The sequence below is a fragment of the Budvicia aquatica DSM 5075 = ATCC 35567 genome (assembly GCF_000427805.1).
GTDB classification, from domain to species: Bacteria; Pseudomonadota; Gammaproteobacteria; order Enterobacterales; family Enterobacteriaceae; genus Budvicia; species Budvicia aquatica.
This window is the reverse complement of the sequence record NZ_ATYS01000032.1, coordinates 1-57428: the sequence shown is the minus strand read 5'-3', so window position 1 is coordinate 57428 and position 57428 is coordinate 1. Positions and strand designations below refer to the sequence as shown.

58 protein-coding genes, 1 pseudogene and 1 other annotated feature (1 of these 60 running past the window's edge) are annotated in these 57428 nt (G+C 46.4%); of the genes and pseudogenes, 43 read left to right on the top strand and 16 right to left on the bottom strand.

Annotated features, from left to right (window positions below; all coding sequences use genetic code 11):
* Positions 1-1097: the 3' portion of an amidohydrolase gene (locus YWE_RS0113685; protein ID WP_029095055.1), read on the top strand. 175 nt of this gene lie to the left of the window's left edge; only the last 1097 of its 1272 coding nucleotides appear in the window; its start codon lies off the left edge, out of view; the stop codon is at positions 1095-1097.
* Between the two features lie 70 nt (positions 1098-1167).
* Here the strand turns inward: YWE_RS0113685 and YWE_RS0113680 are convergent, their stop codons facing one another.
* Positions 1168-1926, bottom strand: a complete 759-nt coding sequence (locus tag YWE_RS0113680; RefSeq protein WP_029095054.1) for a YciK family oxidoreductase — start codon at positions 1924-1926, stop codon at positions 1168-1170.
* Positions 1927-2092: 166 nt separating this feature from the next.
* Between YWE_RS0113680 and sohB the strand changes: the two genes are divergently transcribed.
* The gene (gene sohB / locus YWE_RS0113675; RefSeq protein WP_029095053.1) at positions 2093-3139 is read left to right on the top strand and encodes a protease SohB; all 1047 of its coding nucleotides are present in this window, start codon (positions 2093-2095) and stop codon (positions 3137-3139) included.
* An 83-nt stretch (positions 3140-3222) separates the two neighbouring features.
* Here sohB and YWE_RS0113670 read toward each other — a convergent pair whose 3' ends face one another.
* Positions 3223-3471, bottom strand: a complete 249-nt coding sequence (locus tag YWE_RS0113670; protein WP_029095052.1) for a YciN family protein — start codon at positions 3469-3471, stop codon at positions 3223-3225.
* 404 nt (positions 3472-3875) lie between these two features.
* Between YWE_RS0113670 and topA the strand changes: the two genes are divergently transcribed.
* Together topA and cysB are read left to right on the top strand one after the other, a co-directional pair.
* Positions 3876-6479 carry a type I DNA topoisomerase gene (gene topA / locus YWE_RS0113665; protein WP_029095051.1) on the top strand — a complete coding sequence of 868 codons (2604 nt, stop codon included), beginning with the start codon at positions 3876-3878 and terminating at the stop codon, positions 6477-6479.
* Between the two features lie 379 nt (positions 6480-6858).
* The gene (gene cysB / locus YWE_RS0113660) at positions 6859-7833 is read left to right on the top strand and encodes an HTH-type transcriptional regulator CysB (protein WP_029095050.1); all 975 of its coding nucleotides are present in this window, start codon (positions 6859-6861) and stop codon (positions 7831-7833) included.
* Between the two features lie 56 nt (positions 7834-7889).
* On the opposite strand, the gene ribA is transcribed toward cysB, so the two are convergent.
* Positions 7890-8480: a GTP cyclohydrolase II gene (gene ribA, locus YWE_RS0113655; RefSeq protein ID WP_029095049.1), complete on the bottom strand. Its 591-nt coding sequence runs from the start codon at positions 8478-8480 to the stop codon at positions 7890-7892.
* A gap of 260 nt (positions 8481-8740) precedes the next feature.
* Between ribA and pgpB the strand changes: the two genes are divergently transcribed.
* From pgpB to htpX, 9 genes are all read left to right on the top strand, one after another.
* Positions 8741-9499 carry a phosphatidylglycerophosphatase B gene (gene pgpB, locus YWE_RS27315; RefSeq protein ID WP_051323341.1) on the top strand — a complete coding sequence of 253 codons (759 nt, stop codon included), beginning with the start codon at positions 8741-8743 and terminating at the stop codon, positions 9497-9499.
* A 176-nt stretch (positions 9500-9675) separates the two neighbouring features.
* Complete coding sequence (locus YWE_RS0113645) at positions 9676-9990, top strand: LapA family protein (RefSeq protein WP_029095048.1); 315 nt, start codon at positions 9676-9678, stop codon at positions 9988-9990.
* Between the two features lie 6 nt (positions 9991-9996).
* On the top strand, positions 9997-11166 hold the full coding sequence (lapB, locus tag YWE_RS0113640) for a lipopolysaccharide assembly protein LapB (RefSeq protein ID WP_029095047.1): 1170 nt from the start codon (positions 9997-9999) through the stop codon (positions 11164-11166).
* A 60-nt stretch (positions 11167-11226) separates the two neighbouring features.
* Complete coding sequence (gene pyrF, locus YWE_RS0113635) at positions 11227-11928, top strand: orotidine-5'-phosphate decarboxylase (RefSeq protein WP_029095046.1); 702 nt, start codon at positions 11227-11229, stop codon at positions 11926-11928.
* Positions 11929-11934: 6 nt separating this feature from the next.
* Positions 11935-12261, top strand: coding sequence for a stress response translation initiation inhibitor YciH (gene yciH / locus YWE_RS0113630; protein ID WP_029095045.1), 327 nt, complete (start codon positions 11935-11937; stop codon positions 12259-12261).
* A 105-nt stretch (positions 12262-12366) separates the two neighbouring features.
* Positions 12367-12831, top strand: coding sequence for a GAF domain-containing protein (locus YWE_RS0113625; RefSeq protein WP_029095044.1), 465 nt, complete (start codon positions 12367-12369; stop codon positions 12829-12831).
* A 128-nt stretch (positions 12832-12959) separates the two neighbouring features.
* Positions 12960-13661 carry an RNA chaperone ProQ gene (gene proQ / locus YWE_RS0113620; RefSeq protein WP_029095043.1) on the top strand — a complete coding sequence of 234 codons (702 nt, stop codon included), beginning with the start codon at positions 12960-12962 and terminating at the stop codon, positions 13659-13661.
* A gap of 19 nt (positions 13662-13680) precedes the next feature.
* The gene (gene prc / locus YWE_RS0113615) at positions 13681-15717 is read left to right on the top strand and encodes a carboxy terminal-processing peptidase (RefSeq protein ID WP_029095042.1); all 2037 of its coding nucleotides are present in this window, start codon (positions 13681-13683) and stop codon (positions 15715-15717) included.
* A gap of 270 nt (positions 15718-15987) precedes the next feature.
* On the top strand, positions 15988-16863 hold the full coding sequence (htpX, locus tag YWE_RS0113610; protein ID WP_029095041.1) for a protease HtpX: 876 nt from the start codon (positions 15988-15990) through the stop codon (positions 16861-16863).
* 105 nt (positions 16864-16968) lie between these two features.
* Here the strand turns inward: htpX and purR are convergent, their stop codons facing one another.
* Positions 16969-17985, bottom strand: a complete 1017-nt coding sequence (purR, locus tag YWE_RS0113605) for an HTH-type transcriptional repressor PurR (RefSeq protein ID WP_029095040.1) — start codon at positions 17983-17985, stop codon at positions 16969-16971.
* 298 nt (positions 17986-18283) lie between these two features.
* Here purR and cydH point away from each other — a divergent pair, with 298 nt between their 5' ends.
* The 15 genes from cydH (at position 18284) to YWE_RS27310 (ending at position 31689) form a co-directional block, all read left to right on the top strand.
* The gene (gene cydH / locus YWE_RS31935) at positions 18284-18373 is read left to right on the top strand and encodes a cytochrome bd-I oxidase subunit CydH (RefSeq protein WP_099044206.1); all 90 of its coding nucleotides are present in this window, start codon (positions 18284-18286) and stop codon (positions 18371-18373) included.
* A 195-nt stretch (positions 18374-18568) separates the two neighbouring features.
* Complete coding sequence (locus tag YWE_RS0113595) at positions 18569-19114, top strand: YniB family protein (RefSeq protein WP_029095039.1); 546 nt, start codon at positions 18569-18571, stop codon at positions 19112-19114.
* Between the two features lie 219 nt (positions 19115-19333).
* Positions 19334-20206, top strand: coding sequence for a fructosamine kinase family protein (locus YWE_RS0113590; protein WP_029095038.1), 873 nt, complete (start codon positions 19334-19336; stop codon positions 20204-20206).
* Positions 20207-20275: 69 nt separating this feature from the next.
* Positions 20276-21064, top strand: a complete 789-nt coding sequence (locus tag YWE_RS0113585; protein WP_029095037.1) for a YqjF family protein — start codon at positions 20276-20278, stop codon at positions 21062-21064.
* A 236-nt stretch (positions 21065-21300) separates the two neighbouring features.
* Entirely contained in the window at positions 21301-23229 is a 1929-nt protein-coding gene (thrS, locus tag YWE_RS0113580) for a threonine--tRNA ligase (RefSeq protein ID WP_029095036.1), read from the top strand.
* A 3-nt stretch (positions 23230-23232) separates the two neighbouring features.
* Positions 23233-23775, top strand: a complete 543-nt coding sequence (gene infC, locus YWE_RS29630; RefSeq protein WP_071605873.1) for a translation initiation factor IF-3 — start codon at positions 23233-23235, stop codon at positions 23773-23775.
* A 99-nt stretch (positions 23776-23874) separates the two neighbouring features.
* A complete protein-coding gene (gene rpmI, locus YWE_RS0113570) occupies positions 23875-24072 on the top strand; it encodes a 50S ribosomal protein L35 (RefSeq protein WP_029095034.1) in 198 nt (65 codons plus the stop codon).
* Between the two features lie 34 nt (positions 24073-24106).
* Positions 24107-24463: a 50S ribosomal protein L20 gene (rplT, locus tag YWE_RS0113565; RefSeq protein WP_029095033.1), complete on the top strand. Its 357-nt coding sequence runs from the start codon at positions 24107-24109 to the stop codon at positions 24461-24463.
* Positions 24464-24615: 152 nt separating this feature from the next.
* Positions 24616-24740: a sequence feature (Phe leader region), on the top strand.
* The gene (gene pheM / locus YWE_RS30445) at positions 24621-24665 is read left to right on the top strand and encodes a pheST operon leader peptide PheM (RefSeq protein ID WP_153071450.1); all 45 of its coding nucleotides are present in this window, start codon (positions 24621-24623) and stop codon (positions 24663-24665) included. (Overlaps the previous feature by 45 nt.)
* A gap of 98 nt (positions 24741-24838) precedes the next feature.
* A complete protein-coding gene (pheS, locus tag YWE_RS0113560; RefSeq protein WP_029095032.1) occupies positions 24839-25822 on the top strand; it encodes a phenylalanine--tRNA ligase subunit alpha in 984 nt (327 codons plus the stop codon).
* Between the two features lie 16 nt (positions 25823-25838).
* The gene (gene pheT, locus YWE_RS0113555) at positions 25839-28226 is read left to right on the top strand and encodes a phenylalanine--tRNA ligase subunit beta (RefSeq protein WP_029095031.1); all 2388 of its coding nucleotides are present in this window, start codon (positions 25839-25841) and stop codon (positions 28224-28226) included.
* A 4-nt stretch (positions 28227-28230) separates the two neighbouring features.
* Complete coding sequence (gene ihfA, locus YWE_RS0113550) at positions 28231-28527, top strand: integration host factor subunit alpha (protein ID WP_029095030.1); 297 nt, start codon at positions 28231-28233, stop codon at positions 28525-28527.
* Positions 28528-28626: 99 nt separating this feature from the next.
* The gene (gene btuC, locus YWE_RS0113545) at positions 28627-29628 is read left to right on the top strand and encodes a vitamin B12 ABC transporter permease BtuC (protein WP_029095029.1); all 1002 of its coding nucleotides are present in this window, start codon (positions 28627-28629) and stop codon (positions 29626-29628) included.
* Complete coding sequence (btuD, locus tag YWE_RS0113540; protein WP_029095028.1) at positions 29612-30391, top strand: vitamin B12 ABC transporter ATP-binding protein BtuD; 780 nt, start codon at positions 29612-29614, stop codon at positions 30389-30391. Before btuC ends, btuD begins: the two co-directional genes overlap by 17 nt.
* A gap of 185 nt (positions 30392-30576) precedes the next feature.
* Positions 30577-31689, top strand: coding sequence for a hypothetical protein (locus YWE_RS27310; protein WP_051323340.1), 1113 nt, complete (start codon positions 30577-30579; stop codon positions 31687-31689).
* A gap of 61 nt (positions 31690-31750) precedes the next feature.
* On the opposite strand, the gene ltaE is transcribed toward YWE_RS27310, so the two are convergent.
* Entirely contained in the window at positions 31751-32806 is a 1056-nt protein-coding gene (gene ltaE, locus YWE_RS0113530; protein WP_029095027.1) for a low-specificity L-threonine aldolase, read from the bottom strand.
* Between the two features lie 233 nt (positions 32807-33039).
* Between ltaE and YWE_RS0113525 the strand changes: the two genes are divergently transcribed.
* The 8 genes from YWE_RS0113525 (at position 33040) to YWE_RS0113485 (ending at position 38934) form a co-directional block, all read left to right on the top strand.
* Positions 33040-33585: an SMI1/KNR4 family protein gene (locus YWE_RS0113525; protein ID WP_029095026.1), complete on the top strand. Its 546-nt coding sequence runs from the start codon at positions 33040-33042 to the stop codon at positions 33583-33585.
* A gap of 216 nt (positions 33586-33801) precedes the next feature.
* On the top strand, positions 33802-34266 hold the full coding sequence (locus YWE_RS0113520; protein ID WP_029095025.1) for an NlpC/P60 family protein: 465 nt from the start codon (positions 33802-33804) through the stop codon (positions 34264-34266).
* 44 nt (positions 34267-34310) lie between these two features.
* A complete protein-coding gene (locus YWE_RS0113515; RefSeq protein ID WP_029095024.1) occupies positions 34311-35000 on the top strand; it encodes a helix-turn-helix transcriptional regulator in 690 nt (229 codons plus the stop codon).
* A 92-nt stretch (positions 35001-35092) separates the two neighbouring features.
* Positions 35093-35458 carry a VOC family protein gene (locus YWE_RS0113510; protein WP_029095023.1) on the top strand — a complete coding sequence of 122 codons (366 nt, stop codon included), beginning with the start codon at positions 35093-35095 and terminating at the stop codon, positions 35456-35458.
* Positions 35459-35914 (top strand): EVE domain-containing protein, encoded by a 456-nt coding sequence (locus YWE_RS0113505; protein WP_029095022.1) that lies wholly within the window; start codon positions 35459-35461, stop codon positions 35912-35914.
* 89 nt (positions 35915-36003) lie between these two features.
* Positions 36004-37020, top strand: coding sequence for a lipoate--protein ligase (gene lplA, locus YWE_RS0113500; RefSeq protein ID WP_029095021.1), 1017 nt, complete (start codon positions 36004-36006; stop codon positions 37018-37020).
* A 7-nt stretch (positions 37021-37027) separates the two neighbouring features.
* Positions 37028-37549, top strand: coding sequence for a GNAT family N-acetyltransferase (locus YWE_RS27305; RefSeq protein ID WP_227659955.1), 522 nt, complete (start codon positions 37028-37030; stop codon positions 37547-37549).
* A gap of 851 nt (positions 37550-38400) precedes the next feature.
* Positions 38401-38934, top strand: a complete 534-nt coding sequence (locus YWE_RS0113485) for a lipoprotein (RefSeq protein WP_029095020.1) — start codon at positions 38401-38403, stop codon at positions 38932-38934.
* A gap of 284 nt (positions 38935-39218) precedes the next feature.
* On the opposite strand, the gene YWE_RS0113480 is transcribed toward YWE_RS0113485, so the two are convergent.
* Positions 39219-40265, bottom strand: a complete 1047-nt coding sequence (locus YWE_RS0113480) for a 3-deoxy-7-phosphoheptulonate synthase (RefSeq protein ID WP_029095019.1) — start codon at positions 40263-40265, stop codon at positions 39219-39221.
* A 204-nt stretch (positions 40266-40469) separates the two neighbouring features.
* Positions 40470-41291: a posphoenolpyruvate synthetase regulatory kinase/phosphorylase PpsR gene (gene ppsR / locus YWE_RS0113475; protein WP_029095018.1), complete on the bottom strand. Its 822-nt coding sequence runs from the start codon at positions 41289-41291 to the stop codon at positions 40470-40472.
* Positions 41292-41762: 471 nt separating this feature from the next.
* On the opposite strand from ppsR, the gene ppsA reads away from it, so the two are divergent.
* Positions 41763-44144 carry a phosphoenolpyruvate synthase gene (gene ppsA / locus YWE_RS0113470; RefSeq protein WP_036016050.1) on the top strand — a complete coding sequence of 794 codons (2382 nt, stop codon included), beginning with the start codon at positions 41763-41765 and terminating at the stop codon, positions 44142-44144.
* 335 nt (positions 44145-44479) lie between these two features.
* Here the strand turns inward: ppsA and YWE_RS31425 are convergent.
* Positions 44480-44625: pseudogene (locus tag YWE_RS31425) on the bottom strand (helix-turn-helix domain-containing protein); the annotation flags it as partial.
* Positions 44626-44708: 83 nt separating this feature from the next.
* Here YWE_RS31425 and YWE_RS0113465 point away from each other — a divergent pair.
* Both YWE_RS0113465 and YWE_RS29025 read left to right on the top strand, forming a co-directional pair.
* Complete coding sequence (locus YWE_RS0113465) at positions 44709-45431, top strand: hypothetical protein (protein ID WP_029095016.1); 723 nt, start codon at positions 44709-44711, stop codon at positions 45429-45431.
* 73 nt (positions 45432-45504) lie between these two features.
* Positions 45505-45969, top strand: a complete 465-nt coding sequence (locus YWE_RS29025) for a hypothetical protein (RefSeq protein ID WP_051323339.1) — start codon at positions 45505-45507, stop codon at positions 45967-45969.
* A 61-nt stretch (positions 45970-46030) separates the two neighbouring features.
* Here YWE_RS29025 and YWE_RS0113455 read toward each other — a convergent pair whose 3' ends face one another.
* From YWE_RS0113455 to murQ, 4 genes are all read right to left on the bottom strand, one after another.
* Positions 46031-46825 (bottom strand): sulfite exporter TauE/SafE family protein, encoded by a 795-nt coding sequence (locus YWE_RS0113455; protein WP_029095015.1) that lies wholly within the window; start codon positions 46823-46825, stop codon positions 46031-46033.
* Positions 46826-46830: 5 nt separating this feature from the next.
* Complete coding sequence (locus YWE_RS0113450) at positions 46831-47673, bottom strand: MurR/RpiR family transcriptional regulator (protein WP_029095014.1); 843 nt, start codon at positions 47671-47673, stop codon at positions 46831-46833.
* Positions 47674-47691: 18 nt separating this feature from the next.
* Positions 47692-49047 (bottom strand): PTS transporter subunit EIIC, encoded by a 1356-nt coding sequence (locus YWE_RS0113445; RefSeq protein ID WP_029095013.1) that lies wholly within the window; start codon positions 49045-49047, stop codon positions 47692-47694.
* Between the two features lie 105 nt (positions 49048-49152).
* Entirely contained in the window at positions 49153-50067 is a 915-nt protein-coding gene (murQ, locus tag YWE_RS0113440) for an N-acetylmuramic acid 6-phosphate etherase (RefSeq protein WP_029095012.1), read from the bottom strand.
* 734 nt (positions 50068-50801) lie between these two features.
* Between murQ and YWE_RS0113430 the strand changes: the two genes are divergently transcribed.
* From YWE_RS0113430 to YWE_RS0113420, 3 genes are all read left to right on the top strand, one after another.
* Positions 50802-51125 (top strand): hypothetical protein, encoded by a 324-nt coding sequence (locus tag YWE_RS0113430; protein ID WP_029095010.1) that lies wholly within the window; start codon positions 50802-50804, stop codon positions 51123-51125.
* 51 nt (positions 51126-51176) lie between these two features.
* Complete coding sequence (locus tag YWE_RS0113425; RefSeq protein ID WP_029095009.1) at positions 51177-52175, top strand: 5'-nucleotidase; 999 nt, start codon at positions 51177-51179, stop codon at positions 52173-52175.
* Between the two features lie 65 nt (positions 52176-52240).
* Positions 52241-52723 carry a GNAT family N-acetyltransferase gene (locus YWE_RS0113420; RefSeq protein ID WP_029095008.1) on the top strand — a complete coding sequence of 161 codons (483 nt, stop codon included), beginning with the start codon at positions 52241-52243 and terminating at the stop codon, positions 52721-52723.
* A gap of 305 nt (positions 52724-53028) precedes the next feature.
* Here the strand turns inward: YWE_RS0113420 and YWE_RS0113415 are convergent, their stop codons facing one another.
* Both YWE_RS0113415 and YWE_RS0113405 read right to left on the bottom strand, forming a co-directional pair.
* Positions 53029-54681 (bottom strand): putative transporter, encoded by a 1653-nt coding sequence (locus tag YWE_RS0113415; RefSeq protein ID WP_029095007.1) that lies wholly within the window; start codon positions 54679-54681, stop codon positions 53029-53031.
* A gap of 343 nt (positions 54682-55024) precedes the next feature.
* Entirely contained in the window at positions 55025-55351 is a 327-nt protein-coding gene (locus YWE_RS0113405) for a YggL family protein (protein ID WP_029095006.1), read from the bottom strand.
* A gap of 170 nt (positions 55352-55521) precedes the next feature.
* On the opposite strand from YWE_RS0113405, the gene YWE_RS0113400 reads away from it, so the two are divergent.
* Complete coding sequence (locus YWE_RS0113400; RefSeq protein ID WP_127526473.1) at positions 55522-55941, top strand: hypothetical protein; 420 nt, start codon at positions 55522-55524, stop codon at positions 55939-55941.
* A gap of 49 nt (positions 55942-55990) precedes the next feature.
* Here the strand turns inward: YWE_RS0113400 and YWE_RS0113395 are convergent, their stop codons facing one another.
* Positions 55991-56284 carry a hypothetical protein gene (locus tag YWE_RS0113395; protein WP_029095004.1) on the bottom strand — a complete coding sequence of 98 codons (294 nt, stop codon included), beginning with the start codon at positions 56282-56284 and terminating at the stop codon, positions 55991-55993.
* 177 nt (positions 56285-56461) lie between these two features.
* Positions 56462-56770 (bottom strand): hypothetical protein, encoded by a 309-nt coding sequence (locus YWE_RS0113390; protein ID WP_029095003.1) that lies wholly within the window; start codon positions 56768-56770, stop codon positions 56462-56464.
* Positions 56771-57428: the final 658 nt, after the last annotated feature.

Here is a 57428-nt window from a genome sequence, read left to right as displayed (position 1 = left end):
GTAAAGCGGACGTCGTTGAACGTGGTTTAGCGCTGGCCAGAGAACGTGGCGCTGATGAAGCTCTGTTGGCTGAAATGGACGGATTGACGGGCTGTATGGCCGTATTTGACAGCGGCAAGCCGGGCCCAACCGTTGCTCTTCGTTTTGATATTGACTGTGTTGCCGTGCAGGAATGTGCTGCCGGCGATCATATTCCTAACAGCGGTGATTTCGCATCTAAAAGCGCGGGTCTGATGCATGCCTGTGGCCATGACGGACATATGTCTATCGGTCTGGGTATTGCAAAATGGTTAGTCGAGAATGGCAGTTCACTGAGCGGTAAAGTGAAGTTACTTTTCCAACCGGCTGAAGAAGGCGTTCGTGGTGCAAGACCTATGGCTGAAAGCGGTATCGTTGACGATGCTGATTACTTCTTAGGTATGCACATCGGTTTTATCGCTAAAACCGGCGAGATCGTGATTAACCCGAATAACTTCCTGTGTACGACTAAATATGATTTCCGCTTCTACGGAGCTCCGGCTCACGCAGGCGCTGAACCTCATCTTGGCCGTAATGCACTGGCGGGTGCTTGCCATGCAGCGACTCAAATGTTGGGTATTTCCCGTCATGGTAAAGGCATGTCACGTATTAACGTGGGCGTTATCCGTGCCGGTGAAGGCCGTAACGTTGTGCCTTCTTACGGTGAACTGCAGGTTGAAGTTCGCGGTGAAGATGAGTCCATCAATAGCTTTATGGCAGAACAGGTTGAGCGCATGGCTAAAGGCGCCGCTCAGAGCTTTGATCTGCGCTTAGAAAGCGAAGTGATGGGTGAAGCGGTCGATCTGCAAAACGACCAAGAGCTGATTGATGTATTAACCAGCGTTGTGGGTCAATATCCTGAACTGACTGCGGTTGCTGAGCGTTCGTTCGGTGGTAGTGAAGATGCGACCGTTCTGGCTAAGCGTGTTCAGCGCCACGGTGGTAAATCAATTTACTTTATCGTAGGTGCAGACCTTAAAGCGGGTCACCATCAGGCAGAGTTTGACTTTGATGAAAAACAATTGAAAACCAGCGTTGAGCTGTTTGTCGGTTGCTTACAGAAGTTAATGACTAAATAATTTAGTCATTAGTATGAAAAAGGCCATCCGTGAGGGTGGCCTTTTTGTTGGTCATCCGCTTAATTAGCTATCACGCCGGACCGGGCTTGCGGCCTGGTTGAGCATCAAAGCTTATGCCAGATTCATTTTGGCTATCGTCACCCATCACATATAAGTAGGTCGGCATAATATCCGCCGGGGTTTTTAAATTATTCGGGTTTTCTTCAGGAAACGCAGAGGCTCTCATTGAGGTACGGGTGCCGCCGGGATTAATACAGTTAACCCGCAGGTTAGAGTCCTGATATTCATCGGCTAAGACCTGCATCAGGCCTTCAGTTGCGAATTTAGATACCGAATAGGCACCCCATCCGCGGCGGCCTTTACGGCCCACGCCTGAACTGGTGAAAATTAGACTGGCTTTTGGCGCCTGTAGCAGTAGGGGAATCATTACCTGAGTCAGCATAAATCCGGCATTGAGATTGACATGCATAACCTGATTCCACTGCTCAGGATCTTGTTCTGCCAGTGGGGTAATTTCTCCCAGCAGCCCGGCACTATGCAATAATCCGTCCAGATGACCGTACTCTTTAGCGATTTTTTCAGCCAGCGTTTTGTAATCCGCAGGCTTGGCGTTTAATAAATCAAAAGCATAAACCGTGGCGGGCAGACTTCCCTGTTGGGCAATTGCCTGCTGTACTTGCAGTAGTTTTGATTCGGTACGGCCTAGCAGGATTAACCGCGCACCGTGGCGGGCGTATGTCAGAGCGGCTTCTTTTCCAATACCGTCACTGGCGCCAGTGACCATAATAATTTTTTGGTTAAGTAAATCGCTCGGTGCCTGGTAGTGCATAATCTCTCCTTACTGTATATTTATACCCTTTGTACTCGTTGAAATGCCAAGTACCTGAGTATTGCAGATAAACCAACAACGCAATTAAACTAGCAGGAAATGACACTGTCTGCTTGAATTGTGTTGGCTTATCACCAGTTTTGTTTAATTTTATAGGAAGATATCTGTGGAGTGGATTTATCAGTATGGTCTGTTTTTAGCTAAAATCGCAACTTTTGCTATCGCAATCGCCGCCGTTGCATTACTGATTATTAGTGCTAATCAGCGCAAATCAGGGCGTCGTGGTGAACTAAGCCTGACGGATTTAGGTGAAGAATACCGCGAAATGCAGCAAAGAATGAAGTTCGCCCGCATGGGGGATGCTGAACAGAAAGTATGGAATAAAGCACAGAAGAAAAAAGACAAAGCCGAAGCGAAGCAGGCTAAATTGGCAGCCAAAGCTGGCGATCGGAAAGCCCCCAAGTCATGCGTCTATGTTTTGGAATTTAAAGGCAGCATTGATGCACATGAGGTTGAGGCTCTGCGTGAAGAGATCTCGGCGATTTTAGCTATTGCTAAACCGGGAGATGAAGTGCTGCTTAAGCTGGAAAGCCCGGGCGGAATGGTGCATGGCTATGGTTTGGCCGCTTCTCAATTGGATCGCCTGCGTAAAGCCGGAATTCGCTTAACGGCCGTTGTTGATAAAGTAGCCGCCAGCGGTGGTTATATGATGGCCTGCGTGGCCGACCACATTGTTGCCGCCCCTTTTGCCGTGATTGGTTCTATCGGCGTTGTGGCTCAAATACCGAATTTTCATCGCTTACTGAAAAAGAATGATATTGACGTTGAGCTGCACACCGCAGGTGAATTTAAACGTACTCTGACGCTGTTTGGTGAAAATACCGATCAGGGCAGAGAGAAATTCCGTGAAGAGCTGAATGAAACTCATCAACTGTTTAAACAGTTTGTTCATCAGCAACGCCCATCGCTGGATATTGACAGCGTAGCAACCGGAGAACACTGGTTTGGTTCTCAGGCGATGGAAAAAGGGCTGGTTGATGAAATCGGTACCAGCGATGATTTAGTGATTGCCCAAATGAAAGACCATGATGTGATTAGTGTGCGATATGCGCAGCGTAAACGCTTGGTAGACCGTTTAAGCGGAAGTATGGCTGAAGGTGCTGACCGGTTGTTATTGCGCTGGTGGCAGCGTGGTCAGAAGCCATTAGTGTGATGATTGCGTGGTTTGGGTAAAACAAAAAGGGCCGATAGGCCCTTTCTGTTATCTGCCTGTTATCTGCAGCGACGTTATAGCTATCACTCTAAATGATACTTCGCTGACAAAACGTGAGCCAAGTGTTTAAACATATTAAATACCGCCGTTGTTTTTCGCGTCGGTAATCCATCTTCATCGAGAAAGAACTCACCGCGAAAAACTAAAACATCACCTTTTTGCTCAACGTCAGTGGCTTCAATACCATGAATGAAGTCCTCATGATTTTTAATCAGCAGGTTTGCTTCTTCCAGTAATGCCTGACGGGAAATAGGGGCTGTATCGTTCCGCATAAAATAGCTCCGGTTAGTCAATTGGGTAAGCTATTTTAGCTTTCTGAGTAAGCCAGATCAATGCGTTAAGCGGTAAGTTATCTGGATTTTAGGGGGGATTGATAGCATCAAAATTTGTCGTTAAAAAGAAATTCACTAAGCTAATTTTGTTGCGTAGCGCTTTTTATCAGGTAGAGTTATGTGCTTTCGGGTGCCGATCCAGCATTTTTGTTTGCAACTATTCGATGGTTGTTAGCGATCTCCGCAGCATGTTTAGCGTAGTGATTCATCGAATAGCCGTTGATATCCTATATTTTCGCTACAATATAGTAGACATATAAACAGGCATGCTTCTTCATTAACCCGCGTAAATTTTTGAAATGCCATAATTCAGTAATTGAAGGCTAATTTAGGTAAACAATATTATGGGTAAAGCGCTCGTCATTGTGGAGTCCCCGGCAAAGGCCAAAACGATTAATAAATACTTAGGAAATGACTACGTGGTTAAGTCCAGCGTTGGTCATATCCGGGATTTGCCTACCAGTGGGTCAGCAACTACTAAAAGCAGCGCCCCAGCGAAAGATAAAGACGGCAAAGCCAAGAAAGTGAAAAAGGATGCGAAACAGGCGTTAGTTAATCGCATGGGAATCGATCCTTATCATGACTGGGCTGCTCGTTATGAAATTCTGCCTGGTAAAGAAAAAGTTGTCGCTGAACTTAAAGCACTGGCTGAAAAAGCTGACACCATCTATCTCGCAACCGACCTTGACCGCGAAGGGGAAGCCATCGCATGGCACCTGCGGGAAGTTATCGGTGGTGATGATAGCCGCTACCGTCGGGTGGTGTTTAACGAAATTACTAAAAATGCCATTCAACAGGCATTTGAACAACCTAGTGAACTGAATATTGACCGGGTTAATGCCCAACAGGCCCGCCGCTTTATGGATCGGGTTGTGGGGTATATGGTTTCGCCATTATTGTGGAAGAAAATCGCCCGCGGGTTATCTGCCGGCCGCGTTCAGTCGGTTGCGGTACGGTTAGTGGTTGAGCGTGAGCGTGAGATTAAAGCGTTTGTTCCTGAAGAATATTGGGAATTACATGCTGACCTCAATAATGGTAGCGATGTTGCGCTGCAAATGCAGGTTACACATCGTAATGATAAAGCCTTTAAACCGGTTACCCGTGACGAAACTCATGCTGCGGTTGCGCTGCTAGAGAAAGCCCGTTACGAAGTGCTAGAGCGTGAAGATAAACCGACCAGCAGCAAGCCGTCGGCACCCTTTATTACCTCTACGCTACAACAGGCTGCCAGTACCCGTTTAGGCTTTGGCGTCAAGAAAACCATGATGATGGCCCAGCGTCTGTATGAAGCAGGTCATATTACCTATATGCGTACCGACTCAACCAACCTGAGCCAGGATGCGTTAACCATGGTGCGTGGTTATATCGGCGACAACTTTGGCGATAAATACTTGCCGGCTCAGCCGAACCAATACAGCAGCAAAGAGAACTCTCAAGAGGCCCATGAAGCCATTCGTCCTTCCGACGTTAACGTGGTTTCAGAACAGCTAAAAGATATGGAGTCTGATGCTCAGCGTCTTTATCAGCTAATCTGGCGCCAGTTTGTTTCATGCCAGATGACGCCGGCCAAATATGACTCAACCACGCTGACGGTTAAAGCGGGAGAGTTCTTACTTAAAGCTAAAGGTCGTACTTTACGCTTTGACGGTTGGACTCGCGTATTACCTGCGTTGCGTAAAAATGATGAAGATAAGACGCTGCCGGTTGTTGCCGTAGGCAGCCAGCTTAATCTTGACCAGCTATTACCGACTCAGCACTTTACCAAACCACCGGCGCGCTTTAGTGAAGCCTCCTTGGTGAAAGAGCTGGAAAAACGCGGTATTGGTCGTCCGTCTACCTATGCGTCTATTATTTCGACTATTCAGGATCGCGGCTACGTTCATACAGAAAACCGTCGTTTCTACGCTGAAAAAATGGGTGAGATTGTCACCGACCGTCTGGAAGAAAATTTCCGCGAACTGATGAATTATGATTTCACCGCGCGTATGGAAAGCGATCTGGATAACGTTGCGACCAATAAAGCATCGTGGAAAGGCGTACTGAATGATTTCTTTGCTGACTTTAGCAATCAGCTAGAAATCGCTGAAAAAGATCCTGAAGAGGGCGGAATGCGTCCTAATCAGGTGGTGCTGACCTCGCTGGATTGTCCGACCTGTAGTCGTAAAATGGGGATCCGGACTGCCAGTACCGGCGTGTTCCTTGGCTGTTCAGGCTATGCCTTAGCCCCCAAAGAGCGCTGTAAGCAAACCATTAACCTTATTCCTGAGTCGGAAGTACTCAACGTGCTGGAAGGGGATGACGCAGAAACCAATGCGTTGCGTGCCCGCCATCGTTGCCATAAATGTGGTACGGCCATGGACAGCTACCTGATCGACAATAAGCATAAGCTTCACGTTTGCGGTAATAATCCGGAATGTGATGGTTATGAGATCGAAGAGGGTGAGTTCCGCATCAAAGGGTATGACGGTCCGGTTATTGAGTGCGAAAAATGTGGTAACGAGATGCACCTGAAAGTCGGGCGTTTCGGTAAATACATGGGTTGTACTAATACTGAATGTAAGAATACCCGCAAGATTTTACGTAATGGTGACATTGCTCCGCCAAAAGAAGATCCGGTTCCGTTGCCAGAGCTTGCTTGCGAAAAGTCTGATGCTTACTTCGTTTTACGTGACGGTGCAGCAGGCGTTTTCTTAGCGGCGAATACGTTCCCTAAATCTCGTGAAACTCGGGCGCCTACGGTGGAAGAATTGCGTCGCTTTAAAGACCGTTTACCTGAGAAATTAAGCTACCTGGCTGATGCTCCGGTGACCGATCCTGACGGAAATAAGACCATTGTTCGCTTTAGCCGTAAGACTAAACAACAGTATGTCTCTTCAGAGAAAGACGGAAAAGCCACCGGCTGGTCAGTGTTTTATGTTGACGGTAAGTGGATTGAAGCTAAAAAGTAATGAAACTCAAAGCATAAGTTGAATATTGCTTGATATATAACGCCCTGCATGTAATTTAACTGCGGGGCGTTTTTTATTTCATCAGTCTTGCGTACGATAAGTTGATATTTAGTCTATACCCTTCATACTTCAAGCTACATCTTTGTTGGCTGCGCTCGCTCACCCGAATTACTTACCTGAGTAAGCTCATCGGGACTAGCTCCTTTGCAGCCTTGATGCAACTCGAATTATTTTGGGTCTATTCTTATTCGTCCGGTGATAGTACTTCTGATAACGATTTGGTGGGGTGACTGTTTTAACCTTTCACTCACCGATCAAACTTGAAGAATAACGCATATTTTATCGTCTTTTGGATACTCGTTAAGTGGTGGTGTAAAGAATGAAATTACAGCAACTTCGCTATATTGTAGAAGTGGTCAATCATAATCTGAATGTCTCTTCTACCGCCGAGCGGCTCTACACTTCACAACCCGGCATCAGCAAGCAAGTCAGAATGCTGGAGGATGAGTTAGGTATTCAAATATTTACCCGTAGCGGTAAACACTTAACCGAAGTGACGCCTGCGGGACAAGAAGTGATACGCATCGCCAGAGAAGTTCTGTCGAAGATTGATGCCATTAAGGCGGTAGCCGGCGAGCATACTTATCCGGACCAAGGCTCGCTGTATGTGGCTACCACGCATACTCAGGCCCGCTATGCATTACCTAAGTCGATTAAAGCGTTTATAGAGCGTTATCCGCGGGTTTCTTTGCATATGCATCAGGGGTCGCCAACTCAAATAGCAGAAGCGGTGTCTAAAGGCAGCGCAGACTTTGCCATTGCGACAGAGGCGCTCCACCTGTATGAAGATTTAGTGATGCTGCCTTGCTACCATTGGAACCGCGCAGTGGTTGTGAAGTCCGATCATCCGTTAGCGGCTAAAAAGAGTATTACTATCGAAGAGCTGGCTGAATACCAGTTGGTGACCTACACCTTTGGCTTTACTGGCCGCTCTGAACTGGATGTGGCTTTCGGCCGAGCAGGGCTAACGCCTAAGATAGTATTTACCGCCACCGATGCCGATGTCATCAAAACCTATGTTCGCTTAGGGTTAGGCGTCGGGGTGTTGGCAAATATGGCCGTAGACCCGATAGAGGACCCTGATTTGGTGGTGCTGGATGCCAGTCATATCTTCCCGCACAGTACCACTAAGATAGGTTTCCGTCGTACGACGTTCCTGCGTAGCTATATGTACAGCTTTATTGAAGGTTTTGCCCCGCACTTAACGCGCGATATTGTCGATAAAGCGGTGGCATTAAGATCGGTTGAAGAGATGGAAGCGCTGTTTAAGAATATCGAACTGCCGATACGATAGTATCAGTATCAGTATCAGTATCAGTACCAGCCCGCTGAACGCGGGCTGGTGATAATTTACTTAACCAGTAAGTGGCCCATCTTAGCCGCTTTGGTATCCAGATATTTTTCATTCTTAGGATTACGTCCAACCAGCAGCGGCACGCGGTTAGCAATGTTAATCCCTGCCTCAGTCAGAATTTCGACTTTCTTTGGGTTATTGGTCAGCAGATTAACTGACTTAATGCTCAATAATTTGAACATATCCGCACAGAGAGTGAAGTCGCGTTCGTCGGCGGCAAAACCGAGCTGGTGATTAGCTTCAACGGTATCTGCGCCTTTATCCTGCAGAGCATAAGCCCGAATTTTATTTAGCAGCCCGATATTACGGCCTTCTTGGCGATGATAAATAAGCACGCCTCGACCTTCTTCTGCGATGTGCTGTAGGGCGGCTTCAAGCTGAAAACCACAGTCACAGCGCAGACTAAACAGTGCATCACCGGTCAAACATTCTGAATGAACGCGGGATAATACCGGCTCATCACCGCTGATATCGCCAAAAACCAGAGCGACATGGTCATGCCCCGTGGCAAGCTCTTCAAAACCGATCATAAGAAAATCTCCCCATTGGGTCGGTAGTTTCGCTTCTGCCACTCTTTTTAGCTGCATGATACTCTCCAATAATAAATGACTACGCAATGCGTCTTGATTTATTTACAAATAATTTAGCCGTGATTAGCCATAAACTGAGGGCTATAAGCTAATCCGCATAATAAGGCGTATCAGTATAATCTAATCAGATTGATTTTGTTGCAAGATAGTTAATAAAAAATCAGTTGGTTAGAGTGCGGTATTTTTACTATTTTTACTATTTTTAGTCATTTTGTGGGATTATGTGCGGCCTAAATCGATTTAAGTTGGAAAGTAGTATGTTAAGTCTGGCAAAACGAACCGCCTGTGGCGTTTTAATTCTTTTAGCGATGCCATTAATTGTCTGGGTTAGCGACTGGTTCTGGACCCCTTCGGAAAACAATCCCTTTCTTAAACCGCTATTTTGGATCACTGAAACCTCCAGTTCGCCTTGGGGAGCATTAACCAGCGTGGTCCTTGCGCTGTGGTTTGTTTGGCAACTGAAATTGCCGATAATGAGAAAAGGCTTATATCTTATCGCTATTCTGGCCGTCACTATTGTCGGCGGGCAGGCGATCAAATCGGCAATTAAAGAAACGGTCGAAGAGCCGCGGCCTTTTGTGCTGTGGCTGGAAAATGAGTTTCAAATCGATGATGCTGCTTTTTACTCGCTCCCGCGCAAAGAGCGCGCCCGCATTGTTGAGCAGAAACTTAAAAATGAAGATCGGGTTCCGCCATGGTTGTCTAAACACTGGGAGCGCGAGACCGGCTATTCATTTCCGTCGGGGCATACCATGTTTACTGCATCATGGGCTTTGCTAGGCATTGGGTTACTCTGGCCACGTCGCCGTTATGTTAGCGCAACTATTTTAATGATTTGGGCCGTCACAGTGGCCGGAAGTCGTTTATTATTAGGGATGCATTGGTCTGAAGATCTGATGGTCTCTATTATACTTAGCGGATTATTTGCCTTTCTGGCCTGTTGGTTCATCGATCGTAAAGTTATGCGGCTGGATCAGTTTGCCGGTGCTGCTGGGACAGAAAAGTGTGAGGAATAATCAATACTATGACAAAAGCCCTCTCATATAGTGTGATAGTATTATTAACCGGCTATAAAGTGGTTGTAAGATAAAATCCGATTTTCTATCTGCGAGTAGAAATGCTAAGTTAAGATGAAAATAGGTAAAGTATTCTTGGTATAATTCATCCGTTTATCTTTATTTTGGATAGCAATGTGAAATATTTACTGGTTGTATTGTTGGTTATCGTCATTCTGATTATTTCAGTGACATTAGGTGCGCATAACGAGCAAGTTGTCACCTTCAACTTTTTGGTTGCTAAGGGAGACTATGCATTATCCACTCTGCTGGCCGTTTTATTCGGTGGCGGTTTTCTTTTGGGCTGGCTGGTCAGCGGGTTGTTCTACCTGCGTTTGCGGTTACGCTTAGGCCGGGCCGAGCGCCAAATTAAACGCTTACAACAAACTGACTCCTCAGCATCGGCGGGTAATCCGTCTGCGACGATGATACCGTCATCCAATAAGGAATAATGTTGTATGCTTGAACTGCTGTTTCTGTTACTGCCCGTGGCTGCTGCTTACGGCTGGTATATGGGCCGAAGAGGAGTACAGCAGGAGCGTCAACAAGAGGCAAATAAACTGTCCCGTGGTTATGTGGACGGTGTCAACTTCCTTCTTTCTAACCAACAAGACAAAGCCGTTGATCTTTTTGTTGATATGCTTAAAGAGGACGGCGGCGCATTCGAAGCCCACCTGACATTAGGCAACCTGTTCCGTTCCAGGGGCGAGGTTGATCGCGCGATAAGAATTCACCAGTCGTTAATGGAAAGTGCCTCTCTGTCTTTTGAACAGCGGCTATTGGCGACCCAGCAATTAGGGCGAGACTACATGGCTGCCGGTGTGTATGACCGGGCTGAACACATGTTTACTCAGCTTATTGATGAAGAAGACTTTAGAATAGCCTCATTGCAGCAATTATTAATTATTCATCAGGCGACCAGCGACTGGCTTCAGGCGATTGATGTCGCAGAGAAGCTGATTAAGTCAGGTAAAGACGCATTGCGCGTTGAAATTGCCCATTTCTATTGTGAATTGGCGCTGTTGGCCATGAGCTCTGACGACTTGGATAAAGCGATGGGGTTATTGAAAAAGGCCTCAGCGGCAGACAGTAACTGCGCCCGAGTCTCGATTATGCTGGGCAGAATTTGGATTGCCCGCGGCGATGATGTTAAAGCGATTAATGAGCTTGAACGCGTTATCGAACAAGATAAGGACTTTGTCAGCGAAACCATACCTATGCTGTATGAATGCTATCAACGATTAGATCGTCCTGAAGAATGGTTAAATTATTTAAAACGCTGTGTGGCTGAACAAACAGGGTCTTCGGCCGAGTTAATGCTGGCCGATATACTGGAGCTTCGCGAGGGGCGAGATGTTGCTCAAACCTATATTAACCGCCAGCTACAGAGTCATCCGACCATGCGTGGTTTCTACCGCCTGATGGATTATCAGTTAGCGGATGCTGAAGAAGGCCGGGCTAAAGAAAGCCTGATTGTTTTACGCAATATGGTTGGCGAGCAAATCAGAACTAAGCCGCGCTATCGTTGTGAAAAGTGCGGTCTGACGGCAAGTTCGCTTTATTGGCACTGCCCGTCTTGCCGGGCGTGGTCAACCGTTAAGCCGATTCGCGGATTAGATGGTCAATAGAAAATATATTAGTACCTGATACTCGGGTACACGGTGTTAATAGTCTTACAGGAAATAAACATGTCGAGCTCGACTTCACCCATTATTGTTGCTCTGGATTTTGATAACCAACGCTCGGCCCTTGAACTGGCCGATCAGATAGAGCCAAAAGATTGTCGCTTAAAAATTGGCAAAGAGATGTTTTCTCTTTGCGGGCCTGAACTGGTGCGTGAGCTACACAATCGTGGGTTTGACGTTTTCCTTGATTTAAAGTTTCATGATATTCCCAATACTGTGGCGAAGAGCGTTGCCGCTGCGGCTGAGCTGGGCGTTTGGATGGTCGATGTGCATGCCAGTGGCGGTGCGAGAATGCTGGAAGCGGCTAAAACAGCACTGCTGCCTTATGGTAGCGATGCGCCTAAGTTAATTGCCGTCACGGTATTAACCAGCATGGACGAGAGCGATCTGCGCGGCATCGGCATTGAATCTTCATTGCAACAACATGCCGAAAGGCTTGCTCGTTTGTCTAAAGATAATGGTTTAGATGGCGTTGTGTGCTCTGCCCATGAGGCTGAACATTTGAAGGCGCTATTTGGCCCTTCATTCCAATTAGTTACGCCGGGAATTCGTCCGGTGGGCAGCGATTTGGGTGACCAACGTCGGGTTATGACCCCTCCGCAGGCACTGGCCGCCGGGGTTGATTATATGGTTATCGGGCGCCCGATAACTCAAGCCAATAATCCTGCAGCAGCACTGCGGGACATCTTAGCCAGCCTGGTGTAAAACATCATGACGGATAATAACAGCCGGTTAGTTTACTCCACCGATTCAGGTCGAATTAAGCCGGATGAGGCTAAGGCTGAGCGGCCTAAAGGTGATGGCATTGTCAGAATTCAGCGTCAGACCAGCGGGCGTAAAGGGAAGGGCGTTTGCATTATTACGGGGCTGGATCTTAGCGATGATGATTTAAACAAGTTAGCCGCCGAATTAAAAAAGAAATGTGGCTGCGGTGGTGCAATTAAGGACGGAGTGATTGAAATTCAGGGCGATAAACGCGATGAACTAAAAGTCCTGCTAGAATTGAAAGGTTTTAAAGTTAAACTGGCGGGCGGTTAACAATAAACATCGCGCGCAATGGGATGTCAACTGCGTATATGTGCAACAATGAATTATACTAAATTCAGATATACAACCGATTAATCCATGGCTTATGTTGATAAGATGAATAAACAAGCATTTTATACCGAATTGCACAGAGATTTAACGGCACTGATTAGTGCTGAGAACGATCTGATAGCAACACTAGCTAATAGCTGTGCCTTGCTGTTTGAACGGCTTGAGGATGTTAATTGGGTCGGTTTTTATTTATTACAAAGTGATGTATTAGTGCTAGGGCCTTTTCAAGGAAAAATTGCCTGCACCCGAATCCCTGTTGGTCGGGGTGTTTGTGGTACGGCGGTTGTAGAAAATAAAATTCAAAGAATTGATGACGTCCATAAGTTTGCAGGACATATTGCTTGTGATAGTGCGAGCAACGCAGAAATTGTGTTACCTGTTTATTCAGGTAACGATATTATCGGTGTATTAGACATTGATAGTACGGTATTTAACCGTTTCGACAATGACGATGAATCTGGCCTGAAAGCCCTAGCGGCAGTGCTTTCCAAGCATATTTCGCAAGGCTAACCGGTTTTTTATTGTCATCAGTTTAAACTTGAAGTGCGGATAACGTAGCTTTTACTGAGAGCGTCATTATAATGGCGCGTAATTTGTGCCTGCGTTGGTTGGCAAGCTCGTTGTAATCAGGAAATTTCATGGAAAATCAACCTAAGTTGAACAGTAGTAAAGAAGTCATTGCCTATCTGGCAGAAAAGTTCCCTCTTTGTTTCACCACTGAAGGGGAAGCACGCCCGCTGAAGATCGGTATTTTTCAGGATGTCGTAGCCCGGCTGCCAGAAGAAACACTGTTCAGCAAAACGCAGTTACGTACTGCTTTGCGTTTATATACTTCAAGCTGGCGTTACCTGCACGGTATCAAAGCTGATGCTCAGCGCGTCGATCTCGATGGCGCAGATTGTGGTGCTCTGGAAGAGCAGCACGTTGAGCATGCGCGTAAGCAACTGGAAGAGGCGAAAGCCCGAGTTCAGGCGCAGCGTGCAGCCCAGCGTCGCGAGTCAGGAGAAGCTACGCAAAATCGTCGCCCTCGTCCTGCGGCTAAAAAGCCTGCACCAAGTGCTACGGCGGCTCAGCCGACCTCGCGTAATCAGTCTCAGCCTAAATCTAAACCAGCCCAACCTGCGGCTCCACGCGCAGCGGTGCCAGTAAAAGAAGTTGAGAAGTCCCGTCCTGCATCCGCAGCGGATATGGCGGCACTAAAGACCGGGCAAAATGTACGAGTTCGTGCAGGTAAAAGTGCTATGGATGCCACAGTGCTTGAAATCGCAAAAGATGGTGTTCGTGTACAGCTTGCTTCAGGTTTAGCAATGATTGTACGTGCGGAACACTTACAGTTCTGAGTTGGAGGTTTGGCACGGCATGAATAACTTAGTCCGGTTAACGGCAATTGCAGGCTTATTTCTAGCGGGATTAAGTTATGCGAAAGATACAACCTATCGTATCGATCAGCTTCCTGAATTAAAACAGGAAGCTCAGCATGCAACGGTGAGCGAGCGCGTAACGGCGCGGTTTACCCGTTCCCACTATCGGCAGTTTGAGCTTGATGACGCATTTTCAGAGAAAATCTTTAATCGTTATCTGAATATGTTGGACTTTAGTCACAACGTATTACTGGCATCAGACGTTGAAAGCTTTGCCGGTAAAAAGACGGCGTTGGGTGAAGAACTTAAATCCGGTAATCTGGAAACGGCATATGCGTTGTATAACTTTGCCCAGAAACGCCGGTTTGAACGTTTGAACTATGCCTTAACGTTACTGGATAAACCGATGACGTTTGATGGTGATGACACCATTGAAGTCGATCGCAGTAAATCACCGTGGCCAAAAACTCAGGAAGAGTTAGACCAGCTTTGGTACGCAAAGGTTAAGTATGACGCGCTGAATCTTAAGTTAGCCGGTAAAGAGTGGCCGGAAATCAAAGAGATTCTGACTAAGCGTTATCAATCAGCGATCAAGCGTTTAACCCAAACTAAGAGTGAAGACGTATTCCAAACGCTAATGAATGCGTTTGCTCGTGAGATCGATCCTCATACCAACTATTTATCCCCGCGTAATACCGAGCAGTTTAATACCGAAATGAGTCTCTCATTGGAAGGTATTGGTGCGGTATTACAGATGGAAGATGACTATACTCAGATTAACTCTCTGGTCGCCGGTGGTCCGGCAGCTAAGAGTAAAGCGATTGCCGTCGGTGACAAGATCATTGGCGTTGGTCAGCAAGATAAGCCGATGGTTGATGTGATTGGCTGGCGTCTTGATGATGTTGTCGCGCTGATTAAAGGTCCGAAGGGAAGTAAAGTTCGCCTTGAAATTTTACCTGCCGGTAAAGGTGCTAAAGCCAAAACGGTGGTATTAACCCGCGAACGCATTCGTCTTGAAGACCGTGCGGTCAAAATGACGCTTAAAACCATCGGTAAGAAGAAAGTCGGCGTATTAGATATTCCCGGCTTCTATGTCGGTTTGACTGAAGATGTGAAGACTCAGTTGCAAAAACTGACTAAGCAGAATGTTGACAGCATTATTATCGATTTACGGTCTAACGGCGGTGGGGCATTAACCGAAGCGGTGTCTCTGTCTGGCTTATTTATTCCTAGCGGTCCGGTTGTTCAGATTCGGGATAATAACGGCAAAGTGCGTGAAGACAGCGATACTGACGATGTAGTCTATTACAAAGGCCCTCTGGTGGTATTAGTCGACCGCTTTAGTGCTTCAGCATCAGAAATCTTTGCTGCCGCTATGCAGGATTATGGCCGTGCGCTGATCGTTGGTGAACCAACCTTCGGTAAAGGTACCGTTCAACAACATCGTGCTTTAAATCGTATTTACGATCAGATGCTTCGTCCTGACTGGCCTGAACTAGGCTCTGTGCAGTACACGATTCAGAAGTTTTACCGTATAGATGGCGGAAGCACCCAGCGTAAAGGGGTTACGCCGGATATCATTATGCCGACAGGTATTGACCCTGTTGAAACAGGTGAAAGCTTTGAAGACAATGCGTTACCTTGGGATAGCATAGATAAAGCGAGCTATAACATTATCGGTGATGAGACCCGTTATATACCGACGCTGTCGAAAGAGCATCAACAGCGTATTGAGAAAGATCCTGAGTTCCAGTTTATTATGCAAGATATTGCCCGTTATAAAGCCAATAAGGATAAGCGAGCCACCATATCGCTTAACTATGCAAAACGGGAAAAAGAGAGCAATGAAGACGATGCAACTCGTCTGAAGCGCATCAATGAGCGCTTAGCGCGCGATGGTAAGAAACCATTGAAATCTCTTGAAGACTTGCCTAAAGATTATAAGGACGCAGATCCTTATCTGGACGAAACGGTGCTAATCGCATTAGATCTGGCTGCGCTTGAAAAAGCCGAAGCGGCGGCGAAAAAGAACTAATCAGGCTTGTTGTTTAGCCCGAATAAATTGTTTAGCTCAAACGAACAAGGTGCACACTGTGCGCCTTGTTTTTTTATATGGCCGCGCCAACGATAATTAAGCGATCAATTTCATTGGCAAAAATACCCAAAGCTACGCTTTGTCACTGACAATTGTAAAGTTGTGATCAAATTGTTCAGTATTGGGGTATTGCTCTTGAATTTTCGCCATCAACCCATACTATTTGAGTTGTAACAAACATCTTTTACTTCTCTGAGGGAATGCCATTTTATGATGCGTATAGCGCTATTTTTATTAACAAACCTTGCTGTTATGTTGGTTTTTGGACTGGTACTCAGTTTGACCGGCATTCAAGGGCGTAGCGTTCAGGGACTGATGATCATGGCCGGAATCTTCGGCTTTGGTGGTGCTTTTGTTTCTTTAATGCTATCCAAATGGATGGCACTGCGCTCGGTTGGTGGTCAGGTCATTGAGCAACCACGTACTGAGGTTGAGCGTTGGCTATTTGAAACCGTTAAACGGCAGTCTCAGCAGGCCGGTATCGGTATGCCACAGGTGGCTATTTATCAGGCACCGGATATTAATGCCTTTGCCACCGGTGCACGCAGAGATGCGTCGTTGGTCGCTGTCAGCTCCGGTTTACTGCAAAATATGAGCCGTGATGAAGCTGAGGCCGTTATAGCCCATGAAATCAGCCATATTGCCAATGGCGATATGGTGACCATGACGCTGCTACAGGGCGTGGTCAATACCTTTGTTATTTTTATTTCCCGACTGCTTGCGCAGATAGCGGCAGGATTTTTATCCAATCGGGATAATGAAAGTTCATCCGGTAGTCCGATGATCTATTTTGCGGTTTCAATGGTGCTTGAACTGGTATTCGGCGTTCTGGCCAGCATTATCACCATGTGGTTCTCCCGCCATCGTGAATTCAGAGCGGATGCGGGTTCTGCCAAGCTTGTTGGCCGCGAAAAAATGATTGCGGCGCTACAGCGGTTAAAAACCAGCTATGAACCTCAGGAAGAGTCAACCATGCTGGCCTTTTGTATTAATGGTAAGTCTAAGGCATTTAGCGAACTGTTCTTATCACATCCGCCGCTGGATAAGCGTATTGAAGCGCTGCGTTCTGGTGAGTACCTGAAGTAAGCGGCGTTAACTCGATATAAAAGAAAAAATCCGGTAGCTGATAACTGCCGGATTTTTTTATTTTTTCTATCTGAAACTCAAACTGAGACTGAAAACAGAATGTGATTATTTCTTTAAGAAAGGGCCATCAGTCACTGAATTACGTTCAACCAGTTCCGGGTGTAATTCAATTGAGTTATACGTTTCACGCTTATTAATGATTTTATCCAACAGCATATCAAGAGCCATTTCAGCCAGGGTTTCTTTGGGCTGCTGGATGGTGGTCAGTGGTGGATTAAAGAAACGGGTATTACGTATATTGTCATAACCGATAACCGAAATATCTTCCGGTACCCGAATTCCCATTTCGCCTGCGGCACAAAGCGCGCCCATTGCAATAACATCACCACCGCAAAATAGTGCCGTAGGGCGCTTGGATGCGGCAAGTAGCTTCATCATCCCTTCATAGCCCTCATGGGGGTGGAAGTCAGCCTCAATAACCCACTCATCAGGAATGGTAATTTTTGCTTCTTTCAGCGCATGCAGAAAGCCTTTATGACGCTCGCGTCCGGTATGTTCATTAAGCTGCCCGGTGATGGTGGCAATTTCACGGTGACCGCGATCGATAAGATATCGGGTTGCTAGATATCCGCCGTGAAAACCGTTGTCTTCAATATTGTCGGTAAAGTCGCTGTGCTTACCCCAATCCATCACCATCATTGGAATATTATGATAGTTCTGCAGCATATTAAGCAGCGGAGTAGGGTATTCGGAACACATAACCAGCATGCCATCGACTCTTTTTTGAGCCAGCATGGCCAGATAAGCCTCTTGCTTTTCTAAGTTATTTTGAGCATTACACAGAATTAAGGTGTAACCCTTTTTATAGCATGCGGCCTCAACCGCCTGTATAACTTCTGCAAAATAGGGCGAACCACTGGAGGCCGCCAATAAACCGATGGTTTTTGTATTATTGACTTTTAAGCTACGGGCAACGGCGCTGGGAGAGTAATTTAACTGCTTAATAGCAGCCCAAACGGCTGCTTTGGTGTCTTCTGCAACAAAACGTGTTTTATTAATAACGTGGGAGACCGTTGTTGTAGAAACGCCAGCATGCTTAGCTACATCTTTTATTGTTGCCATAAATCCCTGTACTCCAGAGCCTTCACGAGTATCGGATACCGTGCAAGCGGGTAAGTTAACGATTGCTTTTTCTTTAGATTAACGGATTACACTTTAAAAGCAAAACGGTGTAGAATTTAGATTATCGTCACTGTCTTTAGCCTGTATTAGCGGTTTCAGTGATTATAGGCGGTGAATTTTGGCGTATCTGATACAAAAGTCAAAGAGATAAAATGGAAAAATCTCATTGAATGACGTATTTTTTATTTATTAGGCTGGAATTTATCACTCACAGTGAGTTTATTTTAAGGAAAATAATATGTCTTCTGATTTCAAATGGTCTTTGACTGCCACTGCTTTTGCATTATTTTTAGTTGTTACCTATAGCTTAATTGCTGTTTTAAATTAGAATTAAAAAGAAGGTCCGGTACTGATTTTCATACCGGGCCTTTTATATTGCCTGAATTTCCTGTTAATCATCGATTCAGGCTTGGATATTATCGTCTTTCATACTTATTTAAAGATTATGTTCTGAAAAATAGCATAATTCTTTTTTATTATATTTTATGAGATAGCGGGTGTTTCAACATGGAGGCAGTATAGTATGACTCACCATCAGGCCAACGTTGTTGCGCTAATTAAGCGTATTGTTGGCATAGTCATTTTCATTCCTGCACTGGTATCAACAGTGATTTCATTACTAAAATACCTGGTCGCGCCTAAAGCGCAGATGCAAGAAATGACTGCTGCTGTCATGGATTTTGTTAAGGTTATGGTTGATATTGCTCGCCAGTACACCAGTTTTTTAGAATACTTTTGGGTTAACTCGCCGATACCTGACTTAGCAAACTGGTCTTCCAGCAACTCTTTGTGGTTTATTGCTATTTTCGCTCTGATCTTTATTGGATTATCGCTACAGGCCGCGGGTGCTCGTTTAACCAAGCGGGTGTACAGTATTCGAGAAGGTGTTATCCAACGGGCTGCACTGGAAGGAATGAACGGCGCTGAGGGGCGTACTCGCCAAGAGCTAGAAAAGCTGGTATCAATCCCTAATACCTCTATTTTTGCCCAGTTTGGCCTGCTTTATGTGTCACCGGTTATCTGGGGCATCATTGTTTATGCGATCATTCGTCTGATCAACATGCTTTAATATTTTTAAATTCCCTTCTATATTTAATATTACAGGCCAGTAAGCGTTGCCGGTCTGTAATATTGCACTTCTTGTCTGATTCTCCCGATAGCTATTGATTTAAAACATTAACGTACTTGCTGAAGCGCTTTTAGGCCAAAGCTGTGCTTTGGATCGAGGTTTATCTATAATCAAAAGGTTAACCTGAGATCATCTTGATCATAACCTTGGGGTAATGTCATGTGGCAATCCGTCAGTCGTTTATTGAGTGAGTATTGGGGCGAAACTTATACAATCACTGAAAAGGAGGAATTGCCGGGTGGTGATATTCATCGGGCTCGCAAAGTCAGCAACGGTGAAAAAGAGGTTTTCATTAAGTACGATACTCGAGATATTCTCCCTATCTTTACCGCAGAATCCGATCAACTTGCGATGTTGGCTAAAAGCCATACGGTTCGTGTACCAGAGGTATATGGCGTTGGCTACGATCGGGATAACAGCTTTTTACTGTTGCAGTACCTTCCTCAGAAACCGTTAGATGCCCATCATGCTTACTGTCTGGGTCAGCAGTTGGCGAAACTCCATCAATGGAGCGATCAGCCTCAGTTTGGTCTCGATTTTGATAGCGATTTAGCGACTACGCCTCAGCCCAACAGCTGGCAACGGCACTGGAACCTGTTTTTTGCTGAACAGCGTATTGGCTGGCAATTACAGTTAGCCAACGAAAAAGGGCTCTGTTTCGGTGATATAGATACCATTATTGGCCTTGTCAGCCAAAGGCTGAAGAGCCATCATCCACAGCCTTCATTACTGCATGGCGATCTCTGGCCGGCTAACTGCGGTGTCAGCGCTATTGGTTCGGTTATTTTTGATCCTGCCTGTTACTGGGGCGATCGTGAATGTGATTTAGCCATGTTACCTTTGTACCCGGATTTACCCGCTCAGATTTACGACGGCTATCAAAGTATCTGGCCTTTGCCTTTAGGTTTTATTGAGCGTCAGCCGTTGTATCAACTGTATTACTTATTAAATAGAGCTAATCTGTTTGGGGGCGATCATATCGGTATTGCCCAAGAGGCCGTTGAACGATTGTTTGGTTCAGATCTGGTATAATACGATTGAGTTATCAATAACAAACATCGGGGTTAACTCCGATATTTGTGTTTATTTTCAAGGATGATGATGCAAACGCGGTTAAAATTTCAGGACTTTCTGCATGCTCGGCCAAAGCCAAAGGGCATTGATGTTATCTGTCAGCTCCAGCATTTTTCAATTATTACTTACGCCATTGATCCTGTCAGACTTCGCGGGCTGATTCCTGAACGCTTTCAACTGGATACCATCGAAATCGATGGCAGGGAAAAAGCATTAATTTCTGTTGTTCCCTTTATTGATATTGATTTTACCTCTGCGGTTTATCCGTTTGCTAAGTTTGTGATGGGGCAGACTAACTATCGTATTTATATTATTGATAAAACGACCGGGGAGCGCTGCGTCTGGTTTTTGGGAACAACGTTGGATTCATGGGCGATAGCCGTTCCCAGAGCCTTGTGGAATTTGCCGTGGTATCCCGGAAACGTGCGTTTTGACTGTGTTTATGATCAAGCCCAAAACGGCTATGCAAAATACGTGATGGAAACTCAATCTGAATGGGCTCCGGCAAAGCTAGCGTTGATTCAAGAAAAGGGGGGTGACATCAATCTGCCGGGGTTTCCTGATATAGAAACAGGCTTGGTTTGCCTGACTCATCCGCTTACAGGATTCTACCACCGCCGTGACGGCAAGCTGGGAACATATCGGGTATGGCACAAACGGTTATTAGTTCAGCCGGCCACCCTTAAGTATGCGGATTTTGGCTTGCTGAGCCGTATGGAATTAGTCAGCTTAGATGAGCAACAGCGCCCCTATAGCGTATTGGTTGAACCCATCAATGAGTTCACTATTTACTTGCCGCCGGTGGTGGTGAAATAGCGCTAGATAGAAATTGGTGAAATCTCAATCTTGTACTATCAACTCACTAATCACAGTGGTAAAATCCGTCTTTCGTTTTGTAAACAACGAAACCTACAAATCAATGTGTGTACATAATTGCGTACCGTTTCGATACTCGTGCATCGAACAGTGATACCAATCCATTGATTTAATTATAAAATATTGCTTTGCATGTGATCTGTCGTGTGGGTCACCACTGTAAATAAGGAAATAGAATGCCCGTTATAACTCTTCCTGATGGAAGCCAACGCCAATATGATCATGCTGTTTCAGTGATGGATATCGCCCGCGATATCGGCCCTGGTTTGGCGAAGGCCTGTATTGCCGGCCGAATTAATGGCGAACGTATTGATGCCTGTGATTTAATCGAGAACGACGCTAAATTAGAAATCATTACGGCAAAAGATGAGGATGGTTTAGAAATCATTCGTCACTCTTGTGCCCACCTATTGGGACATGCCATTAAGCAACTCTGGCCTGATACCAAAATGGCGATCGGCCCGACCATCGATAATGGTTTTTATTATGACGTTGATATTGATCGGGCGTTAAATCAGGAAGATCTTGATTTACTGGAACAGCGCATGCTGGAACTGGTCAAAAAAGATTACGACGTTATCAAGAAAAAAGTTAGCTGGCAGGAAGCCCGGGATACCTTTGAAGCCCGCGGTGAAATTTATAAGCTACGTATTTTAGATGAGAACATTGGCCGCGACGCCCATCCGGCGCTGTATCATCATGAAGAATATATCGATATGTGCCGTGGTCCGCACGTACCGAATATGCGCTTTTGTCATAACTTCAAATTACAAAAAGTTTCCGGTGCTTACTGGCGCGGCGACAGCAATAATAAGATGTTACAGCGCATTTACGGCACCGCGTGGGCCGATAAAAAGCAGCTTAGCGCATATCTACAGCGTTTAGAAGAAGCGGCCAAGCGTGACCATCGTAAGATTGGTAAGCAACTAGATTTGTATCATATGCAGGAAGAAGCACCGGGTATGGTGTTCTGGCATAATGACGGCTGGACGATTTTCCGTGAGCTTGAAGCCTTTGTGCGTATGAAGCTCAGAGAGTACGATTATCAAGAAGTTAAAGGTCCGTTTATGATGGATCGCGTGCTGTGGGAAAAAACCGGGCACTGGGAAAACTATAAAGAAGCCATGTTTACCACGTCTTCTGAAAATCGTGAGTACTGTATTAAACCGATGAACTGCCCGGGTCACGTGCAGATTTTCAATCAGGGTTTAAAATCATACCGCGATCTGCCGTTAAGAATGGCCGAGTTTGGTAGCTGCCATCGTAATGAACCATCAGGTTCTTTACACGGATTAATGCGGGTTCGTGGTTTTACTCAGGATGATGCCCATATTTTCTGTACTGAAGAGCAGGTGCGTTCTGAAGTCACCAGCTGCATTAAAATGGTTTATGACCTGTACAGCACCTTTGGATTCCAAAATATCAGCGTTAAATTGTCTACCCGTCCGGAAAAACGTATTGGTAGCGATGAAATCTGGGATAGGTCAGAGAAAGATCTGGCTGAAGCGCTCACTGCAAACGGCTTAGAGTTTGATTATCAGCCGGGTGAAGGTGCTTTCTACGGTCCTAAGATTGAATTTACTTTACACGATTGTTTGGATCGCGCATGGCAGTGTGGTACTGTGCAACTCGACTTTTCATTACCTGAGCGTTTAAGTGCTTCTTTCGTAGGTGAAGATAACGAGCGCCACGTGCCGGTTATGATTCACCGGGCCATTTTAGGCTCATTAGAGCGCTTTATCGGCATCTTAACTGAAGAGTGCGCAGGTTTCTTCCCGACATGGTTAGCACCTCAACAGGTTGTCGTGATGAATATCACTGATAGCCAGGCTGATTACGTCAGTGAATTAACCAAAAAACTGCAAGCTGCGGGCATTCGTGCAAAAGCGGACTTGAGAAATGAAAAAATAGGCTTTAAAATTCGCGAACATACTCTACGACGCGTGCCTTATATGTTAGTCTGTGGCGATAAAGAGGTTGAAGCCGGCAAAGTTGCTGTGCGCACCCGCCGCGGAAAAGACTTAGGCAGTCTTGACGTAAGTTACGTGATTGAAAAACTGCAACAAGAAATACGCAGTCGTAGTCTTAATCAACTGGAGGAATAAAGTATTAAAGGCGGAAAAAGAGTTCAAACAGCGCGTCCTAATCGCATTAACACAGAGATTCGCGCCCGTGAAGTTCGATTAACTGGCATCGATGGCGAGCAAATTGGGATTGTCAGTCTGAATGAAGCGCTGCAAAAAGCAGAAGAAGCAGGTGTTGATCTGGTAGAGATCAGTCCAAATGCTGAGCCGCCAGTTTGCCGTGTGATGGATTACGGCAAATTTCTCTATGAAAAGAGTAAGGCTACAAAAGAGCAGAAGAAAAAACAAAAAGTTGTCCAGATTAAGGAAATTAAATTCCGTCCTGGTACAGATGATGGCGACTATCAGGTCAAACTACGCAACCTGATTCGCTTTCTGGAAGATGGCGATAAAGCTAAGATCACACTGCGGTTCCGCGGTCGTGAGATGGCGCATCAGCAGATTGGTATGGAAGTGCTTAACCGCGTCCGTGACGATCTCGCCGAGTTGGCAGTTGTTGAATCCTACCCGAGTAGGATTGAAGGCCGCCAAATGGTGATGGTGCTCGCCCCTAAGAAGAAACAGTAAGGCATACAAGTAGTAAAACCCGAATGGTATTTATACCGTTCGGGTTTTATTCGCCCAACTGGTTCGTTTTATTAACAATGCGAAGTGGATATATTTACTATGCCAAAGATCAAAACAGTACGTGGCGCGGCTAAACGCTTTAAAAAGACTGCCTCTGGTGGTTTTAAGCGTAAGCACGCTAACCTACGTCATATTCTGACCAAAAAAGCAACTAAGCGTAAACGTCATCTACGTCCAAAAGGTCTGGTCTCTAAAGGGGATCTAGGTTTGGTCGTGGCATGTTTGCCATACGCATAACTTTTAATTCAGATATAACGATAGGAGAGAGCATATGGCTCGCGTAAAACGTGGTGTAATTGCACGTGCACGTCACAAGAAGATTTTAAAGCAAGCGAAAGGTTACTACGGTGCCCGTTCGCGCGTATATCGTGTTGCCTTCCAGGCAGTAATCAAAGCAGGACAATATGCTTACCGTGACCGTCGTCAACGTAAGCGTCAGTTCCGTCAGCTGTGGATTGCACGTATCAACGCTGCTGCACGTCAAAACGGTTTATCTTACAGCCGCTTCATCAATGGCCTGAAAAAGGCTTCTGTTGAAATCGACCGTAAGATCCTGGCTGATATCGCCGTATTCGACAAAGTGGCGTTTGCTGCTTTAGTTGAAAAAGCAAAATCAGTTCTGGCATAAGTCAGATAGAAGAGGGAGTTTATACTCCCTCTTTTACTTTTAATGGCTCATATAATTATTGGTAATGGTGAGAAATTAAAAGTAGTATTGTGTAGTTCCAATAAGTTATAAATATTTTCATTCTAATTAGCTCAAATAAAAGCAAGGTAATACAAGCATGAATGCTGTTATTTTCCGTTTCTTTTTTTACTTTAGCGCCTGAACTCAGGGGGCTTTGCGCGTAAGAGAAGAAACGAAAACTAGCGCTGAAAGCCTCCTATCAGGAGGCTTTTTTGTTGTTTTAAAATTTTGTTCTTAAGTCTTTATGTCTCATATCATTTACAGGGTTTGATTACCTAATTATTGGATCTCCGGAATCGGAAGAAGAGGAAAACAATGCCACATCTCGCTGAACTGGTTGCCAACGCAAAGGCAGCTATAGAAGAAGCCCATGATGTTGCCGCGTTAGATTTAGTTCGCGTGGAATATTTAGGCAAGAAGGGCCATCTGACCCTACAAATGACATCCCTGCGTGACGTTCCGGCTGAAGATCGCCCGGCTGCAGGGCAGGTGATCAATCAGGCTAAGCAAGAAGTACAGGATGCGCTGAACGCGCGTAAAAATATGCTGGAATCAGCAGCGCTGAACGCCCGCTTAGCGCAGGAAACTATCGACGTTTCTCTGCCCGGCCGTCGTATGGAAAACGGTGGGTTACATCCGGTGACCCGTACTATTGACCGTATTGCTGATTTCTTCGGTGAATTGGGTTTTGCCGTAGCTAACGGCCCTGAGATTGAAGATGATTATCATAATTTTGATGCGCTGAATATTCCGGCACATCATCCGGCCAGAGCCGACCATGATACCTTCTGGTTTGATGCCAAGCGTTTGTTACGTACCCAAACCTCAGGCGTGCAGATTCGGACCATGAATCACCAGCAGCCACCGATTCGCATTATTGCGCCGGGCCGGGTATATCGTAACGATTACGACCAAACCCACACGCCGATGTTCCACCAGATGGAAGGGCTGATTGTCGATAAAGATATCAGTTTCACCAACCTGAAAGGGACGATTCACGACTTCCTGCTTAACTTCTTTGAAGAAGATTTACAGATTCGTTTTCGCCCGTCCTACTTCCCGTTCACCGAGCCTTCTGCGGAAGTCGACGTTATGGGTAAGAATGGTAAGTGGTTAGAAGTATTAGGCTGCGGAATGGTCCACCCTAACGTATTACGCGGGGTGGGTATCGATCCTGAAGTCTACTCAGGTTTTGCTTTTGGCATGGGAATGGAACGCTTAGCGATGCTTCGTTACGGTGTCACAGACCTACGCGCCTTCTTCGAAAACGATCTTCGTTTCTTAAAACAATTCAAATAATAGCGGGAGCCAAAACATGAAATTCAGTGAATCCTGGTTGCGTGAATGGGTCAACCCTGCAATTAGTCGTGAAGAATTATCAGAACAGGTCACCATGGCCGGTCTGGAAGTGGACGGTGTTGAACCGGTAGCCGGTGAATTTACCGGCGTTGTTGTTGGGCGCGTCGTTGAGTGCGGACAACATCCGAATGCGGATAAGCTGCGGGTAACGAAAGTCGACGTTGGCGGTGACAGGCTGCTGGACATCGTTTGTGGAGCGCCAAATTGCCGTCAGGGATTAGTGGTGGCCTGTGCCACCGTCGGTGCCGTCTTACCGGGCGATTTCAAAATTAAAGCCGCTAAGCTTCGCGGCGAGCCATCTGAAGGCATGCTGTGCTCGTTTTCTGAACTGGGTATCAGTGAAGACCATAGTGGCATTATTGAGTTACCTGAAGATGCGCCAATTGGTCAGGACGTACGGGAATATCTCAAGCTTAATGACGTTACCGTAGAAATTAGCGTAACGCCTAACCGCGCTGACTGTTTAGGGATTATTGGTGTCGCCCGTGATGTGGCGGTGATCAATAAGCTGCCTCTTACCGAGCCGGATATGACACCGGTGGCGGCGTCAATACAAGACCAATTTCCTATTCAGGTTGAGGCGCCGGAAGTTTGCCCGCGCTATTTAGGTCGGGTCGTGAAAGGCATCAATGTTAAAGCTCCAACGCCATTATGGATGAGCGAAAAACTACGCCGCTGTGGTATCCGTTCAATCGATCCGGTGGTTGATGTAACCAACTACGTTCTGCTTGAACTGGGTCATCCGATGCACGCCTTTGATTTAAACCGCATTGACGGCGGAATCATTGTGCGTATGGCAAAAGAAGGCGAAGAACTGGTATTGCTTGATGGTAACAAAGTTAAGCTAAACCAAGATATCGTAGTGATTGCTGACCACCAGAAAACCCTGGCCTTAGGTGGCATTTTCGGTGGTGAACATTCAGGTGTTAATCAAGAAACTAAAGATGTCTTCCTTGAGTGCGCCTACTTTAATCCGCTAGCAATTGCCGGTCGTGCTCGCCGTTTTGGCCTGCATACCGATGCTTCTCATCGCTATGAGCGTGGCGTAGACCCGGCGCTTCAGGAACGTGCCATTGAACGCGCTACCCGCCTGTTATTAGATATTTGTGGCGGTCAGGCCGGACCGGTTATTGATGTAACGGATAAAACTCAGCTACCGAAGCAGGCTACCATTACGCTGCGTCGCCAGAAGTTAGATAAGCTGATTGGCTATGTCATATCCGATGAACAGGTTGCTGATATTCTGACCCGTTTAGGATGTAAGGTGACCAATAACGGTGATAGCTGGACCGCGGTGGCACCGACCTGGCGCTTTGATATGCAGATTGAAGAAGATCTGGTTGAAGAAATCGCCCGTGTATATGGCTATAACAGCATTCCGGATGTACCGTTACGCGCTGATTTAATTATGACCGCGCATCGTGAAGCAAATCTTCCACTGCGTCGGGTGAAAACGCTGCTGGTCGATCGTGGTTATCAAGAAGCCATTACCTATAGCTTTGTCGATCCTAAAGTACAAAGCCTATTACACCCTGATCAAGAAGCGTTAGTTTTACCGAGCCCGATTTCGATAGAAATGTCGGCTATGCGACTGTCCTTATGGACCGGGCTACTGAGCTCAGTGGTTTATAATCAGAACCGTCAGCAGGGCCGGGTACGCCTGTTTGAGAGTGGTTTACGCTTCGTTCCTGATGCAAACGCTGATCTAGGTGTTAAACAAGAATTAATGCTGGCCGGCGTTATCGCAGGAAATCGTTATGAAGAACATTGGGATCTTGCGCGGGAAGCAATTGACTTCTATGATTTAAAAGGCGATCTTGAAGCGGCATTAGAATTAACGGGTAAATTGTCTGAGATTGAATTTAAAGTCGAAGCGAACCCAGCATTGCATCCGGGCCAAAGTGCCGCGATTTATCTTAATGGCGAACACATTGGCTACATCGGTGTAGTGCACCCTGAGCTGGAGCGTAAGCTCGATCTCAACGGTCGTACAGTGGTGTTTGAACTGTTGTGGGACAAGGTCTCAGAACGTCGAGTACCGCTGGCTAAAGAGGTTTCCCGCTTCCCAGCGAACCGCAGAGATATTGCTATTGTTGTGGCTGAAAGCGTGCCCGCTGCCAATGTATTAGAATTATGCAAAAAAGTTGGCGTAAATCAGATGGTTGGCGTAAACTTATTTGACGTGTACCGTGGCAAGGGCGTACCAGACGGTTATAAGAGTCTGGCAATCAGTCTAACTTTACAAAATACCACGCGTACGCTAGAAGAAGAGGAAATTGCCGCTACCGTTGCAGAATGCGTAGAGGCACTGAAACAGCGATTCCAAGCATCCTTGAGAGATTGAACCTATGGCGCTTACTAAAGCTGAAATGTCTGAACACTTATGCGAAAAGCTGAACTTGAGCAAACGTGATGCAAAAGATCTCGTAGAACTATTTTTTGAAGAAGTCCGTAAGGCTTTAGAGAATGGTGAACAAGTCAAACTTTCCGGATTCGGTAATTTTGACCTGCGTGATAAGAGTCAACGTCCGGGGCGTAACCCGAAAACCGGCGAAGATATTCCAATCACTGCACGCCGGGTAGTTACTTTCCGTCCGGGGCAGAAGTTAAAGAGCCGGGTTGAGAACGCTACTCCTAAAGAATAAAGACATCAGATCAAAAAGGCCGCGCAAGCGGCCTTTTTCTTTTGTATCATGGCCTACCTGAAATGTTTAACGGCTAAGGCCTGACAAAGACATAAAAAAATGACTCTGCGCTTTACTCATCTTCAGCAACAGCAACAACGCAAAGACCGGCTAAAACTGAGTTTATTCGGCTTGTTGTTGGCGATCGCCTTTGTGGTTAGCCTGTCGGTTGGCGATATCTGGTTGCCTCCGTCAATGTGGATGAGTGAACAGGCCAAGCTATTTGTCTGGCAGCTTCGACTACCAAGAACCTTAGCAGTGATTGCCGTTGGCGCCGGTCTGGCCATGTCCGGTGCGGTCATGCAGTCTTTATTTGATAACCCCCTGTCTGAGCCCGGCTTATTGGGCATCGCTAACGGAGCCGGCGTCGCTTTGGTGCTAACCATATTGCTTGGCGGTGGTCTACTTCCGGTCTGGCTCCTCAGCCTTAACGCTATCCTCGGCGCATTAGTATTAACCCTGATCCTGCTGGCACTCTCCCGACGTAAATTATTATCCGGTTCTCGCTTGCTGCTTATCGGCTTTGCATTGGGGATTGCATGCAGCGCCATAATGACCTGGGCGGTTTATTTCAGTTCCAGCTTAGACTTACGTCAGCTGCTTTATTGGCTGATGGGCAGTTTTGGCGGTATAGGCTGGCAGCAAAAATGGCTGATACTGGCACTGAGCCCGGCACTTATCTGGCTGGTTTACCAAGGCAATAAGCTCAATTTAATTTCTTTAGGGGAAGATCAGGCCCGCCAGTTAGGCATTCCCTTAGTTATCTGGCGCAACCTTTTTGTTCTTATCATTGCATGGGTGGTGGGTGTCAGCGTGGCGCTGGCCGGTATTATCGGTTTTATCGGGCTGATTATTCCTCATATGCTTCGCCTCGCGGGAATTACTGACCATCGCTATTTACTTACCGGCTGTGCGTTAGCCGGGGCCAGCATCTTATTACTGGCTGATTTAATGTCACGAATTGTTCTTTCATCTGCCGAGCTGCCCATTGGGGTGATTACCTCAACCTTAGGCGCTCCTCTGTTTATCTGGATGCTATTGCGCAATGCTAAAACTTACTGATGTCAGCTTACCGCCAAGATTATCGGGGATCTGTACTTCGGCCGAGTGCGGAAAGCAGATACATATTATTGGCCCGAACGGGGCAGGTAAGAGCACCTTGCTCTCGTGTATCGCAGGCTTGCTGCCCTTTAAGGGAAGCATTGAGTTCAATAACGGCAATCTTGATGATTACAGCGGAACAGAACTGGCCCGTTTACGCGCCTATTTAAGCCAGCAGCAGGCCAATCGTTCGATGATGAGGGTATTCCAATATCTGGCCCTGCATCAGCCTAAACGGGCAAATACTCACGACGTTGAAGACGTGCTGCTTTTTCTGGCACAACAGCTGAATTTGTCAAATAAGCTGGAACGCTCGCTGTCTCAATTATCCGGCGGTGAATGGCAGCGGGTTCGCCTGGCGGCGATATTTCTGCAGGTTTGGCCTTCAATTAACCCCGACAGCCTTATTCTGTTACTCGACGAACCGATGAATAGCCTCGATGTGGCTCAGCAGTCAGCGCTTAATCGCCTGATTCGACTCTTCTGCTCACAAGGCCGCACAGCCATTGTCAGCGCCCATAATTTAAACCACACCCTCCATCATGCCGATGAAGTTTGGATGCTGGAACGCGGTCGTTTAGTTTTAGCCGGAAGCGTCACTCAAGTTATGCACCCTGAAAATATTGAGCCGGTATTTGGCGTCAAGTTTGATCTTTTCAGTAGCGGAGATCAGCGTTGGTTAATGCCAAAAGATTTTGATGGGGATGATGTCATACTAAATTAGACCATTTGCTTAAAAGTGATATTATCACTTCAGAACAAAAATAGGTGACGCAATAACTCACTAACTGACTCAGTATCCTAAGTCAGAACCCAATAATGACAGCCTTAAATACTCATGTTGTGTTATTTGTCTCCGGTTGGTAGCCGCGCAGCCAGACGAAAATAATTTCGGAGACAGCCCAAACGATGCACAAACGTAGAACCTCACCGCAACGACCTCAAAAAATAACCCTCTCAGGCAAAAACAAAAATACCCTGACGCCGCTGTCTGTTGCCGGATTTTCTGAAAATGATATCAATACGCTGAATAAATCCGCTGTCAGTTTTATTATCCATAACCTCCAAAATCAGCCGGAAGAAGTATTAGTCGAAGTATGGAACCGGGGGACTCTGGTATTCAGTGATAATCAGGCGATTTGCTTACCGGCTAACGACAGCTATTACTGGATCTGGGATGGTTACGGCAATGATGACATTCTGGATACCAAGGTGCTTAAAAGCCCGGACTTATTGATTCGGTTAACGGTAAGGCACAATGAAAGCTCAGTGGTATATGACTGTCCGTTAAATAACTCGGCGGCTAAAGTTCGTTGGTTAGACGTTCGGATCGATCGTGGTGCTTATGTGGTTGATGTAACCCTTCGCCCATCATTTTCATATGGCGGGATGAGTGGTCAATGTGCCGCAGTGATAGCAAAAAGCTACGCTGAATTAGAGCAGTTGGCCAAAGAGGGCATCGAGCGGTTTTGGTCACGGGATGGGCGTTTGGCGCAGGGAATAGGCGAAAGCATTATAACCCGTGAAGGTGAGTTTAACGTTCGAATAACGGCAGATATTAATGCAGAGCCAAAAATGGCTAATTTCAAACTGATTGATCGTATAAGCGCAAGGTTCGGGCGTTCGACCAGCTTAGTTCTGCTACGACGGGTTTATTACAATTCGGGTTTCTATAGCCATAAGCTTGCCGATAGTGGCCAATCAGCCAACAAAGCCACTGTGTTAACCAGTCAAAAATTCCAACTTACCGCAGCCCATGAAGTGGGGCACCTTATACTGGACAACTTTACCCGATTTACTTTTAGGCGTGACTATTCGTGGTCGCATAAAGGAACATCAACCCAATATACTCAGGTCGCATTAAAAAATACGCCGATGCCCAGAACCGGAGAGATTGATTTGATGAAATATTCTGACAATCCGGTATCGATGCAACAGCAGTGGTTGCATACCGTTGCCAGCGCGGAGGATGTAAAAGGATTAATCGGTCTTGCCAGCGTTGTTTTTAGCCTTAAGGGCTGAATGATTAAAAGCCCGAAGATTTACCCTCAGGCTTTTTAACATTATTAATTAGCCATATTAATTAGCCATAAATCCCTTTAGGACTGCCTTCACCGCTGCCCGGCGTTGAGATCCTGCCCTTAAACTCCCGCCATAAATTCACTACCCGTTGCAGGTCTTCGCGGGATACGTTCATATGGGTGACCAGACGCGTTACCGGTCCGGCATTGATTAATATTCCGCGCTGTTTCATCCACGGGCCGAGCTGACTTATTTCATTTGCCGGCAGGCGCAGGAAAACCATATTGGTCTGGGCTCCGGGAGCCTGAACGTCGATGCCTAGCGCAGCCAGCTGTTCGGCCAGCCATTGGGCGTTGTCGTGATCTTCACGCAGGCGTTCTACGTTGTGATGCAAAGCATAAATCGCACCCTGAGCCAGAATACCGGCCTGGCGCATTCCGCCACCGACCATTTTACGCCAGCGTCGGGCCTGTTTAATATATTCAGTACTGCCGCATAGCAGAGAACCAACGGGGGCTCCGAGGCCTTTTGACAGGCAGATAGTCAGGGTGTCGCAATATTGAGTCAGGGTAGTTAACGGCACTTTCATGGCCACCGCAGCATTGAATATGCGCGCTCCGTCAACGTGCAGCGCCAGATTCTTTTTGCGGGTGAAAGCCCAAGCCTGATGGAGATAATCCAGCGGCAGTACTTTGCCATTATGGGTGTTTTCTAAACACAGCAGGCGGGTGCGGGCAAAATGGATATCGTCCGGCTTAATCACGCTGGCAACCACATCGAGCGGCAGCGTGCCATCGGCGGCGGCATCAATAGGCTGCGGCTGGATGCTGCCAAGCACGGCGGCACCGCCGGCTTCAAACATATAGTTATGGGCCTTCTGCCCGACAATATACTCTTCACCGCGCTGACAGTGAGTCAGCAGGGCGACTAAATTAGCCTGTGTACCCGTAGGTAAAAACAGCGCAGCCTCTTTACCTGAAAGCGCTGCCGCTTCTTGTTCTAGCTGATTAATGCTGGGATCGTCACCATAAACATCATCGCCTACCGCAGCGTCTGCCATCGCCTGACGCATGGCTTTGCTTGGTTGAGTTACTGTATCGCTTCGTAGGTCTATCATATTGGCGGGTACCTTAATTATTATAGAATTGCAGAGTGATGTAAGGCGGTTATCTGTTTATACGAATCACATTCTTTATACCAAATAATATCTCCCTGTAGTTAACTATTCGCATCCGCTTATAAACAATAATGATCTGTTACATTTTGGCCTGTTTCTGTAGTCTGTTTTATGACGGGAAAATAAAGTTCTTCAGGCATTGATGATGACGAGAGTGATAATCAGAGGGATAAATGTTACTGACAGTTGAAGATATTGAAGGCCGGTTAAGTACCAAGTTTTCCGCTTTTAACGGTGAGCTTGACGATCTTAAGTTATTAAGGCCAACGGAGCCTGTTTTGGGTATTGAACAAATGGAAAAACAGCTTGGTATCCAATTACCCGAAGATTTTTTATCTTTTATTATGGCTTATAATATTGATAACCTCTCATTAGGAAGAGTGGCATTTGGCTGTGGAAAATCCTACCCGAGCTTTATCATTGAGATGAATCAGTATAACGGCTTTAACCACTGGTGGTTAGGGGATAACCGGCCGGAGGGCATTGTTGTCATTGCCATATCTGATCCTTACACCATTTTATTAAATACGCTGGATAAGCGAGTTTATGCCATGACCAGTGAATCAACTATGGATGAGTTTGAATTAGTGGCAACCAACTTTAATCTGTTTATCCGTGCACTCGGCTCACTATTTTTGAATACGGCAACGGTTGATGAGATTAGAAAAGAGGTTGGTGCTGATAGCCGGACGGAATTTTGGCAAATTATGGCCGTTTAGCCATGGTATTATTTTGGGGCAGATAAACAGGTTATTTGAGTTAACGCTGAAATAAGAAATGACTTTAAATAAATACCCAATGGTGGATTAAACCGCCATAATCACTAAAAATATTACCAATATCACAGATATTCCCGCTGGGTATATTGTATTCCTCGGCTATTTAAGCTAATTATTACTTTATTGCGTGCATAAAAGTTGGAGAGACGCGGACCGATGCATTTACGTTACTTATTGATGTTGGTCATACTGGTATTAGCCGGGTGTTCCAGCCATGCGCCGCCGCCGACCGGCAAACTGTCGGATCCGATATTTGTTCTTGCTCAATTAAAAGAGCAGCATCGTGAATGGCGCGGGGCACCTTATCGCTACGGTGGTCTGGCTCGCAGCGGCGTTGACTGCTCGGGTTTTGTTTACCGGACCTTTCAGGATAAATTCAATATTAACCTCCCTCGAACCACCAAACTTCAGGCGGAGATCGGATCTAAAGTCTCTCGTGATGAGCTGATGCCCGGTGATTTAGTGTTCTTTAAAACCGGCAGAGGGGAGAATGGATTACACGTTGGGGTTTATGACGCTGACGGTGCCTTTTTACACGCATCAACCAGTAAAGGGGTGATGATTTCATCATTGAATAGCCCGTATTGGAAAAATGCGTACTGGCAATCCCGTCGTTTATAATTATCTGACCGTGGCCGGTTGGCTTAAGCATAAGGAAACCGGCATTGTCCCGTTCTGAACGCCTGCTCGAATTACTTCAATTATTACGCGGCCACCGCTACCCGGTGAGCGGTGTCGATCTTGCGGCTAAGTTGGGTATCAGCCTGCGCACGCTTTATCGCGATATTCGCAGCTTACAGGCTCAGGGGGCACCGATCGAAGGTGAAGCAGGGCTTGGCTACGTGCTTCGGGCCGGATTTGTTCTGCCGCCGCTGATGTTTACTCCCGATGAAATAGAAGCGTTGGTGCTTGGTGCCCGATGGGTCTCTGAGCGAACGGATGCTGAACTGGCTGAAGGGGCTCGCCGGGCGTTATCCAAGATCTCGGCGATTGTCACACCTGAGTTACGCTATCGTTTAGAAGAGTCAGCCTTGCTGATAGGTCCGAAAGGCGAAGACCAGCTCTATCTGTCTCAGATTCTTAAAATCCGCAAAGCTATTGAGTCTGAATTTAAACTTCTTATCAGCTATGGTGATAAAGACCGCCAACGTACGCAGCGCGTTATTTGGCCGTTTGCCATTGGATTTTTTGACGATGTGCGGGTGGTTATGGCCTGGTGTGAGTTAAGAAGTGATATTCGTCATTTCAGAATAGACCGGATTAAAGAATTGGTTGTTACCGAAGACGTTTATCCGCAGCGGCGTCAACAGCTGCTCAACGCATGGTATAAGTTAAATAACATTTCCCGTAAGTGATGATATCCTACTGACAAAAACTGTCACTCTCCGAGTTTAATATGCCTGTTATCAGGTGTACCTGATATACCCATCAATTTAAGGAGAGCATCATGTCAGAACCCAGCTTATTTATTCTTTATGTCGATAGCCCGACGGCCAGCAAAGATTTCTATCAAGATTTACTCGGGCTGACATTGTTAGAAGCCTCACCGACCTTTGCCATGTTTCGTCTGTCATCCGGCGTGATGCTTGCACTATGGTCTAAGCATACGGTGGAACCGAAGGCCGGGCAAATCACCGCCAGCGGAGAATATGCTATCTCGGTTGAATCTGTCGCAATGGTTGATGAATACCATCAGCGCTGGAGTGAAAAGGGCGTCACTATTATTCAGCGCCCGCAGCAGATGGATTTTGGCTATACCTTTACTGCAACGGATCCTGATGGTCACCGGTTGCGCGTACTTTCGATAATCTAAATGACTCGTTACTGGATTGCCGTGGCTTGTTATGAACATGTAAGAATTGGCCGGGAAGGTGGCTTTATGCAGGTATGCCATGGTAAAGCCACCCCGTTAAAACGGCTGCGGGAAGGGGATATTGTGGCTTACTATTCTCCTACTGAACGTTTAGGCGAAAAGTCTCCGTGCCAGTCATTCACTTCGATTGGCCGGGTGGCTGGCGGTGAACCTTATCAGGTTCATATGTTTGATGAGTTCTATCCCTATCGTCGTGACGTAGTCTGGTTCGACGCTCAGGTTGCCCCGATTAGACCACTGTTGGCCAGATTAGAGTTTGCTTGTGCAAATGTGACCGGCGGCAGAAACTGGGGATACCAACTTCGCTTTGGGTTGTTTGACGTCAGCGAACGGGATATGAGAACCATCGCTTCAGCCATGTCAGCCAGAGAGCGAGATCGTGCTCTACCAGCCTGATATTAAGGCATAAGGCAGCACAAACGGGCGGGAAAAATGGCCCGTTTGTGCTATTATCAAGCATTCCAACTATGCGGATATTATTGCCTATGTCTTCTCTACGCCTTTTGATTTCTGATTCTCACGATCCATGGTTCAACCTTGCGGTTGAAGAGTGCATTTTCCGCCAGATGCCGGCGACTCAGCGAGTGCTGTTTTTATGGCGAAATGCCAATACGGTGGTGATCGGTCGGGCTCAAAATCCGTGGAAAGAGTGCAATACGCGAAGAATGGATGAAGACAATATCAAACTGGCACGGCGCAGCAGCGGTGGCGGGGCAGTGTTCCACGATTTAGGCAATACCTGCTTTACCTTTATGGCCGGCAAACCTGAGTATGACAAAACCGTGTCTACCACCATTGTGGTTAATGCGCTGAAGGCGTTTGGGGTTAATGCTAATGCTTCCGGACGTAACGATCTGGTCGTTGCGACGCCAGAGGGTGAAAGAAAAGTCTCCGGCTCAGCCTATAAAGAGACCATGGATCGCGGTTTTCATCACGGCACTTTGCTGCTCGATGCCGACCTCACTCGTTTGGCGGATTACCTCAATCCTGATGCTAAAAAGCTTCAGGCCAAGGGAATTTCATCGGTGCGCGGCAGAGTGGCTAATTTAAGTGAATTAGTGCCGGGCATAACGCATAAAATGATATGTGACGCCGTCACTAAATCCTTTTTTGACCACTATGGCGAACACACTGAGGCTGAGATTATCTCTCCTGATGCCTTACCTGATTTACCTAATTTTGTTGAAACCTTCGCTCGCCAGAGCAGTTGGGAATGGAATTTCGGCCAAGCCCCGGCCTTTACCCACTTACTGGATCAGCGCTTTGTTTGGGGTGGCGTAGAGATTCACTTTGATGTAGAAAAAGGCCATATCACCCGCAGCCAGGTTTTCACCGACAGCCTGAACCCGGCTCCGCTTGAACAGTTGGCTAAAAATCTGCAGGGCTGTATTTACCACAGCGATGCCCTAAAAGCACAGTGCGACGGGCTGATAGCCGATTATCCGCAACAGGAAAAAGAACTTAAAGAGTTGGGAAACTGGATTGCTGAAATAGTGCGGTAGAGACGTTATGTGCAATTTGATCAATACAATAAAAATAGAAAAAGTTGTCGAAAACAAGAAACAGTTCCTTGACTTGTTGCTATTGGCCGACGAGCAGGAAAATATGATTGATAAGTATTTACCGACTGGTGACTTGTTTGCTTTATATGATAATGAGCTGAAAAGCGTTTGCGTTGTCGTACCTATAGACAGCGAAACCTGCGAATTGAAAAACATAGCGACATACGAAAATGAGCAAGGTAAAGGCTATGGTAAGGCATTGATAAAATTTATTTTTGATTTTTACAAAGACAACTATAAGACAATGCTTGTCGGAACAGGGGAAACACCCACAATTTTGTCATTTTATGAAAGTTGCGGATTTGAAAAATCATATCGAGTGAAGAACTTTTTTACCGATAATTACCACCGGCCAATTTTTGAGGAAGGAATACAGCTTGTTGATATGATTTATCTGAAGAAAAATTTATGTGAGAAACAGAGCGCCATATCACCCCGCAGTCAGATTTTTACCGAAGGCCTGAACTAAACCGTTGGCTAAAGAGGCGGATTGCTGAGGTAGTACGGTAAATTGGCCTTTTCTAAAGTAACTCATCGTCAATAGTGGCAGAGTTGCTACAATGGAATCAAATGGACTTGGACCCAGCGTAATATTAAATTAAACGTTACTGTACTTAGAACTTTATTGTTTTTGATAACTATAGCCGCGATAATTAATTTTTCTCATAACTTCTATATTTATTATCCGGATTTACCATTCTTATTTAAAATACAAAATATATTTACAATATTAATGTGCCTTTGTTTCTCTATTTTATTTGTTTGCAATAAGAGATAAAGAAGTTAATTCTATTCTTTGTGACTATTATAGTTGCTTCAAGTTTACAAGAAAAAATAGAAAGTATAATTATATGTTTCTTTTTTGCTCTATTTTCTTATCTTATGCCCACTATTGGCTTTCTTCTGTGACTTTTATTCTTCTATCTACTCTTCTAATGAAAATATATAGTATATCAAGTCGGTTAAGTGTAGATATGATTACCTACATAAGCTTTACAGCCAACTTGTTATTTTTTATGGTTTTTTCAATTCCTCTGCTATCAATTATATTGAATATATTAGATAAAACTAATGGATTAAAAGCAAAAGAAGAATGAAATAAACAAGCCAATGTCTATAAGGTTTATAGTTCAACTTGAAATAATTTCATTGATTGCTAATAAGGCGGTATCTTAATAGGGAATGGTTTAGCATCATTCTATTAGCGTTGTACTTTGAGCACGCTCACAAATTTATGTGTGGGTTTTTTCTGTAAATTTGAAGTAGTTATTACCTAATGTTATTGTTGATTGGCACACTAATAACATTGAGATAGGATTCATGAAGAAAATATTTTTACTGGGTTTTGCATTACTGGTTTTATCTGGTTGCCAATCAGTTCCCCCTCTGAACTTCTCCATACAAAATGTCGCCGTCAGCGATAAAAAGATAGATGCAGAGTTGAAGTCAATCACCGTATCTTTAGCGCATCCGGATGAAAAAAAAGGGGACATAGAAGTAGGTATGGAAAGTGTACCTCAGCTCTGGAAATCATCACTTGAAGAGTCATTAAATAGAATGGCAATATTTAAAGATGATTCAACAAATAAAATTAACTTATCAGTAAAGATACTTGCTGTGGATATGCCTGCAGGAGGTTTTGATATGAAGACCAAAACTATTGCCCGTTATGATTTAATAGAACGAAATACGGGACGTATCGTATATACCCAAGAAGTCACAGCCGTGGGTATTGTTCCTGTAGGGTATGCGTTCTATGGTGTAGTTAGAGCAATGGAATCAGTAAATAGATCGGTGCAAAATAATATATCTGAATTTCTTAATTCAATAAAAGTTGAACCACTTAATTTATAGTTTATTTTACTGTGCTAGCGTAAACCAGATCTGACAGTCACGACGCTTTATTAGTGTCTGTCAGATTGAATCCAGTCAGAATCTTACCGTAGCGGTAATTTTTATCGTGACTTTAAGATCAATATTTCGTTTGGCGCTGACCTTATTCTTGTCCCTCCAGGTCGTCATCCCGTTTTTCAACGGGATGACGGCTCTACTGCAAGGGCTAAGGGCTAAGGAAGAAGGACGGCAAAAAACTCTCGCCGGATTACCCCCGTGGCGGCAGGGGTAATCTACAATACTCTTTAAAACCGACTCTCCACCGCATTCGCCAGGCTAAACAGCATTCTCTCCGTATCTACCCAGCCCAGGCATGGGTCGGTAATCGACTGGCCGTAAGTCAACGCCTGTTCCGGCTGCATCTTTTGAGTACCTTCTACTAAAAAGCTCTCGGCCATAACCCCGACAACGGCTCGTGAGCCCGCTTTGATTTGCTGGCAGATATTTTCACATACGTCTAACTGACGGCGGTGTAACTTTTGGCAGTTACCGTGGCTGAAATCCACTATCAGGTGTTCCGGCAGATCGAATTGGCGCAGGTTATCACAGGCGGCAGCAATATCGGACTCATGGTAATTCGGCGTCTTACCGCCGCGCATAATAATATGTGCATACGGATTACCGCTGGTGCGATAAATACTCATCTGGCCGGATTTATCCGGTGATAAAAACATATGGCTGGAACGGGCTGCGCGAATAGCGTCGATGGCTATTTTGGTATTACCATCGGTACCGTTTTTAAACCCGACCGGGCACGACAGGGCGGACGCCATTTCACGATGGACCTGACTTTCCGTTGTCCGCGCACCAATCGCTCCCCAACTGATCAAATCTGCAATGTACTGACCGATCACCATATCCAAAAACTCAGTAGCGGTCGGCAAACCTAACTGATTGATTTTCAGCAGCAGTTCTCTGGCCAACTGTAGGCCATGGTTGACCTGATAGGAGCTATCGAGGTGAGGATCGGAAATCATCCCTTTCCAGCCAACGACGGTGCGCGGCTTTTCAAAATAGGTACGCATCACAATCTCTAACCTATCCTGATAGCGGACGCGTAAGGCATTTAATTGCTGAGCATAGTCGATAGCGGCGTCAACATCATGAATGGAGCAGGGACCGATAACCACCAATAGCCGACGGTCTTCACCATGGATAATTTTTTCAATGCGCTGGCGCGATTGCATTATATTTGCACTGATTTCCGCAGTCAGCGGAAACAACTGTGCCAATTGCTCAGGCGTAACCAGGCTGTCAATCAGCGAGGTTCTGAGCTCATCAGTTTTGTTCATGTAAATTCTCTAAATCTTGGTCTTCGCTGCGGTGAAATACCGGGAAGTGATGGGCATCACAATAACGGAAAGATAATAGGATGCAAATAGCTGGAGGAACTAATTCACTGCATTTATAGAAATAGGCAACATCATTCGCTGGAACCGGCAATAAACCAGAGATGTTATTGCCGGTCGGGGACTTTAAAGAGAAATACTCTTGAACTAGTACATGCGACGATTCATCCCCAGAGTATCCAATAATTTAGTTGAAATCTCTTCAACCGAGTAGTTGGTACTGTTAATAAAGCGGATGTTATTTTTACGGTACAGCGCCTCTACTTCTGCGATCTCCATCCGGCACTGGCGTAATGACGCATAGCGGCTGTTTTCTCTGCGTTCCTGACGAATTGCCGATAGCCGTTCAGGATCGATACTTAATCCGAACAGCTTGCTCTGGAAGGGCTTAAGCGCCGCCGGAAGCTGAATATTATCCATATCATCAGCGGTAAACGGATAGTTAGCTGCCCGAATCCCAAACTGCATCGCTAGATACAAGCTGGTCGGGGTTTTACCACAGCGTGAAACGCCTAACAAAATAACCTGAGCTTCTTCCAGATTACGTAATGAAATTCCGTCGTCGTGAGCAAGGGTGTAGTCAATGGCGGCAATACGGGCATCGTATTTCATCAAATTGTTTTCGGTCAGCCCGTGGGTCCGGTGAGCGGCGGGAAGAGGATCAATACCCAGCTCTTTTTGTAACGGAGCCACCAGAGTATGAACGATATTCTGGCAATACCCCTGACTTTGTTCGATTACTTCCCGAACGTCTGCCGACACAATGGAATAGAACACTAGAGGTTTAAGCTGGGTCTTCTGATACAGGTCATCAATCTGTTGGCGAACCTCATGGGCTTTTTCTACATTTTCAACAAAAGGAATGGTGAACTGGTTTAACGAAATAGGAAACTGAGATAACACGGCGTGGCCTAATACTTCGGCGGTAATTGCCGTTCCGTCAGAAATAAAAAATGCAGTACGTTCCACTGAGTCACTCCTTTTTTAGTCAACCGAAGACCGGTTCAGTTAACGGTAATATTGATCGTCTGGCAACAATAGTCAGCTGTTTAATGATGTATCAACCATACTTCACGCGGTAAGTAAACCAGCCACCGTCATTGACGCAAATAACACAATAACAAGTACGGTAACAAGTATGGTAGCAGGTTCAATAACGTGCCGTGAGTTGTTGAAAAAGCGCATAAAAAGCGCGATTCCGAACAAGGTAGCGCATTTATAAGTCTAAGAAAACTAAGTTTAAATGCGGAAACGATTAACCATTTCATAAGTTCATCATTGCTGTGTAAGCTGCCGATGTATAGGTATTTTGTGACCTATACCTCAATGTTTTGTCATCTACTCTGTTTTATACCTAACCGATCTTACGTAGCAAGGGTAGCCAGCTTAACGGCACTTGAAAGATGATGGGTATATTGACTAAATAATGGAACTTCTCTAATGCCTGATATAAATAGTAATCAACATAGTGTCGTTTGGTATAACCAACTGGGAATGAATGATGTTGATCGTGTGGGGGGTAAAAATGCCTCTTTAGGGGAAATGATCACTAACCTGACTGAACTGGGTGTGTCTGTCCCTAATGGTTTTGCTACCACTGCTCAGGCGTTTAATGATTTTCTTGAGCAAAGTGGTGTAAATCAGAAGATTTATCAACTGCTCGATCAGATTGATATTGATGATATAAAAGCATTGGCCGATGCGGGAACTCAAATCCGTAACTGGATTATTGATACGCCATTTCAGCCAGAGCTGGAACAGGCCATCGCTGAAGCTTATCAGCAACTTTCTGAAGGGAACGTCGGTGCTTCATTTGCCGTCAGGTCTTCAGCAACCGCAGAAGATATGCCCGATGCGTCTTTTGCCGGTCAACAGGAAACTTTTTTAAACGTACAGGGTATTGATGCGGTGATGGTTGCCGTGAAGCACGTATTTGCTTCACTGTTTAACGATCGGGCTATTTCTTACCGTGTACATCAAGGCTATGACCACCGCGGCGTTGCACTGTCAGCAGGCATTCAACGCATGGTGCGTTCTGACTTAGCGGCTGCGGGCGTTATGTTCACCATTGATACTGAATCTGGTTTTGATCAGGTGGTGTTTATCACCTCTGCTTACGGCTTAGGTGAAATGGTGGTACAGGGCGCGGTGAATCCTGATGAGTTCTACGTTCATAAACCCACCTTACTCAACAATCGTCCGGCCATTGTTCGCCGTACGATTGGCTCTAAAAAAATTCGTATGGTTTATTCAGACAATCAGGAACATGGCAAGCAAGTTTGTATTGAAGACGTGCCGGAAGCCGAGCGTCATCAGTACAGCCTGAATGATGATGAAATTCAACAGTTGGCCCGTCAGGCGCTGTTAATTGAACAACATTATGGCCGCCCGATGGATATTGAGTGGGCCAAAGACGGACATACCGGCAAGCTGTATATCGTACAGGCCCGTCCTGAGACCGTGCGTTCTAACGAACAGGTAATGGAACGTTATCTGTTAAATAACCGTGGCGTTGTGTTGACTGAAGGCCGGGCGATTGGTCATCGGATTGGTGCGGGTCCGGTTAAAGTGATTAACGATCTCAGCCAGATGGATCGTATTCTACCGGGTGATGTACTGGTGACGGATATGACCGATCCGGACTGGGAACCGATCATGAAGCGTGCATCGGCTATCGTTACTAACCGCGGAGGTCGTACTTGCCACGCTGCGATTATTGCGCGTGAGTTGGGTATTCCGGCCGTTGTGGGCTGTGGTAATGCGACTGAAGTGCTGCACGAAGGCCAGAACGTAACGGTGTCGTGTTCTGAGGGGGATACCGGTTTTATCTATCAGGATATTCTGGACTTTAACGTTCAAAGCTCTCAGCTTGATTCGTTACCTGAAATTCCGCTGAAGATTATGATGAACGTCGGTAACCCGGACCGCGCATTTGATTTTGCCCGTTTGCCGAATGAAGGTGTGGGCCTGGCGCGTTTAGAATTTATTATCAACCGCATGATTGGCGTTCACCCCAGAGCATTACTGGAGTTCGATCAGCAGGAAGAGTCTATTCAGCAGGAAATTCGTGACCTGATGATAGGCTATAACGATCCGGTGGAGTTTTATGTCGGTCGCCTGTCGGAAGGGATTGCAACGCTGGCGGCGGCGTTCTGGCCTAAGCGGGTTATCGTTCGGTTGTCTGACTTTAAATCAAATGAGTATGCCAATCTGGTGGGCGGTAGCCGCTACGAACCGCATGAAGAGAACCCGATGTTAGGCTTCCGCGGTGCCGGTCGCTATGTTTCAGAAGATTTTAAAGCCTGTTTTGCGCTGGAGTGCGAGGCGGTTAAGCGGGTGCGTAATGAGATGGGATTAACCAACGTCGAAATTATGATTCCGTTTGTGCGGACGGTTGAGCAGGCGAAAGCGGTAGTGGCACAGCTGGAGCATGAGGGTCTGAAGCGCGGTCAGGATGGCCTGAAGGTCATTATGATGTGCGAGATCCCGTCTAACGCCTTGTTAGCCGATGAGTTCCTTGAGCATTTCGATGGCTTCTCTATCGGTTCGAACGATATGACTCAGCTAACACTGGGCCTCGATCGTGACTCCGGCGTGGTTTCAACCCTGTTTGATGAGCGCAATAATGCGGTTAAAGCACTGTTGTCGATGTCGATCAAAGCAGCCAAGGCTCAGGGGAAATACGTTGGTATTTGCGGGCAGGGTCCTTCAGATCATGAAGATTTTGCCGTATGGCTGATGGAACAGGGAATCGACAGCATTTCACTTAATCCGGATACGGTAATTAAGACCTGGGTAGCGCTGGCAGCGAAAACTGCGTAGCTTTCTTTTTGATACTAAGGGCCACAGAAGAGCGATTTTCTGTGGCCTTTTTAATAATTTTTAGTGCCTGTTAGTGGTTATTATTACCTATCAGCCTATCAGCCTATCAGCCTATCAGCCTATCAGCCTATCAGCCTATTAACACCCATCAATGCCCATATATTCGTCATCCCCGCGAAAGCGGGGATCCAGGTTTTAGCTAACAAGTTAACTCTTAGCCTAAGGGCTAGATCCCCGTTTTCACGGGGATGACGAGGTGCCAGGGGATGGCGAAGGAGAAGAAAATGGCTCGGGATTTCAGGTGGTGGCACATTTATCGCACTGACGATGAGTCATTCATCTTTGTGCCAAGGGCGTAATAGTGCATAAGCTAACGTTGATGAACTCAGCCCGGCTAAGCGTGATACCGCCCAGTATGGTGTCATTTTTTGCATAAAACGATAATGATGCCCGCAGGATGTAAGACGGTTAGAAGGCTTATTGAACGTCTGGTTTGGTTGTGAGAGTATGATTTCAACACCAAGAGCGCTAAAGTAAAACACTTGTTTATACGCAGAGACACCGATGGAAAAACAGCTAATTGAACCAATAAAGTCCCTGCGCTCGCTGGTGCCGGTGGGTATGCGTCATGCTCAGACTTTGCTTGAGAAGACTAGCGGCAATATCGATGCGGCGGCTGATATGTTTAAACATGAGCTTATCCATTTGTTAATGTCTTCATCAGACTTATCTGCCGAGCGGGCGCGTGAGTATTTGCAGCATGCGGGCTATGAAATGCACTTAGCACTACAGGCCATTGAGCATGATCGTTTTACCCTGACTGAGCGAATCCTTAATAAAAATCACCGGGATAAAAACAGGGCGATAGGATTGATTGCGCATGCTATTGAGACCACGGAAAACCTTACGCGAAATTACTGGCTGTCGTTTGACGATCTTCAACGGCTCCCTGCCGAATTACGCTGTTTGATGGCTATTTACGAATGGACTAATTATGAAGAGTGGGAAGGTTTTGACTCCGCTCTCTACTTCCACTTAGAACAGGTCACGCAGCAGCTTAATTTTCTACAGTTAACCGAGCTGGCTAGTCACCTTCAGCTAGCCCACCAACGCCAGCTGCACCTGACCGCACAGCATGCGGATAAAGACTGGACAGCGATCAATGCTCTGATTCGTCAAGATAAGGTATTTTCTCAAAGTGGCGATTTTTACCTTCAGCATAAGCAGACGATTGATGACGCCTTGTATGGTTTAGCCCAGAACAATATAGATAAGTTTCCTCGGTAGATTATCTTAGCTGCGGGGGATAACAGTCATCTTAAAAATGGAAGCACCATTGATACACAAGGAAGAGAAATAGATGGTTACGAATAGCGTAATAAAAAATGGAATAAAAAAGCTGCTTAACATAACCGGTTATATCCTCTTGGCAAATATTGTCTTATGCAATAGCGCTTTTTCTGCCCTAAGGGTTATCAGTATCGAACCCTCCAAATTTACATCACAAACAATGGGTGAAGTTACTGAGACGGATAAAAGAGTCGAAGAGGCCTGTCTGAACTGGCACTTATCCGGCGCTGAGATTATAAAGATCTTTGAGAGTAGCTCTGTATACCAAGATCGGGGAGCTATACATAGAGAGTACTATTGGCTGCCTTGTGAAATCGAAGGGAAATTAATTTCAGACGGTAAAGAATGGAATTTTACCCTTAACGCCGCTGCGCACGCCGAATGGAATGATGGACATCAATCTATTTATTGGGGATGTGCTAAAGATGAGTGTGAATCACTCTTTTTATTATCTTATGATGGCATGGCCGGATAATAGCTTATTAGTAACCAATGGACGCTTCATCGCTATGCCTGTGGGGATAAGATTTATCCCATTACCCCGGCACAATCACCCGATACAACATCGTTACCGCACTACAAACAATAAACCCGAATGTAACCCACTGAAAGGTACGATCCGAAACGGTTTTCAACAGGTATTTAGCCAGCGGGATACTCAAAATAGACCCCACGCCAAGCACCAGAGCCAGATGAACATCGGTATATCCGCCCTGACCGTAAGCTAACGCAGAAGCCCCCGACAGCAGCATGGTGACAAATACCGAAGTACCAATAGCCTGCTTGATATTCATTCCCGCATATTTAATCAGGATAGGCAGCATTACCACGCCGCCGCCAACGCCGGTAGCGCCGATAGTGATACCCGCGCAGGTGCCGGGAATAATAAAGCTAAGGAGGCTGGCCGGTTGTTTTTCAGGCTGTTCCTTAGCCAGTTTTTCAGGGCGGAACAGGCGGGTGCAAAAAATAAACAGTGACAGGGCAATCGCCAGCACTATCAGGCTATTAATGCCAATCTGCACATAGTTATGCCATGCCGGAACAGCGGCCAGATAAGTAATGCCATAGCTGGCTATCAGCGTGCTGGGCAACATAACGGCCAGAATCATCAGTGAACGCTTAACCGGAATATTGCCTAAGCGAAAGTGCATGCCGGTAGATGATATTTTCATCAGCATCGACAGCAGGTTAGCCGTTGCCACCGCGGCTAGTGCATCCATACCAAACAGGTAAACCAGAACCGGTAATACCAGCACGCCGCCACCAACGCCGGTGGTACTGATAATCAGGCCCAGTACGGCGCCGATCAATAATTCACCCAGTAATAGCAGCGTCATTACTTATTCCCGTGCAGCATGGCACGACCCTGAGCCAAGGCGGCAGTGGCGCTATCGCCTAACAGCGCACTGAATTTGAAAAACAGAATATCAAAAACCACCATTTGTAAAATTTGCGGTGTGATCATACCCAACTGGGAGTGTTGCTCATTATAGAAATAGGGTAATACTTCATCGGCTATTTTGGCTGCTTCGCAATGGCCTGAGCGGGTAAGGGCGATAGTCAGGCAGCCCCGGCTTTTCGCCTGTTTAAGGGCGGTATTGATTTCGCTGGTTTCGCCTCTGGCAGAGACAAACAGCGCTAAGTCGCCGGGCATCAGCAGGTTTGAATAGCTCAACTGGCTGTGTAAATCAGGGCTGAACAGTGCACTTTTATTGACTCTCAGTAGCTTATGAAAAATATCATTAGCCACAATTGACGATGAGCCTATGCCAAAGAGAACGACGCGCTCCGCCTTGATCATCTTTTCAGCCAGGCGGTCGATAAGCTCGGGCTTTAATAATTTGACCGAATGAAGGATATTCTCGCTAAACATATGGCCGGACTTAGCAATCATATCCTCAGTGCTGTCATCTTTGCTGAGGTCACCATACAGGCGATCGTTTTTATCTGATTTTATTTCACTCAGAAACGCCAGCTTTAAGTCAGGGTAGCCTTTATAGCCCAGGCTGCGGGCAAAACGAACCACTGTCGCACCGCTGACGCAGGCAATATCCCCTAGCTGGGCGGCATTTAATGCCGCAATATCATCCGGAGATTCAAGCAGGACTTTAGCCAGTTTCTTCTCGGTATCCTTACCGGCAATCAACATGTTTTCTAACTGTACATTCAGCGTTGACATGGCGTTCTCCTGTTATTGTTATTCAGTCGGGTCAGTAAAGCCCAGGCACATACTGGCAATAAATCCGGCAGCCCAGGCAACCAGCACCGAAATAAGGAACGGCAGAATTTGTCCGTCACCGACCAGCGGTATCAGTGATAATCCGGCGGTACCAAACGGAATAATAATCCCGACCTTAAAAAAGGCAATGGTTGCTCCGCCAAAGGCGCCGCCGATACAGCCGGCAATAAAAGGCTTACCTAAAGGAAGTGAAACGCCGAACAGTAGCGGTTCTCCGACCCCAAAGATACCGACCGGCAAAGCACCCATTAGGGTTTTCTTTAAGCGCTTATTTTTAGTGCGCAGGAAGACCCAAAGGCATGAGCCGACTTGCCCCATACCGCCCATAGCCAGTATCGGGAACAAATAATTGAGGCCAAAGGTTTGTAGTATTTCGGCATGAATCGGTATCAGCCCCTGATGTAAGCCGGTTAACAACAGGAATAAGAAGCTCCCCCCCAGCAGGCCCCCCAGAGCGACTGCGCTACCGTCATTACTGAGCAGGGCGAAAGAGACTCCTGCGCCTAACCATTGATTTAAGAAATGACCGATGGGTTGGAATATGGTTAAGGCGACAAAGGCGGAAACCAAAATAGTGATAAACGGCGTAACGATAAGGTCGAGACTTTCCCAAATCTTACTGCGAAACCAAACTTCAAATTTGGAGGAGAATACCACCACCATCAGTACGGCAAAAATCCCACCGCTGTTAGGGACCAGCTTTTCGCCAAACAGGGTAATTTCAGCCAGACCGGGCAGGGCGAGTATACCAGCCATGACGGCACCAATTGAAGTTGAAGCGCCAAGTTCTTTAGCGGTATTCATACCGATCATAATGGACAGATAGGCAAATACTGCGCTACCGATGAGTTTCAGCAGTTTAAAAAGCTCGGGGAATTGTTCAACCCAGCCGGGCGCAACTAAGCGAACAACGTTGACCAGACCCAGTATCAAACCACAGCCAATCAGCGCCGGAATGGTCGGAACAAAGATGGCCGACAGCGTCGTCAGCATTCGACGTATTGAGAACGGCTTAGGCGTTTCAGTGACGGTGTCACTTGTGCCGTTATCACCCTGAAACCGTTTATTTAACCGGCTAAATACTTTTGCTGCGGTCCCCATACCGACAATAACCTGATATTGGTCACCGCTGATGATGGCACCTTTTACGCCATCAAACTTCTTCATTGCGTCCATATCCACTTTTGATGTGTCTTTAGGAACGATGCGGATACGCGTCATGCAGTGAGCCAGTGTCGCAATGTTTTCCAGCCCGCCGATATGTTTCTCTATGTGCTGAGCCAGTAAGTCCAGATGTTCAATTTTTGGGGCCATGGTATTCACCTTATAAGGAGACGAACGGGTGTTTGCTGTTATCTATTGTAGATACTGATTGTAGGTACAAATTGTCGATATACCGTATGGAGCCATCGATCGCATCTAAGCCGCATTATCATTTAGCTGCTGCTGAAGGGAGCGATACTTTTGCTGTTCGGCAATGCTTTTTGCCGTTTCCACACTGACACCAAGCTCATTCATTAAAATGGCCAGCCGTGGTTTGTAATCAACATATGACAGATATCGGGCCGCTTCTGACTGACTGATTCCGCAGATCTCGCTGACAATCCGCTCTGCACGGCGTTCAAGCTTTTCGTTGCTGGCAATAACGTCAACCATCAGGTTACGGTGAACTTTGCCCAGCCTTACCATCACGCCGGTGCTGATCATGCCCAGCATCATCTTTTGCGCGGTACCGCTTTTCATTCGGGTAGATCCTGACAGAACTTCAGGCCCTACATCCGGTGAAATGGCCATTTGAGCTATTTGGCTAATCGGGCCGGGGCCGCGGGTTGTAATCGCGATAGTCAGAGCACCCAACTGGTTACCATACTCAATCGCCGCCAGAGTAAATGGCGTACGGCCGCTGGCTGCCAGACCGATGATAATGTCATCGGCACAGGCATTGCGCTGTTTTAATTCAACGATGGATTCTGTAGCGCTGTCTTCTACATTTTCAACGGCGTGCAACATGGCGGCATGACCGCCCGCGATGATTGATTGAACCAGCTCGGGGTCTGTGCCAAACGTCGGCGGGCATTCAGCGCTGTCCAGTACCGCTAATCTACCGCTGGTGCCGGCACCGACATAAAATAACCGACCGCCTTGCGCTATTCGGGTGGCAATTTGGTCAATGGCAGCGCTGATATCCGGAATGACCTGACGGATAATTTCAGCAACGGTGGAATCTGCCTGATTGATGGTTGTCAGCAGGCTCCGGGTGTCCATATCGGAGAGACCGATAGTGTCAGGATTCAGTTCGCTGTTCAAACAGGAAGTCAGATCGTTATTTTTCATATGGCTCTTCATTGGGCTTTTGATAAAATATGGTGAAATGCAATTTCAATAAAATATACATTCAATGAAATTATATTTCAAACCTCATCAGGAGACAGAGCGTACTAATCCGCATATATCTAATGTCGATCACATTTTTTGCCGTTGAACCACCGCCGGAAGAGCGGAGTGAGAAAAAGTAACCCTGCCGCCATCCGTTGAAAAACGGGATCCAGCCCTTAGGCCAAGTACGCGTTTGTGAGCTAAAACCTTGGCTCCTCGCTTTGGCGGGGATGACGAGGGGAGAGGCTTCTGCGTCGCCGATTGTAAAACGGGAATAAAGAGGGCCAAATTTCTTCGTCATCCCGTTGAAAAACGGGATCCAGCCCTTAGGCCAAGTACGCGTTTGTGAGCTAAAACCTTGGCTCCTCGCTTTGTCGGGGATGACGAGGGGAGAGGCTTCTGCGTCGCCGATTGAAAAATGGGAATAAAGAGGGTCAAATTTCTTCGTCATCCCGTTGAAAAACGGGATCCAGCCCTTGGGCCAAGTACGCCTTTGTGAGCTAAAACCTTGGCTCCTCGCTTTGGCGGGAATGACGATTTAGACGAGTCACCGGGCATTAGAAATGCTTAACTGATAAATATTAGGCTTTAGGGATGATTTTTTCTTTATGGTTTTAATGGTGATTGGTTATAGTTAGGCCAAATTATGGTTAGGCAAATAATATCATCTGTCTGTGCATAAAGGGCGAGCGATGCTGAATCTAGATAATCCAAAAACAGAACACATTTTTAGGGCTGCGGTACTTGAAGATCAAATCCGCGATGCTCTTACCCAAATACAGGAGCAAGGACAGGACGCGGAACAAATCGAAGCGCTTAAAGCTGAAATTACCGACAGCATCCTGCCGGAATTACACCAACTTAATCGGGACCATTTTGATAGCTGTCAGGCGATTAGCACAGCACTGGAAAAACTGGGCTCGACTATCAAAAATCAGGATCTGGAAGCCAGTTGGGCAGAGTTTAATAAATTCTCTGACAGCATGGGTGATAACTTCGGAACCTGCTTTATTTAATACTTAATGATCGGGTCGTTGACTAACGAGCCTGGGTTAAAAAGGAACATCATGGCAATTGATCTATCAGAAACGCTGGTTATTGGTATATCAGCCACTGCGTTATTTGACCTGTCCGTTGCTGATGGCGTATTCAATCAACAGCGGAAAAACGATCCGGATTCAGCAATGGAACATTACCGGCGCTATATGCTGGAGAATGAATCACAACCCTTGCCGGATGGCACCGGTATGCCTTTGGTCAAAGCGTTGTTGGCGTTAAATGATCATAAAAAAGCCGATGACCCACAGCCGATAGTTGAAGTAGTCGTGATATCGCGCAATAGCCCGGAAACCGGATATCGGGTTTTGAAAGAGATCCGCCGCCGTGGCTTAAATATTACCCGCTCAGCGTTTACCGCGGGCGAAGCGGTAACTCATTATCTCGACGCTTTTTATGTCGATCTGTTTTTGACGACCAATGAAGATGATGCCCAGCGGGTTATTGATACTAATCAGTGCGCAGCCGCCGTGATGCGCCCGCCGCCAACGCAGGCATTTCAGTGCACTGAAACTCAGGTCAGATTTGCCTTTGACGGCGATGCGGTGATTTTTGATGATACCAGCGAACTGATTAATCAGACTCACGGACTGGACGCTTTTCATCAGTCGGAAGACGAGCGGCAGGATATCCCCCTTGAGCCGGGACCGCATGCCAAATTATTGATTAAGTTGTCTAAAATTCAAGAGCGCTTACCGGGGCGCATTGAATATTCACCGGTACGCATTGCGTTGATAACGGCCCGAAACAGCCCGGCAGAAATGCGGGTGATAAAAACCCTGAGAAATTGGGGCGTTTATGTTGATGAGATTTTCTTTTTGGGCGGATTACAAAAGGCGCGGTTTCTAAAGGCGTTCAATCCCCATATCTTTTTCGACGATCAGGACGCCCATCTGGATCCCGCTGCGTCAGATGTGCCTTCAGCTAAAGTGCTTTATCGCAGCACCTCTGCGCTTAACGCTGTTATGCACGATAAAATCCGGCAGAAGAATAAAAGCCAACCCGACTGATTAGCTGCGCATTACTTTTTAGACTCTCCATTTTTATTTAATAACAATCAGGAAAATAACCTTTTATGAGCATTAATATCATCATGGTTGATTACACCAATGCGGCACAGGGCGAAGACTTGGTCGGTTTATTAAACGGCTATGCGCTTGACCCTATGGGCGGCGGAGAAGCGCTAAAACCACAGGTGAAAAGCAATCTGGTCAGTGAGCTGGCTAAGCTGCCCCACGCTTTTAGCGTCATGGCCTATGTTGATGGTAAGCCTGCCGGCCTGATTAACTGCTTTTTTGGGTTTTCTACCTTTGCCTGCCAGCCGTTGGTCAATATTCATGATGTTGCGGTGAGTGCCGAATATCGCGGGCTAGGCCTGAGCCAGAAAATGCTGGATAAAGTAGAGCAGTTTGCTAAACAGAAAGGGTGTTGCAAAATCACGCTGGAAGTTTTGGAGGGCAATGATATTGCCAAAGCCAGCTACCGCAAATTTGGTTTTGCCGGTTATGAGCTGGACCCGGCGATGGGCGGTGCAATGTTCTGGCAGAAGAAGATTTAAGTTAGTGCAGGCATGACGGGGCTTATGGACGTCATATTAAGCATCTTTACATCATATAAGCCTGCTATGTTTCAGTTCGGTCCCAGCCTATTATGTCGTCATCCGGTTGAAAAACGGGATCCAGATTTTAGCTGACCAACATCACTTAGAGTGCGTTAATTGGCCGACGACTACGCATTCCGTTTTCAACCCGATGACGAGGTGAATAGCCTAGTGGTAACTAGGCTAATGGTTATCTCAACGTTCTTTTTGCGGACGAAATCTACGCCAATCTGGAATTAGCCGCCTCTGGACTTATCCTAATATCAAACCCAAAACAACAATGCCAAAATCTGCGGTGACATAATCCTTAAGAACATCGCCAACGGATAAACGGTAGCATAAGACAGCGCTGCCGCACCGCTGGTCGGGTGCATACCGTTAGCGAAGGCCAACGCGGGGGGATCGGTCATTGAACCCGCCAGCAGGCCGCAGATGGTTAAATAATTCATCTTGGTCAGCCAGTGGGCCATAAATCCGACCACCAACAGCGGAACGACCGTAATAAGGGCACCGTATCCCATCCAGATAACGCCATCACCGTTCAATAACGTATCAATAAAGCTGGCGCCGGACTTAAATCCGACTACCGATAAAAACAGTACGATACCTAATTCTCTGAGAGCGAGGTTGGCGCTGGGGGGCATAAACCAGTGGAGCTTACCGATGCTACCGATTCGCCCCAGAATCAGCGCAATAACCAACGGACCGCCGGCCAGACCTAAACGCAGAGCGGCAGGGAAGCCGGGAATAAACAATGGGATAGACCCTAATAGAACTCCAAGCCCGATACCGATAAACACCGGCAGCATCTGTACCTGTTGGAGCTTTTGCTGAGCGTTACCCAGAATGTCTGCCACGGTATCAATAGACGACGGCTTACCAACCAGATTGACGATATCGCCGAAGTGCAGCGATACGCTACGGCCCGGAATCAGCTCAACGCCGGCCCGGTTGATACGTGAAATAACCACGTCATAGCGATGAAGATTGAGATCGACAATCTTCTTACCCAGCACTTTATCACTGGTAATCACCACGCGGGCCATTTGCAGGTCGCTGGTGCGGGTCGATAAAGAAACGTCAACCTCATTACCGATCAGCAGCTTGGCCTGATTCAATAAATTCCGGTCACCGACAAGGTGCAGCAGGTCGCCCATCTGAATAACCGTTGAAGATGAAGGCACCATCAGTAAATTGTCGCGTTTCAGGCGAGAGCAGATTACGCCTTCATCGCTGATAATCGGAATATCCTGTAGCTGTAATCCGTTGAGGTTAGTGTTACAAACTTGAATGTTTATGGTCTGTAAATTATCCGCCGCCGCGCCGGACTGTTGATCAAATGCTTTAGCTTCCTTATCTATATTAATCTTAAAGATTAGCCGGATGGTCCACATCACAAATAAGATGCCGCAGATGCCGAAAGGATAAGCCATTGCATATGCCATACCCATTTGGTCAATCAGTTGACCGTTAGCGTGCAGATCGGTCAAAACCTGCTGACCGGCACCTAAGGATGGGGTATTGGTTACCGCACCGGAGAATATACCCAGAATTATCGGCAGGGGAATATCAAATATTTTGTGCAGCCCGGCGGTGACTAAACAGCCGAGCAGTACCAATAAACAGGCAAAACCGTTCAGACGCAGCCCGGAACGACGCAGGGATGAGAAAAAACCGGGACCGACCTGAATACCGATGGTATAGACAAATAAAATCAGGCCAAACTCCTGAATGAAGTGCAGCATATTACTATCTAAAACAATCTGATAGTTATCGGTGAAGTGGCCAACAATAATGCCGCCAAACAGTACGCCACCAATGCCTAAGCCGACGCCGCGAATCTTCCAACTGCCAATCCATAAACCGAGTACAGCAACCAGAGCCAATATGCTCACTGTCAGGGCTATATTACTCATTGTTACAATCCTTGCAGAGGTTTACCTTCCTTCACTGCAACCGCGCGATAGGTAGCGAGGCTGACAATACGGAACAGGGGTGTATAAGCCAGATTAATCATAGTGAAAACCTAAGGGGATAATGTGACTGAGGCGTCGAAACGGGCAATAGTTAGCTGGGTAAATTGATATTAATCAATATAGTTGCGGTTGTTTTCGCATTTTGATACTCAATAGACGAAACGATTCAATTACAATCAAAAAAAATGCGTGGGGAACGATTGAGGTTTGTAAAAATCAGCGGTGAGTTCCGGGTGATTTCACCGCTGAAAAGGGGACTGATGATGAAGCTATGGAATCGGGATTATTCCCACCAGATATCATACAGTTCGCTGGTTTCAACGTTGGCCATGCCATTGTTGGTTAACCAGTCAGCAATCAGTTTTCTATGCTCTTCGGTGCATGAACCGACTTTCTGTAGGCAGATAATGCCTTCCCAGTCTAAATAGCCACTGCCGCCAAAGCCTAAACCGTTAGGGTTAACGACTTCGTTGATAAAGGTATTCAGAAAGCTATCAATAGATTCGGCGGTAGCGCCTTCAGCAAAATTCCAGTTAACGGTAAAACCGATCTCCTGGAACTCATCAAGGTGTAATTTTTTACGTAAACGACGACTGCGGGTAATAGCCATGACTTCATCCTTTTTAAAAAAAAGGGATATTACCTGCCATAGGCGACAGCGTCCAGCCTAAGGACTAAGTTTCACTCAGATAGGTCCGGGGTTAAACATTGGGCGGTGCCTTGACCACTCCTGCAACTGGCAGTAAGTTACCTAAAACGGATAGTGGGTATTCAAATAAAATGAACAAAATGCTGATTTGTGGTTGCTTAGCGTTGGTCGGATTGAGTGGGATGGCCTATAGCGCTCCTCTGCCAAAGGTCAACTGTACCGAGTTAAGCTTTAAACAGAGTGATGGCAGTGAAGATCCATATAGCAGCGGGACATCCTGTTTGTATGCCGGAAAAAGCCTGGCGGAGAGTTATCAAAGCTATCGGGAAGAGAGCCTATCGGAAGATTACGGTAAAAGTCTGCGAAAAAATATTCCGTCGATGGTCAACTACAATGACACCATTACTGACGGACAGCTCTGGATTAGCTATAAGTGGAATAGCCCCGACAACCTTGAGGTTGAACTTGCTTTTGCCGGCGGCGTGACCACGGTTGAATTCAAGCAGTCTCAATCTGGTACTGAAATAAGAACCATTGCGTCGGCAGATTAAATTGCCGCTTATTTCATTCTGAGGAGAGTTTCCGCTAGCAGAAATTCGCCTATAACCCCTGATACTGCTTTACCATTTGCTGATACTTTTCCTCATGCAAACGGCACTTTTCAGCGACGCATTTATCCGTGCCGGAAATGTTTCTTTGGCCTTTGCCTAATAGCATCGCCTGATAGGGGACTTTTTCATATCGATTTCCGTGTTCATCAATATAAAGACCGGTGAAGCGCTGAAACTCGTTTAGCGGCAGCTTTGAGCGGTAGTCCTGAGCATCCAGTTTGCGATCTTTGCCGCCAAACTGTACGAAGGCCGGGCGTACGGCTCCTTCGACCTGAGGTAGCATAGCTTCGAGCCACGCAAACTCCTCCAGCGAGATAAGGACTATGGGGCTGTAAGCCTTTTGGAATCTCAGTTTTATATGTTTATCGAATTTATCATATACACATTACTATACACATTAATTACCACTACAGAACGCTTAATCGAATGACCAAAGGTGAACATCATTCTAATCCCAATATTAACGCTCATCTGTCCCAATCACAAACAGATAAGACAAAGGTTGCAACGCAGCCATCTTTAAAGAGAGATGTGTTCGGCACCATTCAGTAAACGCCGGTTTATCAAAATCCAATTGGTGGTCACGGATAAACTCAAGGTCCAGTATTACATACTCAGCATTAGCAGAACTTTGTGTTGCCGGGTAGAAAATACCTTCACTACCCAACGTGGTTAAAACGTTAAACGCTGATTGAGTGACTCGCACTGTGTGTATCAAATCAACATTCTCCAGTGACTTCAGTGACAGTAAGCGAGCAATCAGATTCATTGTTTTACTCCTGTTGATATTTCGGTGGGAAGCGATATCACTATGGCCAGCTCTGCCTGCAACCAGTCGGCGACATGTTGCCATTCAGTACCACTGACATCAGACGTGATTTTCCAGACATTTGGGCAAGTGTGGTGAGCAAGCAGTAATACTGCCATGACCATAAAACGGTAAGGATGGCCATAGGTACGGCAATATCCCCGGTCGTANGGATGATGATGTTGATTCAGAATAAAGGTCTCGCCGCTGAGTTGATGGTGATGCTCCCCGTTGAAGACGATAACGCCTAGNCCTATGAGACTGTCATCGTAGCGCAGTGGCGTGATACCGGCGCCATTGCAGATAATAGGGGGTGGTTCAATACCGGTCGTTTCCGGCTTCAGGCGGAGCTGCCGATGGGCTCGTGTGACCAGACGACACAATCTGAACCAGTCGTCCTGAGCGATATCGCGTAATAATCTAAAATGAAATGCGCCAGTTTTTGGCGCAGGTAATGTCGGCATAGGCAAATCTCCATGTTACCGTTGATAATTAGCAGTGAAATAAAGGGGGATACCGGTGTGGGTCTGGTCTTGAACGGGTTCGCTGGTGGCTTGAGCTATAACCAGCCCCGTTCAGCAAACGACACCTGTTCGCCATGACCCATGACAATGTGGTC

What these genes read in the sequence shown, in the direction of transcription:
- yciH (WP_029095045.1), top strand. Translation starts at nt 11,935, where the DNA reads ATGACGGATAATAACAGCCGGTTAGTTTACTCCACCGATTCAGGTCGA.
- rplT (WP_029095033.1), top strand. Translation starts at nt 24,107, where the DNA reads ATGGCTCGCGTAAAACGTGGTGTAATTGCACGTGCACGTCACAAGAAG.
- YWE_RS0113465 (WP_029095016.1), top strand. Translation starts at nt 44,709, where the DNA reads ATGGAAAAACAGCTAATTGAACCAATAAAGTCCCTGCGCTCGCTGGTG.
- YWE_RS0113625 (WP_029095044.1), top strand. Translation starts at nt 12,367, where the DNA reads ATGAATAAACAAGCATTTTATACCGAATTGCACAGAGATTTAACGGCA.
- YWE_RS0113420 (WP_029095008.1), top strand. Translation starts at nt 52,241, where the DNA reads ATGAGCATTAATATCATCATGGTTGATTACACCAATGCGGCACAGGGC.
- YWE_RS0113670 (WP_029095052.1), bottom strand. Translation starts at nt 3,471, where the DNA reads ATGCGGAACGATACAGCCCCTATTTCCCGTCAGGCATTACTGGAAGAA.
- ppsA (WP_036016050.1), top strand. Translation starts at nt 41,763, where the DNA reads ATGCCTGATATAAATAGTAATCAACATAGTGTCGTTTGGTATAACCAA.
- btuC (WP_029095029.1), top strand. Translation starts at nt 28,627, where the DNA reads ATGACTCTGCGCTTTACTCATCTTCAGCAACAGCAACAACGCAAAGAC.
- YWE_RS0113510 (WP_029095023.1), top strand. Translation starts at nt 35,093, where the DNA reads ATGTCAGAACCCAGCTTATTTATTCTTTATGTCGATAGCCCGACGGCC.
- YWE_RS0113585 (WP_029095037.1), top strand. Translation starts at nt 20,276, where the DNA reads ATGCAAACGCGGTTAAAATTTCAGGACTTTCTGCATGCTCGGCCAAAG.
- YWE_RS0113480 (WP_029095019.1), bottom strand. Translation starts at nt 40,265, where the DNA reads ATGAACAAAACTGATGAGCTCAGAACCTCGCTGATTGACAGCCTGGTT.
- btuD (WP_029095028.1), top strand. Translation starts at nt 29,612, where the DNA reads ATGCTAAAACTTACTGATGTCAGCTTACCGCCAAGATTATCGGGGATC.
- cydH (WP_099044206.1), top strand. Translation starts at nt 18,284, where the DNA reads ATGTCTTCTGATTTCAAATGGTCTTTGACTGCCACTGCTTTTGCATTA.
- YWE_RS0113405 (WP_029095006.1), bottom strand. Translation starts at nt 55,351, where the DNA reads ATGGCTATTACCCGCAGTCGTCGTTTACGTAAAAAATTACACCTTGAT.
- ribA (WP_029095049.1), bottom strand. Translation starts at nt 8,480, where the DNA reads ATGCAGCTAAAAAGAGTGGCAGAAGCGAAACTACCGACCCAATGGGGA.
- YWE_RS0113395 (WP_029095004.1), bottom strand. Translation starts at nt 56,284, where the DNA reads ATGCTACCTCAGGTCGAAGGAGCCGTACGCCCGGCCTTCGTACAGTTT.
- YWE_RS0113485 (WP_029095020.1), top strand. Translation starts at nt 38,401, where the DNA reads ATGAAGAAAATATTTTTACTGGGTTTTGCATTACTGGTTTTATCTGGT.
- purR (WP_029095040.1), bottom strand. Translation starts at nt 17,985, where the DNA reads ATGGCAACAATAAAAGATGTAGCTAAGCATGCTGGCGTTTCTACAACA.
- ihfA (WP_029095030.1), top strand. Translation starts at nt 28,231, where the DNA reads ATGGCGCTTACTAAAGCTGAAATGTCTGAACACTTATGCGAAAAGCTG.
- pheT (WP_029095031.1), top strand. Translation starts at nt 25,839, where the DNA reads ATGAAATTCAGTGAATCCTGGTTGCGTGAATGGGTCAACCCTGCAATT.
- YWE_RS0113425 (WP_029095009.1), top strand. Translation starts at nt 51,177, where the DNA reads ATGGCAATTGATCTATCAGAAACGCTGGTTATTGGTATATCAGCCACT.
- YWE_RS0113505 (WP_029095022.1), top strand. Translation starts at nt 35,459, where the DNA reads ATGACTCGTTACTGGATTGCCGTGGCTTGTTATGAACATGTAAGAATT.
- YWE_RS0113445 (WP_029095013.1), bottom strand. Translation starts at nt 49,047, where the DNA reads ATGGCCCCAAAAATTGAACATCTGGACTTACTGGCTCAGCACATAGAG.
- lapB (WP_029095047.1), top strand. Translation starts at nt 9,997, where the DNA reads ATGCTTGAACTGCTGTTTCTGTTACTGCCCGTGGCTGCTGCTTACGGC.
- thrS (WP_029095036.1), top strand. Translation starts at nt 21,301, where the DNA reads ATGCCCGTTATAACTCTTCCTGATGGAAGCCAACGCCAATATGATCAT.
- topA (WP_029095051.1), top strand. Translation starts at nt 3,876, where the DNA reads ATGGGTAAAGCGCTCGTCATTGTGGAGTCCCCGGCAAAGGCCAAAACG.
- YWE_RS0113525 (WP_029095026.1), top strand. Translation starts at nt 33,040, where the DNA reads ATGTTACTGACAGTTGAAGATATTGAAGGCCGGTTAAGTACCAAGTTT.
- YWE_RS0113430 (WP_029095010.1), top strand. Translation starts at nt 50,802, where the DNA reads ATGCTGAATCTAGATAATCCAAAAACAGAACACATTTTTAGGGCTGCG.
- prc (WP_029095042.1), top strand. Translation starts at nt 13,681, where the DNA reads ATGAATAACTTAGTCCGGTTAACGGCAATTGCAGGCTTATTTCTAGCG.
- YWE_RS0113390 (WP_029095003.1), bottom strand. Translation starts at nt 56,770, where the DNA reads ATGAATCTGATTGCTCGCTTACTGTCACTGAAGTCACTGGAGAATGTT.
- YWE_RS27305 (WP_227659955.1), top strand. Translation starts at nt 37,028, where the DNA reads ATGTGCAATTTGATCAATACAATAAAAATAGAAAAAGTTGTCGAAAAC.
- ltaE (WP_029095027.1), bottom strand. Translation starts at nt 32,806, where the DNA reads ATGATAGACCTACGAAGCGATACAGTAACTCAACCAAGCAAAGCCATG.
- rpmI (WP_029095034.1), top strand. Translation starts at nt 23,875, where the DNA reads ATGCCAAAGATCAAAACAGTACGTGGCGCGGCTAAACGCTTTAAAAAG.
- YWE_RS27310 (WP_051323340.1), top strand. Translation starts at nt 30,577, where the DNA reads ATGCACAAACGTAGAACCTCACCGCAACGACCTCAAAAAATAACCCTC.
- pyrF (WP_029095046.1), top strand. Translation starts at nt 11,227, where the DNA reads ATGTCGAGCTCGACTTCACCCATTATTGTTGCTCTGGATTTTGATAAC.
- murQ (WP_029095012.1), bottom strand. Translation starts at nt 50,067, where the DNA reads ATGAAAAATAACGATCTGACTTCCTGTTTGAACAGCGAACTGAATCCT.
- YWE_RS0113415 (WP_029095007.1), bottom strand. Translation starts at nt 54,681, where the DNA reads ATGAGTAATATAGCCCTGACAGTGAGCATATTGGCTCTGGTTGCTGTA.
- YWE_RS0113520 (WP_029095025.1), top strand. Translation starts at nt 33,802, where the DNA reads ATGCATTTACGTTACTTATTGATGTTGGTCATACTGGTATTAGCCGGG.
- pheS (WP_029095032.1), top strand. Translation starts at nt 24,839, where the DNA reads ATGCCACATCTCGCTGAACTGGTTGCCAACGCAAAGGCAGCTATAGAA.
- htpX (WP_029095041.1), top strand. Translation starts at nt 15,988, where the DNA reads ATGATGCGTATAGCGCTATTTTTATTAACAAACCTTGCTGTTATGTTG.
- proQ (WP_029095043.1), top strand. Translation starts at nt 12,960, where the DNA reads ATGGAAAATCAACCTAAGTTGAACAGTAGTAAAGAAGTCATTGCCTAT.
- pgpB (WP_051323341.1), top strand. Translation starts at nt 8,741, where the DNA reads ATGTTAAGTCTGGCAAAACGAACCGCCTGTGGCGTTTTAATTCTTTTA.
- YWE_RS0113590 (WP_029095038.1), top strand. Translation starts at nt 19,334, where the DNA reads ATGTGGCAATCCGTCAGTCGTTTATTGAGTGAGTATTGGGGCGAAACT.
- cysB (WP_029095050.1), top strand. Translation starts at nt 6,859, where the DNA reads ATGAAATTACAGCAACTTCGCTATATTGTAGAAGTGGTCAATCATAAT.
- lplA (WP_029095021.1), top strand. Translation starts at nt 36,004, where the DNA reads ATGTCTTCTCTACGCCTTTTGATTTCTGATTCTCACGATCCATGGTTC.
- YWE_RS0113450 (WP_029095014.1), bottom strand. Translation starts at nt 47,673, where the DNA reads ATGTCAACGCTGAATGTACAGTTAGAAAACATGTTGATTGCCGGTAAG.
- YWE_RS0113595 (WP_029095039.1), top strand. Translation starts at nt 18,569, where the DNA reads ATGACTCACCATCAGGCCAACGTTGTTGCGCTAATTAAGCGTATTGTT.
- YWE_RS29025 (WP_051323339.1), top strand. Translation starts at nt 45,505, where the DNA reads ATGGTTACGAATAGCGTAATAAAAAATGGAATAAAAAAGCTGCTTAAC.
- YWE_RS0113400 (WP_127526473.1), top strand. Translation starts at nt 55,522, where the DNA reads ATGAACAAAATGCTGATTTGTGGTTGCTTAGCGTTGGTCGGATTGAGT.
- YWE_RS0113680 (WP_029095054.1), bottom strand. Translation starts at nt 1,926, where the DNA reads ATGCACTACCAGGCACCGAGCGATTTACTTAACCAAAAAATTATTATG.